The 49,815-nt window shown below is 76.5% G+C and carries 37 protein-coding genes and 2 tRNA genes; 18 read left to right on the top strand and 21 right to left on the bottom strand.

Annotated features, from left to right (window positions below):
* The first annotated feature begins 74 nt into the window (after nt 1-74).
* Together MHY85_RS04425 and MHY85_RS04430 are read left to right on the top strand one after the other, a co-directional pair.
* A complete protein-coding gene (locus MHY85_RS04425; RefSeq protein ID WP_239193494.1) occupies nt 75-3,458 on the top strand; it encodes a UrvD/REP family ATP-dependent DNA helicase in 3,384 nt (1,127 codons plus the stop codon).
* Complete coding sequence (locus MHY85_RS04430; protein ID WP_374232854.1) at nt 3,455-7,003, top strand: UvrD-helicase domain-containing protein; 3,549 nt, start codon at nt 3,455-3,457, stop codon at nt 7,001-7,003. The genes MHY85_RS04425 and MHY85_RS04430 overlap by 4 nt, the downstream gene beginning before the upstream one ends.
* Nucleotides 7,004-7,126: 123 nt before the next feature.
* Here MHY85_RS04430 and MHY85_RS04435 read toward each other — a convergent pair whose 3' ends face one another.
* A complete protein-coding gene (locus tag MHY85_RS04435) occupies nt 7,127-8,062 on the bottom strand; it encodes a phosphotransferase (RefSeq protein WP_239193496.1) in 936 nt (311 codons plus the stop codon).
* Between the two features lie 172 nt (nt 8,063-8,234).
* On the opposite strand from MHY85_RS04435, the gene nudC reads away from it, so the two are divergent.
* Nucleotides 8,235-9,416: an NAD(+) diphosphatase gene (nudC, locus tag MHY85_RS04440; RefSeq protein ID WP_308191312.1), complete on the top strand. Its 1,182-nt coding sequence runs from the start codon at nt 8,235-8,237 to the stop codon at nt 9,414-9,416.
* 53 nt (nt 9,417-9,469) lie between these two features.
* On the opposite strand, the gene MHY85_RS04445 is transcribed toward nudC, so the two are convergent.
* Nucleotides 9,470-9,736, bottom strand: coding sequence for a mycoredoxin (locus MHY85_RS04445; RefSeq protein ID WP_154731096.1), 267 nt, complete (start codon nt 9,734-9,736; stop codon nt 9,470-9,472).
* A 146-nt stretch (nt 9,737-9,882) separates the two neighbouring features.
* On the opposite strand from MHY85_RS04445, the gene MHY85_RS04450 reads away from it, so the two are divergent.
* The 3 genes from MHY85_RS04450 (at nt 9,883) to MHY85_RS04460 (ending at nt 12,767) form a co-directional block, all read left to right on the top strand.
* Nucleotides 9,883-11,922, top strand: a complete 2,040-nt coding sequence (locus MHY85_RS04450; protein ID WP_239193498.1) for an ATP-dependent helicase — start codon at nt 9,883-9,885, stop codon at nt 11,920-11,922.
* Nucleotides 11,923-12,078: 156 nt separating this feature from the next.
* Nucleotides 12,079-12,282, top strand: a complete 204-nt coding sequence (locus MHY85_RS04455) for a hypothetical protein (RefSeq protein WP_239193499.1) — start codon at nt 12,079-12,081, stop codon at nt 12,280-12,282.
* 137 nt (nt 12,283-12,419) lie between these two features.
* Nucleotides 12,420-12,767 carry a WhiB family transcriptional regulator gene (locus MHY85_RS04460; RefSeq protein ID WP_308191313.1) on the top strand — a complete coding sequence of 116 codons (348 nt, stop codon included), beginning with the start codon at nt 12,420-12,422 and terminating at the stop codon, nt 12,765-12,767.
* Between the two features lie 35 nt (nt 12,768-12,802).
* Here the strand turns inward: MHY85_RS04460 and MHY85_RS04465 are convergent, their stop codons facing one another.
* On the bottom strand, nt 12,803-13,837 hold the full coding sequence (locus tag MHY85_RS04465; RefSeq protein WP_239193500.1) for a thiamine biosynthesis protein ThiF: 1,035 nt from the start codon (nt 13,835-13,837) through the stop codon (nt 12,803-12,805).
* 83 nt (nt 13,838-13,920) lie between these two features.
* Nucleotides 13,921-14,079: a DUF5679 domain-containing protein gene (locus MHY85_RS04470; protein WP_239193502.1), complete on the bottom strand. Its 159-nt coding sequence runs from the start codon at nt 14,077-14,079 to the stop codon at nt 13,921-13,923.
* A gap of 264 nt (nt 14,080-14,343) precedes the next feature.
* Here MHY85_RS04470 and MHY85_RS04475 point away from each other — a divergent pair, with 264 nt between their 5' ends.
* Nucleotides 14,344-14,943: a SprT-like domain-containing protein gene (locus MHY85_RS04475; protein WP_239193558.1), complete on the top strand. Its 600-nt coding sequence runs from the start codon at nt 14,344-14,346 to the stop codon at nt 14,941-14,943.
* Nucleotides 14,944-15,045: 102 nt separating this feature from the next.
* Here MHY85_RS04475 and MHY85_RS04480 read toward each other — a convergent pair whose 3' ends face one another.
* Complete coding sequence (locus tag MHY85_RS04480) at nt 15,046-16,494, bottom strand: zinc-dependent metalloprotease (protein ID WP_239193504.1); 1,449 nt, start codon at nt 16,492-16,494, stop codon at nt 15,046-15,048.
* A 126-nt stretch (nt 16,495-16,620) separates the two neighbouring features.
* On the opposite strand from MHY85_RS04480, the gene MHY85_RS04485 reads away from it, so the two are divergent.
* Nucleotides 16,621-17,829, top strand: a complete 1,209-nt coding sequence (locus MHY85_RS04485; protein ID WP_239193506.1) for a S16 family serine protease — start codon at nt 16,621-16,623, stop codon at nt 17,827-17,829.
* 33 nt (nt 17,830-17,862) lie between these two features.
* On the opposite strand, the gene MHY85_RS04490 is transcribed toward MHY85_RS04485, so the two are convergent.
* Nucleotides 17,863-18,435: a PPA1309 family protein gene (locus MHY85_RS04490; RefSeq protein ID WP_374232860.1), complete on the bottom strand. Its 573-nt coding sequence runs from the start codon at nt 18,433-18,435 to the stop codon at nt 17,863-17,865.
* A gap of 265 nt (nt 18,436-18,700) precedes the next feature.
* Here MHY85_RS04490 and MHY85_RS04495 point away from each other — a divergent pair, with 265 nt between their 5' ends.
* Nucleotides 18,701-21,628: a UPF0182 family protein gene (locus tag MHY85_RS04495; RefSeq protein ID WP_374232870.1), complete on the top strand. Its 2,928-nt coding sequence runs from the start codon at nt 18,701-18,703 to the stop codon at nt 21,626-21,628.
* 165 nt (nt 21,629-21,793) lie between these two features.
* A tRNA-Met gene (locus MHY85_RS04500) sits at nt 21,794-21,867 on the top strand.
* Between the two features lie 75 nt (nt 21,868-21,942).
* Here the strand turns inward: MHY85_RS04500 and MHY85_RS04505 are convergent.
* On the bottom strand, nt 21,943-22,965 hold the full coding sequence (locus MHY85_RS04505; protein WP_239193522.1) for an aldo/keto reductase: 1,023 nt from the start codon (nt 22,963-22,965) through the stop codon (nt 21,943-21,945).
* A gap of 93 nt (nt 22,966-23,058) precedes the next feature.
* On the opposite strand from MHY85_RS04505, the gene MHY85_RS04510 reads away from it, so the two are divergent.
* A complete protein-coding gene (locus tag MHY85_RS04510; protein WP_239193524.1) occupies nt 23,059-23,655 on the top strand; it encodes a TetR/AcrR family transcriptional regulator in 597 nt (198 codons plus the stop codon).
* Nucleotides 23,656-23,692: 37 nt separating this feature from the next.
* Nucleotides 23,693-23,766, top strand: a tRNA-Met gene (locus MHY85_RS04515).
* A gap of 54 nt (nt 23,767-23,820) precedes the next feature.
* Here MHY85_RS04515 and gap read toward each other — a convergent pair.
* Together gap and MHY85_RS04525 are read right to left on the bottom strand one after the other, a co-directional pair.
* Nucleotides 23,821-24,825: a type I glyceraldehyde-3-phosphate dehydrogenase gene (gene gap / locus MHY85_RS04520; RefSeq protein WP_239193526.1), complete on the bottom strand. Its 1,005-nt coding sequence runs from the start codon at nt 24,823-24,825 to the stop codon at nt 23,821-23,823.
* A gap of 270 nt (nt 24,826-25,095) precedes the next feature.
* Complete coding sequence (locus tag MHY85_RS04525) at nt 25,096-26,052, bottom strand: GlxA family transcriptional regulator (protein ID WP_239193528.1); 957 nt, start codon at nt 26,050-26,052, stop codon at nt 25,096-25,098.
* Between the two features lie 269 nt (nt 26,053-26,321).
* Between MHY85_RS04525 and MHY85_RS04530 the strand changes: the two genes are divergently transcribed.
* The gene (locus MHY85_RS04530) at nt 26,322-26,861 is read left to right on the top strand and encodes a hypothetical protein (RefSeq protein WP_239193530.1); all 540 of its coding nucleotides are present in this window, start codon (nt 26,322-26,324) and stop codon (nt 26,859-26,861) included.
* A 7-nt stretch (nt 26,862-26,868) separates the two neighbouring features.
* On the opposite strand, the gene MHY85_RS04535 is transcribed toward MHY85_RS04530, so the two are convergent.
* Complete coding sequence (locus MHY85_RS04535; protein WP_239193532.1) at nt 26,869-27,966, bottom strand: epoxide hydrolase family protein; 1,098 nt, start codon at nt 27,964-27,966, stop codon at nt 26,869-26,871.
* A gap of 146 nt (nt 27,967-28,112) precedes the next feature.
* Here MHY85_RS04535 and MHY85_RS04540 point away from each other — a divergent pair, with 146 nt between their 5' ends.
* From MHY85_RS04540 to ligD, 4 genes are all read left to right on the top strand, one after another.
* Nucleotides 28,113-29,690: a CYTH and CHAD domain-containing protein gene (locus MHY85_RS04540; protein WP_239193534.1), complete on the top strand. Its 1,578-nt coding sequence runs from the start codon at nt 28,113-28,115 to the stop codon at nt 29,688-29,690.
* A gap of 80 nt (nt 29,691-29,770) precedes the next feature.
* Complete coding sequence (locus MHY85_RS04545) at nt 29,771-30,382, top strand: type IV toxin-antitoxin system AbiEi family antitoxin (protein ID WP_239193536.1); 612 nt, start codon at nt 29,771-29,773, stop codon at nt 30,380-30,382.
* The gene (locus tag MHY85_RS04550; RefSeq protein ID WP_239193538.1) at nt 30,370-31,134 is read left to right on the top strand and encodes a nucleotidyl transferase AbiEii/AbiGii toxin family protein; all 765 of its coding nucleotides are present in this window, start codon (nt 30,370-30,372) and stop codon (nt 31,132-31,134) included. Before MHY85_RS04545 ends, MHY85_RS04550 begins: the two co-directional genes overlap by 13 nt.
* A 68-nt stretch (nt 31,135-31,202) precedes the next feature.
* Nucleotides 31,203-32,855 carry a non-homologous end-joining DNA ligase gene (gene ligD, locus MHY85_RS04555; protein WP_308191314.1) on the top strand — a complete coding sequence of 551 codons (1,653 nt, stop codon included), beginning with the start codon at nt 31,203-31,205 and terminating at the stop codon, nt 32,853-32,855.
* A gap of 130 nt (nt 32,856-32,985) precedes the next feature.
* On the opposite strand, the gene MHY85_RS04560 is transcribed toward ligD, so the two are convergent.
* From MHY85_RS04560 to MHY85_RS04610, 11 genes are all read right to left on the bottom strand, one after another.
* Nucleotides 32,986-33,150, bottom strand: coding sequence for a hypothetical protein (locus tag MHY85_RS04560; RefSeq protein WP_239193540.1), 165 nt, complete (start codon nt 33,148-33,150; stop codon nt 32,986-32,988).
* 253 nt (nt 33,151-33,403) lie between these two features.
* Nucleotides 33,404-34,951 carry an ATP-dependent DNA ligase gene (locus MHY85_RS04565; protein WP_239193541.1) on the bottom strand — a complete coding sequence of 516 codons (1,548 nt, stop codon included), beginning with the start codon at nt 34,949-34,951 and terminating at the stop codon, nt 33,404-33,406.
* 43 nt (nt 34,952-34,994) lie between these two features.
* Nucleotides 34,995-36,575 (bottom strand): Na+/H+ antiporter, encoded by a 1,581-nt coding sequence (locus MHY85_RS04570; protein ID WP_239193542.1) that lies wholly within the window; start codon nt 36,573-36,575, stop codon nt 34,995-34,997.
* A gap of 104 nt (nt 36,576-36,679) precedes the next feature.
* The gene (locus tag MHY85_RS04575; protein WP_239193543.1) at nt 36,680-38,164 is read right to left on the bottom strand and encodes a glycoside hydrolase family 1 protein; all 1,485 of its coding nucleotides are present in this window, start codon (nt 38,162-38,164) and stop codon (nt 36,680-36,682) included.
* The gene (locus tag MHY85_RS04580; protein WP_239193544.1) at nt 38,161-40,725 is read right to left on the bottom strand and encodes a glycoside hydrolase family 2 protein; all 2,565 of its coding nucleotides are present in this window, start codon (nt 40,723-40,725) and stop codon (nt 38,161-38,163) included. The genes MHY85_RS04575 and MHY85_RS04580 overlap by 4 nt, the downstream gene beginning before the upstream one ends.
* A 57-nt stretch (nt 40,726-40,782) precedes the next feature.
* Complete coding sequence (locus MHY85_RS04585) at nt 40,783-42,825, bottom strand: beta-galactosidase (protein WP_239193545.1); 2,043 nt, start codon at nt 42,823-42,825, stop codon at nt 40,783-40,785.
* Nucleotides 42,818-43,756: an ABC transporter ATP-binding protein gene (locus tag MHY85_RS04590; RefSeq protein ID WP_239193546.1), complete on the bottom strand. Its 939-nt coding sequence runs from the start codon at nt 43,754-43,756 to the stop codon at nt 42,818-42,820. The genes MHY85_RS04585 and MHY85_RS04590 overlap by 8 nt, the downstream gene beginning before the upstream one ends.
* Nucleotides 43,756-44,643: an ABC transporter ATP-binding protein gene (locus MHY85_RS04595; RefSeq protein ID WP_239193547.1), complete on the bottom strand. Its 888-nt coding sequence runs from the start codon at nt 44,641-44,643 to the stop codon at nt 43,756-43,758. The genes MHY85_RS04590 and MHY85_RS04595 overlap by 1 nt, the downstream gene beginning before the upstream one ends.
* Nucleotides 44,643-45,653, bottom strand: a complete 1,011-nt coding sequence (locus MHY85_RS04600) for an ABC transporter permease (RefSeq protein ID WP_239193548.1) — start codon at nt 45,651-45,653, stop codon at nt 44,643-44,645. The genes MHY85_RS04595 and MHY85_RS04600 overlap by 1 nt, the downstream gene beginning before the upstream one ends.
* Nucleotides 45,654-45,665: 12 nt before the next feature.
* Nucleotides 45,666-46,655: an ABC transporter permease gene (locus MHY85_RS04605; RefSeq protein ID WP_166938559.1), complete on the bottom strand. Its 990-nt coding sequence runs from the start codon at nt 46,653-46,655 to the stop codon at nt 45,666-45,668.
* Nucleotides 46,656-46,730: 75 nt separating this feature from the next.
* Nucleotides 46,731-48,446 (bottom strand): ABC transporter substrate-binding protein, encoded by a 1,716-nt coding sequence (locus tag MHY85_RS04610; RefSeq protein WP_239193550.1) that lies wholly within the window; start codon nt 48,444-48,446, stop codon nt 46,731-46,733.
* Between the two features lie 120 nt (nt 48,447-48,566).
* Here MHY85_RS04610 and MHY85_RS04615 point away from each other — a divergent pair.
* On the top strand, nt 48,567-49,815 hold a 1,249-nt coding region (locus MHY85_RS04615), incomplete at its 3' end, for an ROK family transcriptional regulator (RefSeq protein WP_239193552.1).

Consider the following 49,815-nt stretch of genomic DNA (forward strand, 5'->3'; position numbering starts at 1 on the left):
GGGGTGCGCGGGTGGTGCCGACGCGCCCGGCGGACGGGCCCGGGGTGTCGGTGGCGTGTGATGGTATCGGGGCCGTGACCCCGACCCCCGCCGGACCGCCCCCCGCGGCCGGGCTGCGCCTCGTGCGCCCCGCGCTCGCGGACGTGCCGGCGCCCGTCCGCCTCGGCGCGGACCAGCGGGCCGTCGTCGACCGGGTGGTGGCGGGCGCCGACCCCGCGCTGCTGGTCCTGGGCGCCGCCGGGACGGGCAAGACCCTGCTCGCGGTCGAGGCGGTGGCGGCGGCGCTGGGGGCGGACGACGACGGGCTGTTCCCCTCGCCGGACCTGCCGTCGCCGGACGAGGTGCTGGTGCTCGCCGCGGGTCGCCGGGCGGCGGCCGAGCTGCGCGACCGCATCGGCGCCCGGGTGCGGCGGACCACCGGCCAGGCGATGGTGCGCACGGCGGCGTCGGCCGCCTTCGCGGTGCTGCGGGCCCGTTCGGCGCTGCTGGGCGACCCGGCCCCGACGCTGATCTCCGGCCCCGAGCAGGACCTCGCGCTGGCCGAGCTCCTCGCGGGCCACGCCGCGGGGGAGGGGGTGCCGCTGCGCTGGCCCGACGGCGTGCCGGAGGAGTCGCTGACCCTGCGCGCCTTCCGCGGGGAGCTGCGCGACCTCCTCATGCGCGCGGCCGAGCGCGGGGTCGAGCCGGAGGACCTGGCGCTGCTCGGCGAGCGGCACGGCCGGCCCGAGTGGGTCGCCGCCGCGGCGCTGTACCGGGAGTACGTCGACGTGACGACGCTGCGCGCGGGCACGCCCGACGCCGGTGCGCGGTACGACCCCGCCGTCGTCGTCGAGGAGGCGGCCGAGGTGCTGCGCACCTGGGAGGCCGAGCTGCCCGGGCCGCGTCCGCGGTGGCGCCTGGTGGTGGTCGACGACTACCAGGAGGCGACCGAGGCGACCGCGCGGCTGCTGCGGGTGCTCCAGGACGACGGGGCGCGGCTGCTGCTGCTCGCCGACCCGGACGCGGCGGTGCAGACGTTCCGCGGCGCGACGCCGGCGCTCGTCGGCCGGGCGGACGTGGCCGGGACCGGGCCGGGGGAGCTCGGGGCGACGCGGCTCGTGCTCGACGGCGTCCGGCGGCACGGGCCCGGGCTGCGCGGGGTGGCCGCGCGGGTCGCCGAGCGGGTCGCGGTCGTGGGCGGTGCGGCGCACCGGCGCGCGCTCCCCGTCCCGGGGGCGGGGTCGGTGGCCGCGGCGGCCGGGGTGCCCACGCAGGGCGGCGGGGCCGCCGTCGCGCGGGACGTCGTGCGCGCGGCCGTGCTGCCCAGCCCCGCGCAGGAGGCCGCCTGGGTGGCGCACGCCCTGCGCCGCGCGCACCTCGAGGACGGCACGCCGTGGGCCGAGATGGCCGTGATCGCGCGCACCGGCGGCCAGGTGACCGCGCTGCGCCGCGCGCTCGGCTCCGCGCAGGTTCCGGTCGCGGTGGTCGGCAGCGACGTGCCGCTGCGCGACGAGCCCGCGGTGCGCCCGCTGCTCGACGCGCTGCGGGTGGCGCTGGGCCCCGACGCGGGCGGTGCGGCCCTGGACGCCGACCTCGCCGCGCGGCTGTGCTGCTCGCCGCTCGGGGGGCTGGACGCCGTGGGCCTGCGCCGGCTGCGGCGGAGCCTGCGGGCGGAGGAGGTCGCCCTGGGAGGCGGCCGGGCGAGCGACGAGCTGCTGGTCGAGGTGCTGGGGTCGCCGGCGCTCGCCGCGGGCCTGCAGCCGGTCGTGCGGCGGCCGGTGGCCCGGATCGCCACCGTCCTCGCGGAGGGCCGGGCCGCCGCCGCGGTGCCGGGCGCCGACGCGCAGGGCGTGCTGTGGGCGATCTGGGACGCGTCGGGGCTGGCGGAGCCGTGGCGGCGGTCGGCGCTCGCCGGCGGCCCGGGCGGGGCGCGCGCCGACCGGGACCTGGACGCCGTGCTCGCGCTGTTCCGGGCGGCGGAGACGTTCGTCGACCGGATGCCGCAGGCCCGCGCCGCCGCGTTCCTGGAGTGGGTCGAGGCGCAGGAGCTGCCGTCCGACACGATCGCCGCGCGCGCCCGCCGGGACGCGGTGTCGGTGCTGACGCCCGCGGGGGCGGCGGGGCGCGAGTGGGACGTCGTCGCGGTCGCGGGCGTGCAGGAGGGTGTGTGGCCCGACCTGCGGCTGCGCGACTCGCTGCTCGGCTCGCAGGCGCTGGTCGACGTGCTGGCGGGCCGGGACGCCGGCCGCGCCGACGCGCACGCCGCGGCGGGGGCCGGCACCGCCGCGCGCGCCGCCGTGCTGGCCGACGAGCTCCGGTCGTTCCACGTGGCCGTGTCCCGCGCGCGCCGGGTGCTGCTGGTGACGGCCGTGTCCGACGAGGACGACCAGCCGTCGCCGTTCCTCGACCTGGTCGAGCCGAACGACGAGGACGACGACCCCCGCCGCACCGTCGCCCCGGCGCCGCTGGACCTGCGGGGGCTCGTGGCGCAGCTCCGCGGGCGGCTGGAGCAGTCGGCGCGCGCGGGCGCCCCGGACGCCGAGGCCGCGGCGGTGCTCGCGCGCCTGGCCGACGAGGGCGTGCCCGGCGCCGACCCCGCCGAGTGGCACGGTCTGGCCGATCCCTCGAGCGCCGACCCGCTGTGGGCGGAGGGGGAGCAGGTGCCGGTGTCGCCGTCGCGCATCGAGACGGCCGGGACGTGCACCCTGCGGTGGGCGCTCGAGGCCGCCGGCGGCACCGCGCCGAGCAGCGCCCGGCAGTCGCTCGGCACGCTCGTGCACGCGCTCGCGCAGACCCACCCGCGGGGCGGCCGGGAGGCGCTCCTCGCGGAGCTCGACCGGCGGTGGCCGGAGCTCGGGCTGGGGAACGGCTGGCCGGCGACGCTGGAGCGCCGCCGCGCGGAGGCGATGGTGGAGCGGCTCGCGGACTACCTGGAGCGGGCGGGCGAGCCGCTGGCGATCGAGGCGCGGTTCGAGCTCGAGCTGGACCGGGCCGTGGTGCGCGGGACTCTGGACCGGGTCGAGCGGGCGGAGCCCGGCGACGGGCCCGCGGAGGCGGCCGGGTCCGGCGAGGCGGCCGGGTCCGGCGAGGCCTCGCCGCTGCCGGTCCGGGTCGTCGACCTCAAGACCGGCCGCACCGCCCCGTCGGCGCAGGAGGCGACGACCAACCCGCAGCTCGGCGCGTACCAGCTCGCGGTCGACGCGGGCGCCGTCGAGGGGCTGCCCCCGGGTGCGACCAGCGCCGGGGCGCAGCTCGTGTTCGTCTCCGACGTGAACAAGAACAAGGCGGCGCTGCGCGAGCAGCCCGCGCTCGGACCGGACGCCCCGGACGCCCCGTCCTGGGCCCGGACGCACATCGAGGAGGTGGCGGAGCGGATGGCCGCCTCGTCGTTCGCCGCGACCGCCAACCCGCTGTGCGACCGGTGCCCGGTGCGCCGGTCCTGCCCGCTGCGCGACGAGGGCGGGCAGGTGGTCGCGTGAGCGTGCTCGCCGCCACCCTGTCGGCGCAGGACATCGCCCGGCTGCTGCGCCGCGACCCGCCGACCGACGAGCAGGTCGCCGTGATCGAGTCCCCGCTGAGCCCCGCCCTGGTGGTGGCGGGCGCCGGCTCCGGCAAGACCGAGACCATGTCCGCCCGCGTGGTGTGGCTGCTCGCGAACGGCCTGGTCGCGCCGGAGGAGGTCCTCGGCCTCACGTTCACCCGCAAGGCGGCGGGCGAGCTCGCCGAGCGCGTGCGCCGCCGGCTGCGGCACCTGGCGCGCGCCGCGGCGGCCGAGGGCGTGCACCTGCCCGGCCTGTCCGCCGCGGAGGACGCGGCCGACGGTGGCGCCGCGCTGCTGACCGTCGCCCGGCCGACCATCTCGACCTACAACGCCTACGCGGCGTCGCTGGTCGGCGACCACGGCCTGCGGATCGGCGTCGAGCCGTCCGCCCGGCTGCTGGGCGAGGCCGCGCAGTGGCAGCTGGCCAGCGCGGTCGTGGAGTCGTGGACCGCCGACCTCGACTCCTCCGCCGCCGTGTCCACCGTCGTCGAGGCCGTGCTGACCCTGTCCGGGGCGCTGGACGAGCACCTCATCGGCCCCGACGAGGCGCGCCGCGGCATCGAGGGCATCGTCGAGGCCATCGAGGCGACCCCGCCCGGCACGCCCCCGCGGCAGCCGTACGCCAAGGTGCGCGAGCTCGTCGGGTCGCTGCGCGAGCGGCAGCGGATGCTGGACCTCGTCGCGGCGTACCGGGAGCGCAAGCGGGCCGCGGACGCGCTCGACTTCGGCGACCAGGTCGCCATCGCCGCGCGCCTGGCGCGGGACGTGCCCGAGGTCGGCGCGGGGGAGCGGGCCCGGTTCCGGGTCGTGCTGCTCGACGAGTACCAGGACACGTCGTACGCGCAGCTCGTGCTCCTGTCCCAGCTGTTCGGCGGCGGCCACCCCGTCACCGCGGTCGGCGACCCGCACCAGTCGATCTACGGCTGGCGCGGCGCGAGCGCGGGCGGCCTCGAGCGGTTCCCGACCGACTTCCCCGACGTGGCCGCGGACGGCGACCGGCGGCCCGCGGCGGTGTACGCGCTGTCGACGTCCTGGCGGAACGACGTCGCGGTGCTGGACGCGGCGAACCACGTCGCCGCGCCGCTGCGCCGGCCGGAGAAGGCGCGCGTCGCCCTGCCGACGCTCGGCGCGCGGCCCGGCGCCGGCGCCGGCGAGGTGATCGCCCACCTCGCGCCCACGCTGGAGGAGGAGGCGCAGGCGGTCGCCGAGTTCGTCGCGGCCCGCTGGCGCCCCGAGGGCGGCCCCGGCGTCGAGGGCGGTGCCCCCGCGCCCGGCGGGGGGCGCGTCACCGCGGCGGTGCTGTGCCGCAAGCGCGCGCAGTTCCCGGTGCTGCACCGCGCGCTGCGGGCGGCCGGCCTGCCGGTGGAGGTCGTCGGGCTCGGCGGGCTGCTCGCCACCCCCGAGGTGGTCGACGTGGTGGCGCTCCTGCAGGCGGCGCACGACCCGTCGCGGGGCGACGCGCTCATGCGGCTGCTCACCGGCGCGCGGACCATGCTCGGCGCGGCGGACCTGCACGCGCTCGCGGACTGGTCGGCGCACCTGGCGCGGGGCCTCGACGCGCGGGCGGCCGCGGCCGTCGCGCGGGAGCGGGCGGCGTCGGCGGCGGACGCCGGGCCCGCCGACGCCGGGCCCGCGGGCGCCGCGTCGGCAGGCGGCCGGCTCGCCGGCGACCGGCCCGCGGGTGGCCCGCTCGCCGGCGACGGGGTCGCGATCGACGGCGTCCCCTCGGCCGGCGTCCCCGGCGACGGCACCGCCGAGCCCGCCCCGGTCGTGGCCGACGTCGTGGACGAGCGCAGCATCGTCGACGCGGTCGACTCCCCGCCCCCGCCCGGCTGGACCAGCCCCGCCGGCCGCGGCCTGACCCCGACCGGCCTCGCGCGGGTGACGGCGGTCGGCGAGGTGCTCCGGGCCGTCCGCCAGCACACCTACCTGTCGCTGCCGGAGCTCGTCGCGCACGCCGAGCGGCTGTGGGGCCTGGACATCGAGGTCGCCGCCCGGGCGGGCGTCGCACCGGGCCGCGCCCGCGCGCACCTCGACGCGTTCCGCGAGGTCGCCGTGCGGTACGCCGACGCGACCGACGACCCGACGCTCGGCGGGTTCCTCGCCTGGCTGGAGTCGGCCGACGCGCACGAGCACGGCCTCGACATGCCGGTCGCCGAGCCGGACCCCGACGCCGTCCAGCTCATCACCGTGCACGCCGCCAAGGGCCTGGAGTGGGACGCGGTCGCCGTGGCCGGCCTGGTCGACGGCGGCCTGCCCGCGACCCGGACCCAGGGCCCGAACGGCCCGTCCGACTCCGCCTGGCTCACCGGCCTCGGCGAGCTGCCCTACCCGCTGCGCGGCGACCGGCACGACCTGCCCGAGCTGGCGTACGCGGGGGCGGCGGACCCGAAGGACCTGGAGGAGCGGCGCAAGCAGTTCCTCCTGGACGCGGGCGACCACCAGGTCGCCGAGGAGCGCCGGCTCGCCTACGTGGCGTTCACCCGCGCGCGGGCCTCGCTGCTGCTCACCGGCGCCTGGTGGGGCGACGGCTCCCGGGTGCGGCCGCCGTCGCTGTTCCTCACCGAGGTGGTGGACGCGGGGCTGGCGCGGGTCGCCGGCTGGGCGGACCTGCCCGACGAGGGCACCGAGAACCCGCGGACGCAGGAGACGGCGGGCGCGGTGTGGCCGGCCGACCCGTTCGGCGGCGAGGCCGAGGGCGGCCCGGTGCGCCGGTCCGCGGTCGAGTCGGCCGCGGCGGCGGTGCGCGCGGCGCGGGACGAGCGCGCGGCGGGCGGCGCGGCGGCGCGGACCTCCGGCTGGGACCGGACGGTCGACCTGCTGCTCGCCGAGCGCGCGCTGGAGTCGCGGCCACGACCCGAGGTCGAGCTGCCCGCGCACCTGTCCGCGTCCGCCGTCGTCCGGCTGGCCGCCGACAGCGGGGAGTTCGCCCGGGCGCTGCGCCGGCCGGTGCCGAACCGCCCGTCGCCGCAGGCCCGGCGCGGCACCCAGTTCCACGCCTGGGTCGAGGGGTTCTTCGGCTCGCCGGCGCTGGTGGACCTCGACGACCTGCCCGGCGCCGACGACGACTCGGTCCCGGTCGACGCCGACGAGGCCGCGCTGCGCGCCGCGTTCCTCGCGACCCCGTGGGCCGCGCTGGAGCCGATCGCGGTCGAGGTCGACGTCGAGACCACCGTCGCCGGCTACGTGCTGCGCTCCCGGATCGACGCGGTGTTCCGCGACCCGGACCGCCCGGGGGACCGGGACGCGGTCGTCGTGGTCGACTGGAAGACCGGTGCCCCGCCGGCCGACCCCGCCGCCACGGCGGTCCGGGAGCTGCAGCTCGCCGTGTACCGGCTCGCGTGGTCCCGGTGGACGGGCACGCCGCTCGACCGGGTCAGCGCGGCGTTCTGCTACGTCGGCGCGGGCCGCACGGTCCGCCCGGAGCGGCTCCTGGGCGCGGACGAGATCGAGCGCCTGCTCCTGGCGGCCACGGAGGCCTGACCCGCGCCGCTCCCCGTCGCCCGTCGCGCGAGCTCGCCGGTCCCGCCCGAGCTCGCCGGTCCCGCCGGGGCCGGGCGCGCGCGACCGGCCAACTCGGCCGCCCGGTCCGCCGGGCCCGGGGGGTCAGAGCTCGGCGGCGCCCGGCTCCGCGACGTCGCGGGTCTGCTCGTCCAGCTCGTCGAGCATCTGCACCGCGTCCGCGACCACCTCGTCGTCGCCGGACCGCACGCCGTAGAGCAGCCAGCGCGCCAGCGCGAGCTCGCCGGCGAGCAGCGCCCGGTCGGCGAGGTGCGGGTCGGTGAGCTCGGTGCGGCGGAGCTGGTAGGCCTCCATGATCGAGTCGACCGCGTCCTGCGGGGCGGCGACCAGCAGCCACGCCAGGTCGTCGGCGGGGTCGGCGACCTTGGCCTCGCCCCAGGAGGTCACGCCGGTCACGGCGCCGTCCGCGACCAGCACGTGGTCCGCCGACAGGTCCCCGTGCACGACGACGGGTGCGAACTTCCACATCGCGACGTCCTCGAGGCGCTCCTCCCACCGCCGCAGCAGCGTGGCGGGCACCCGGCCGGTGCGCGCGGCCTCGTCGACCTCCGCGAGCCGGCGCGCGCGGTACGCGGCCGCGTCGTACGCGGGCAGCCCGGCGTCCTCGACGATCGCGACCGGCAGCTCGTGCAACGCGGCGATCGACCGGCCGAGCGAGGCGGCGATCCCCGGGCCGGGGGCGACCCGCTCGAGGTCGACCGGGCGACCCGGCAGCTCGCGGTGCACGACCACCCGGCCGCCCTCCTCGAGCGGAGCGGCGCCCGCGACGCGCGGCACGTCGAACGGCAGCTTCCCGGCGTCCACCTGGTCGCCCAGCGCGCCGAGCAGCACCAGCTCGGCCTCGAGGGCCGCGCCCGCGGCGGCGCTCCGGGGCGCGCGGACCACCCAGTGCCGCCGCTGCCCGTCGGTCACGAGGGCGACGTCGTCGTCCCCGGCGGCCGCGGCGGCGCGCACCTCGCGGGCGTCGAAGCCCGGGACGGCGACGGTCGCGAGAGCGGCGAGAGCAAGGGGAGAACGCACCGTCCCAGGGTAGGACCCCCGCGGCCCCGGGGCCGGTCCGCCGCCCGCCGGGCGTGTCACCGGGCCGCGACCCCGCCGCCGCCCGCTCCCCGCCGCCGGACGTGGCGCGCGTCGCACCGTCGCCGCTCGGGCGTCGCCTGCGACGGTCGCCCGCGACGCGTACGGTGGCGACGTGTTCGCCTCCGACCTCCCTCTGTCGCGGACGGTCACGGACCGGGCCGCGGACCTCCGCGGTGACGAGGACCTGCTGCCCGCGCTGCTCGACGACGCCACGACCCGGGTGCTGCTGGTGTCCGGCGGCCGGGTCGTGACCCGGCGCCGCGGCCGACGCCCGGCGCTGGCGCTGTACACGCCGCAGGAGGCGGCGCTGCGGGCGCCGAGCTCCTCGCTCGCCGAGCGGTGGGCGTTCCTCGGCTACGACGACGCCGACCGCCTGCCGGGCGTCGCCCCGGGGGAGAACCGCCCGGACGGCCCGGCCTACCTGGCGCACCACGTGCCGGAAGGGGCGCCGTCCGCGCTGCCCGCGGGCGACGAGTGGACCGCGCTGCGCGAGGTGGGCGGCGAGCTGTCGGCCCGGGACGCCGGCCTGGCGACGGCGGCGGTGGCGCTCTACGAGTGGCACGTCCGGTACCCCCGCTGCCCGCGCTGCGGCGCGGAGACCCAGCCGGTGTCCAGCGGCTGGGTGCGCCGGTGCCCGGTCGACGGGTCGGACCACTACCCGCGGACCGACCCCGCGGTGATCATGGCGGTCGTCGACGAGGCGGACCGGCTGCTGCTGGCGAACTCGTCCGCGTGGCCGACGCACCGGTTCTCGACGCTCGCGGGGTTCGTCGAGCCCGGGGAGTCGGTCGAGCACGCCATCCGGCGCGAGGCCCGCGAGGAGACGTCGGTCGTGGTGGGCGAGGTCGAGTACCGGGGGAGCCAGCCGTGGCCGTTCCCGGCCTCGCTCATGCTGGGCTTCCGGGCCCGCGCGCTGTCCACGGACATCGCCGTCGACGGCGACGAGCTGCGCGCGGCGCGCTGGTTCGACCGGGACACGCTGCGCGCGGAGGTCGAGCAGGGCTCGGTCGTGCTGCCGCCGGGGACGTCGATCGCCCGGGCGCTGATCGAGGACTGGTACGGCGGGCCGCTGCCGACCGACCCGCTGCGCGACGGCTGGAGCCGGGGCGCCGTGCCGCCCGCGGACCGGGCCGCGCCCTCGGACCAGGCTGCGTCGTCGGGCCGGAGCACCCCGGCGGACGGGGCGGACCGGCCGGACGACGAGCAGCCCGCCGCGCCGCTTCCGGCCACCCGGCGGCAGGGCCGGCGGGCCGCCCCCGCCCCCGTCGACGAGGGCCCGCTCGGCACGCGCTGAGCGGTGCCGGGCGGGCCCTCGGGTCCGGGTGCTGCGCGACCGCAGCGGGCGGGTCAGGCGCCGAGGCGCTCGCGGACCTGCACCAGCGACGGGTTGGTGGCGGCGGAGCCGTCCGGGAACAGCACCGTCGGGACGGTCTGGTTGCCGCCGTTCACCTGCTCGACGAACGCGGCGGCGTCCGGCGTCTGCTCGATGTCGACCTCGGTGTACGCGATGCCCGCGGAGTCGAGCTGCGTCTTCAGCCGGCGGCAGTAGCCGCACCAGGTGGTCGAGTACATCGTCACGGTGCCCTCGGCGGGCAGGTCCTGCGTGGTCGTCATCGTCTGCCTTCGCATCGTCGGTGTCGCGTCACCGGGAGAACGCCCGGCGCCCGCAGGATCATCCCGGACGCGTCCGGGAACCGGGGTTCCGGCGCCTGGGGACGACGGTGCCGGCGTGTCGGCGGGAGGTGCGAGGATCGTCGGCGATGCCTGCCGACGACCTCCTCGACGCCCTCGACCCGGACCAGCGGGAGGTCGCGCGCGCCCTCACCGGGCCGGTGTGCGTCCTGGCCGGCGCCGGCACCGGCAAGACCCGCGCGATCACGCACCGGATCGCCTACGGGGTGCGCACCGGTGTCTACGCCCCGACCAGCGTGCTCGCCGTGACGTTCACCGCCCGCGCGGCGGGGGAGATGCGCACCCGCCTGCGCGACCTCGGCGTCGCGGGCGTGCAGGCGCGCACGTTCCACTCGGCCGCGCTGCGCCAGCTCCGGTACTTCTGGCCGAAGGTCGTCGGGGGGCCCTCGCCCCAGGTGCTGGCCCAGAAGGCCCCGGTCGTCGCGGACGCCTGCCACCGGCTCGGGCTGTCGGTCGACCGGGTGTCGGTGCGGGACCTGGCGTCCGAGATCGAGTGGGCGAAGGTGTCCCGGATCACGGCCGAGGACTACGTGCGCGCCGCCGCGGCCGCGGACCGCCCCGCGCCGGCGGGGCACGACCACCACGTGGTCGCCCGGCTCATCACGGCGTACGAGGACGCCAAGGACGCGCGCGGCGTCATGGACATGGAGGACATCCTCTGGCTGCTGTCCGGGATGCTGGTGGAGAACCGGGCGGTCGCGGACGAGATCCGGCACCAGTACCGGCGGTTCGTCGTCGACGAGTACCAGGACATCTCGCCGCTGCAGAAGTTCCTGCTCGACCAGTGGCTCGGCGGCCGGGACGAGCTGTGCGTCGTGGGCGACCCGAGCCAGACCATCTACTCGTTCGCGGGCGCGACGCCGCACTACCTGACCCGGTTCACCGCGGAGCACCCCGGGGCCCAGGTGGTCCGCCTGGTGCGCGACTACCGGTCGACCCCGCAGGTCGTCGGCCTGGCCAACGAGGTGCTGCGCCGGGCGCCGAAGGACCGGGGCGGGCGCTGGGAGCCGCTCGAGCTCGTCGCGCAGCGCGCCTCCGCCGGCCCGGTGCGGTTCGCGGTCTACGACGACGACGAGGCGGAGGCCGCCGGCGTCGCCACCCGGATCGGCCGGCTGATCGCGGCGGGCACCCGCCCGAGCGAGATCGCCGTGCTGTACCGCACCAACGCCCAGTCCGAGGCGTTCGAGCAGGCGCTCGCGCACCAGGGGATCGGCTACGTGCTCCGCGGCGGCGAGCGGTTCTTCCAGCGCAAGGAGGTCCGGGACGCGATCGTGCGCCTGCGCGGTGCCGCGGTGGCCGCCGACGCGGACGTGCCGATGACCGAGACCGTGCGGGACGCGCTGCGGTCGGCGGGCTGGTCCGACGAGCCGCCCGCGGCCCGCGGCGCCTCGCGCGAGCGCTGGGACACGCTGCACGCGCTGGTGACGCTGGCGGACGACCTCGCCGCGGCGGCCGAGCGCGCGGGCGGTCGCGCCACCGTGCACGACCTGATCGCCGACCTGGACGAGCGCGCGGCCGCGCAGCACGCCCCGACCGTCGAGGGCGTGACCCTCGCGTCCCTGCACGCCGCGAAGGGCCTGGAGTGGGACGCGGTGTTCCTCGCCGGGCTGAGCGAGGGCCTGGTGCCGTGGGCGTCCGCCGACACCGCCGCCGACCTGGCCGAGGAGCGCCGGCTGCTCTACGTCGGCATCACCCGCGCCCGGGAGCACCTCGAGCTGTCCTACGGCCGGGCCCGCACGCCGGGCGGCCGGGCGACCCGGCGGCGGTCGCGGTTCCTCGACGGCCTGTGGCCGCAGGAGGGGCGCGCGCGGTTCGGCGACGGGCGGGCGCGCGCCGTCCCGCGGCTCACCGGCGAGGTCGACGGCGAGCTGCTGGCGGCCCTGCACGCCTGGCGGGCCGACCTGGCCCGGTCGACGTCGAAGCCCGCGTACACGGTGCTGGGCGACGCGACGCTGTCCGCCATCGCCGAGCTGCGCCCCGCGAGCGTCCCGGAGCTGGCGCGGGTCCAGGGGATCGGGCCGGCCAAGATCGACCGGTACGGCCCCGACCTGCTGGCGATCGTGGCCGGTCGCCGACCCGCCCCGGACGAGGCGGCGGCGGCCGGCTGATCGGCCGATCGGGGGAGTCCGGGAAACTCGTCGGAAGATCTCTCGATAAATCGGTTGTGCCGTCGGCGACGGCCCCTCTACGGTGAACGAGTCCTGCTGGGAGGTCGTGCTGCGCGAAGCGGTGTCGGCCCGATGACGAGAAGGAGGTGTGGTGCTGTGAAGAACATCAACGACGCGTTCGGCGTCGGCGCGATCGCGCTGCCGTTCCTGGCACCCACCTCGGGCAAGCACCAGGGGACCACTGCGTCCCCGGCCGCCCCGGGCACGGGCATCCGTGGCTTCGGCGGCACCGGTCTCCGGCTGCGTGCGCGCGATCTCTCGTCCCGCTCCGACTCCGCCCCAGGAGGACCGGTCATCTGAGTCGATGACCAGCCCGTCCAGGCCGTGGAGTCCACCGGATTCCGCGGCCTTCGTCTTCCCCAGCACCTGCGTGGGGGGCGAGGCACCCGCGGATCCACCGCCACCTCGCTCAACCCGCAAGTCATCAGGAGGACATCGTGCGGCTCACGACGCTGCTCGACACGGTCAACCAGGGTGGTTCCGGTCCCTGGCCGCCCGCCTCGACGCCCGCCGTCACCGATGTGCAGTTCGACGCCCTCGTCGCCGGGCTCATCCCGTGCCGGTCCAACGACCCCGAGCTCTGGTTCGCCGAGCGGACCGCCGAGGTCGAGCAGGCCAAGGCGCTCTGCCGCACCTGCCCGCTCCTCGAGGGCTGCCTCGCCGGCGCGCTCGAGCGGCAGGAGCCCTGGGGCGTGTGGGGCGGCGAGGTGTTCGTCGCCGGCCAGGTCGTCGCCGTCAAGCGCGGCCGCGGCCGGCCGCGCAAGGACGCCACCCCGGCGGCCTGACCGCGCCGGACCCGGCACCGGTCGACGGGCCGGGCTCAGGCGCCCGGGGCGGCGCACCCGCACTCCGGGTGCGCCGCCCACCGGCGCAGCCGGGGCGCGACCGACGGCACCGGGATCTCGTACTGCGCGCCCAGGGTCCGCGGCTCCCCGCCGTCCAGGTGCGCCAGCACCTCCGCCGCGGCCAGCCCGCCCGCGACCGCGGCGAGCGCGGCGGGCGGCTCGGCGACGGCGTCGCCGGGCCGGGGCCCGACGAGCTGGGCGAGCACGACCGGCCACGCCGGGTCCGCCGCCGCCCGCTGCAGGTCGAGGCAGCGCAGGCAGCAGAGCGGGTCGTCCCCCGGCCGGGCGGGCCGCACGAACGGGCCCACCAGGGCGTCGGCCTCACGCGTCACGACGGGCAGGTGCGGCACGTCGGCGCCCAGCAGGGTCAGCGCCGTCGCGGGGTCGGGGGCGTCGGTGGCGACCGTGACCACCACGTCGTGCGGGTCGGTCAGCAGCCCGCCCGGACCGGGCGCTGTGCGCACCCGCGCCCCCGGTGCGACGCCGCGGAGGCTCCCGGCGACGGCGGTCGCCCGGTCGGGCGTGCGCGCGCCGTCGTCCGCCCCGGCGCGGGCGGCACCCCCGGCGGCGGCCGCCGGGAGCCCGGGTCCCGGCGGCCGGGGGTCGACGAGGACCAGCGTCCCGACGCCCGCCACGGCGAGCGTGCCGGCCACCACCACCCCGGGGCGGCCGAGGCCGACCACGGCGACGGTCGAGCGCGCGCGCCGGCGGACGGCCCCGACGCCGTCGCCGTCCTCGCGGGCGAGGCCGTGCGCGAGGACCTCGGGCCGCAGGTCGGGCCGCACCCGCCGCGGCCGCGACCCGGCCGGCCGCAGCAGCCCGGCCGCGCCCAGCGCGTCGAGCGCCGGGGCGGGCAGGGCGTCGTCGACGCGGCGGTCGCCGGCCCGCAGCAGCCGGTCCGCCCGCTCGGTGCTCAGTCCCGCGACGCGCACCGCCCACCGCGGGTCGAGGCCCACCTGGACCTCGTCGGCCGCGCGCCGCAGCACGCGGAGTCCCTGCCGGAGCTGCACGGTGCCCCACCCCCGTCCCGTCGAGTGCCACCACCGTGGCACCCCGGGCGAGGGCGGACGCCGTCGTCCACAGGTCGGGTTGCTCAGGCCTTGCCGAGGATCCGGTTCAGCCGGGTGCTGCAGACCGGGCAGGTGGCCTTGGCCATCCGGCGACCGGACTCGGAGACGACGACCTCGCCCTCGGCCTGGCGCTTCTCCTTGCACTTCACGCAGTAGAACTCGCCGGCGTAGGTCTCGGCCATGTCTGTCTCCTCGCATCGGGTGCACGACGCCGGGTTCCCGGCGCCCGGGCCAGTATCCACGCCGTGCGGCGGTCGCGGGAGGGTTCCGCCCGCCCGTCGTGCGGCAGTTGCCCCAGATCAGCGGCCCGAACCGCTACGGTGCTGGACGTGCAGCCGTCGCGGGAGCACCCCCGGACGCCGGTCGACCCGGTGCGCTCGGGCGCGCCCGCGGCCGCCGCGCCCGACGCGCGTCCCGCCGCCGGCGCCAGCGCCGCGGGCGGACCCGTGACCGGCCCCTCGCCCGGTGCGGACGGCGACCCCCGGCTCGGCCCCGTCGAGGTGCGCCGCTCGCGCCGCCGGTCCCGCACCGTCACCGCGTACCGCGAGGGCGGCCGGACGATCGTCGCCATCCCGGCCCGGTTCACCCGGGCCCAGGAGCGCGAGTGGGTGCGCCGGATGCTCGACCGGCTCGCCACCCAGGAGCAGCGCCGCCGGCCGTCGGACGACCAGCTGGTCCGCCGCGCCGCCGAGCTGAACCAGCGCTACCTCGGGGGTCGCGCGGTGCCCTCGAGCGTGCGGTGGTCCGGCAACCAGGGCCGGCGCTGGGGGTCCTGCACGGTCGCGGACGGCAGCATCCGGCTGTCCGACCGGCTGCGCGGGATGCCTGCGTGGGTGACCGACTACGTGCTCCTGCACGAGCTCGCGCACCTGCTGCACGCCGGGCACGGGCCGGAGTTCTGGGCCGAGCTCGACGCCTACCCCCGCACCGAGCGGGCGCGGGGGTTCCTCGAGGGCTACTCGTTCGCCGAGCGTGCGCCCGGGGACGACGACGCGGCGCCGGACGCGGCCGCCGAGGAGGACGTGGCCGACCCCGAGGCGGACTGACCGCCCCGAGCGCGGACCGGCCGCCCCGAGCGCGGACCGGCCGCCCCGAGGACGGACCGGCCGCCCCGAGGACGGACCGGCCGCGCCGAGGACGGGGACGGCTCAGCGGGCCGGCTCGTCGCCCGCCGGCCCGTCGCCCGACGGCCCGTCGGAACCCCCGGCACCGCCGTCGTCGCCCAGGATCTCCGCCAGCGCCCGGTCGAGGTCCGCGTGCTCGCCCTCCGCGGCGGCGCGGCGTCCGGCGTACCCGGCCGGGTCGTCCAGGTCCTCGGCGGTCGGCAGCAGGTCCGGGTGGTCCCACACGGCGTCGCGCGCCTCCGGGCCCTGCTCGCGGGCGATGCGCGCCCACAGCGCGGCCGCGTCCCGCGACCTCCGCGGCCGCAGCTCCAGGCCGACGAGGGTCGCGAACGTCTGCTCCGCGGGCCCGCCGGCGGCGCGGCGGCGGCGGATCATCTCGCGCAGCGCGACGGCGTGCGGCAGGTGGGGGAGCGCGGCGGTCGCGACCACCTCGTCCACCCAGCCCTCGACGAGCGCGAGCGCGGTCTCCAGCCGGGCGAGCACCGCGCGCTGCTCGGGCGTCGTCTGCGGGGCGAACACCCCGGAGGACAGGGCTCCCTGCAGCGCGGTCGGGTCCGTGGGGTCGATGGCCCGCACCGACTCCTCGAGGCTTTCCACGTCGATGGTGATGCCGCGGGCGTAGGCGTCGACCGCCGCCAGCAGGTGACCGCGGAGCCAGGTGACGTGCGTGAACAGCCGGGCGTGCGCCGCCTCGCGGAGCGCCAGGAACAGCCGCACCTCCTCGAGCGGGATCTCCAGCCCGTCGGCGAACGCGGCGACGTTGCCCGGCACCAGCGCGGTCGCGGGCTCGGCGACCAGCGGCAGGCCGGCGTCGGTCAGCCCGAACACCTCGCGGGACAGCGACCCGGCCGCCTGGCCGACCTGCATCCCGAACACGAGCGCGCCGAGCTGGCGCATCATCGCGGCGGGGTCGAGGCCCCCGACGCCGAGGCCGGGCGGCAGGTCCATGCTCTCGGGCAGCTGGTCCGCGAGCGTCGTGGCGAGCGCGGTCGACATCGACGTCGCCACCGGCTCGGTCAGCGTGCGCCAGGTCGGCAGGGTCTGCTCCACCCACTCCGAGCGGGACAGCGCGCGCACGTGCCCGCCGGCGGGCGGCAGGTCGGTGGCCGCGTCGAGCCAGAGCTCCGCGACGCCGAGCGCGTCGGTCACCTGGCGCGCCTCCGCCGGGCTCAGGGTCGGGTCGCCGCCGGTCACGGCGACCTGCCGGGCCATGTCGTGCGCGACGTCCCAGTTGACGGGGCCGTCGCCGCTCGACGACAGCATCCGCTGGACCTGGGCGATCACCTGGTTCATCAGCATCGGGTCGTCGGGCAGGCCGGAGGCGCGGGCCATCTCCGCGGGGTCGAGGCCCTGCTCGCGCATCTGGCGCAGCGCCTCGTCCGCGCCCGGGCCGAACATCTGGCGCAGCATCTGCTCCCAGGCGGCGCCGTCGGAGGGCTCGCCGGGCTGGTGCGCGGTGGGGTCGTCGGTCATCTCGGTGCTCCCGGGCTCGTCGTGGTGCCACCGTAACCACACCCTCGCGCACGCGGACCGGGCCATCACCTCCGGTTCGCTGAGGGCGCACGCGACCCTCACGGGTGGGTGCGGCATGATCGTCCGGTGCACGCCCAGCCCGGAACCCCCTCCGACCCCGACGCGTCGCCCGTCGGCGGGACCGCCCCGCTCGGCGGCCCCGGCCTGCCGCCGGACGGCGTGGCCCCCGCGGACCCGGCGGAGCCCGCGGACCCGGCCGACCCCGCCCCGCCGGTCACGCGCCGCGCCGCCCTGGTCTCAGGCGGCGTGCTGCTGACCGCGGTGCTGCTGGTCGTGCTGCTGCTGATGCCGGTGCCGTACGCGGTGAACTCGCCCGGGCCGACCCTGGACACCCTCGGCTCGCACGACGACCAGGCGCTCATCACGATCGACGGCGCCGAGACCTACGACTCCACCGGGGAGCTGCGGCTCACCACCGTGTCCACCACGGGCGGGCCGGGCTACCCGTCGAGCGTGCTGGGCGTGCTGCAGGGCTGGCTCAGCCCGTCCCGCCGCGTGCTGCCCGTCGAGTCGGTGTTCCCGCAGGACGCGACCCAGGAGCAGCTGGACCAGCAGAACGAGGCGCAGATGGTGTCCTCGCAGGAGAACGCCACGGTCGCCGCGCTCGAGGAGCTCGGGTACACGGTGCCGGTCACGCTCACCGTGCACGAGGCCGTCGAGGGCACGGGCGCGGTCGGCGTCGTCGAGCCCGGGGACGTGCTGCTGTCCTACGACGGCACGCCGCTGACGTCCTACGGGCAGCTCATCGACCTGCTGGACGCGACCGAGCCGGGCACGACCGTCACGCTGGGCGTGCAGCGGGACGGCGCCGAGGTCGACCTGGACGTGGTGACCGGCGCCCGCGAGGACGACGACGGCAGCCAGCTCGGCGTCTACATCGACCCGACGTTCGACCCGCCGGTGGACGTCTCCATCCGGATCGACCAGATCGGCGGCTCCAGCGCGGGCACGATGTTCGCGCTCGGGATCATCGACAAGCTGACCCCCGAGGACGAGGCCGCCGGCCAGGTCATCGCCGGCACCGGCACGATGGACCTCAACGGCGCCGTCGGGCCGATCGGCGGCATCCGGCAGAAGATGGCCGGCGCGCTGCGCGACGGGGCGGACTGGTTCCTCGCGCCGGCGGACAACTGCGACGAGGTCGTGGGGAACGTGCCCGACGGCCTGACGGTGGTCAAGGTGTCAACCCTGCACGAGGCGCGCGAGGCGGTCGTGGCCATCGGCGCCGGCGAGGCGGACGACCTGCCGACCTGCACGGCGGCGGACGCGGGCTGACGCCGACGGGCCGCCCGGGCGGCCCGCGCGGGCTCAGGCGAACGTCGCCCGCAGCCCCTCGACCAGCCCCGGCACGACGTCCTCGCCCTGGCCGACGGCGTCGTCCCGGTCGTCGGACCGCTGCCGGACCGCGCACCACGACGGCCCGTCGCGGAGCACGCCCACGGCGAGCCGCACGTCCTGGCGCTGCGGGTGCCCGAGCAGCGCGTCGAGCGCGGCGTCCGGCTCCTGGGGCAGCCCTTCCTCGGCCTCCGGCGGCAGCACGATCCGCTCGACGGTCAGCGCTGCGCCGTCGACCCCGTCCGGCCACGCGATCGCGCCGAGCAGCCCCTCCAGGTCGTCGCTCGCGGGCAGGCCCTCCTGCTCGACGGAGGTCAGGTGGTCCGGGTCGGCGGCCGCGGCGGCCAGCACGTCCGGCGGCAGCTGCGAGGCGAGCGCCGGCTCCGCGTCCAGGGCGGCCTGCGTCCTGACCAGGGCGAACACCCGCACCGGCCCGTCCCAGCCGCCCGTCGCGACGTGCCGCTCGATCTCGACGACCGCGGCGGCGAGCGCGCGCTGAGCAGGGGTGCTTCCGGGGGTCTGCGGGGTCTGCGTCACGGTCGCCATCCTCGCACCCGCGGCGCCGGCCGGGCACGCGCGCAGGGGGCGGGTGCGGGGGGTGCCCGCTGTGGGAACCTTGAGGTCGCCGGGCGCGTTGTGACCTGCGTGAGCGCCGGGCCCTGCCCGCCGCGTCCACGCGCGATCCGTACCCGACGACGAGGACCTCAAGGCCGTGACCTTCGCCAACCCGTCCGCCCGACAGCCCCGGGGGCCACGCCCGCCCCGGCCACCGAGGGGCGCCCCCGGCCGCCGCCGGCCGAGCCCGCTCGCGATCACCGTCGTGGTGCTCGCCCTGGTCGTGGTGGCCGTGCTGCTGCTCGCCCAGCTCTGGACCGAGGTGCTGTGGTTCGACCAGCTGGGCTTCTCCCAGGTGCTGTGGACCCAGTGGCTCACCCGCGGCGCGCTGTTCCTCGCCGGCCTGCTCGTCATGGGCGGCGCCGTGTTCTCCAGCCTCGCGATCGGCTACCGCACCCGCCCGGTGTACGCCCCGTCCAACCAGGAGCAGGCCAGCCTCGACGCCTACCGCGAGGCCGTCGAGCCGCTGCGCCGCGTCGTGCTCGTCGCCGGCCCGGCGGTGCTCGGGCTGTTCGCGGGCATCGCGGCCTCCCAGCAGTGGAGCTCCGTCCAGCTCTGGATGAACAGCACGCCGGTCGGACGTGAGGACCCCCAGTGGGGGATGGACCTGTCGTTCTACATGTTCCAGCTGCCGGGCATGCGGTTCGTCGTCAGCTTCCTCATGGCCGTGACGGTGCTGGCCGGCATCGCCGCCGTCGCGACGCACTACCTGTACGGCGGGTTCCGGGTCGGCGGCTCCGCCGGCACCCCGCGGATGACCCGCGCCGCCCGGGTGCACCTGTCCGTGATCGCGGCCGTCCTCATGGTGCTGATCGCGGCCAACTACTTCCTCGACCGCTACTCGATCCTGACCCAGGAGGGCGACCGGTTCGCCGGCGCCTCGTTCACGGACGTCAACGCGGTCATCCCCTCCAAGAGCATCCTCGCGGGTGTGGCGCTGCTGGTCGCCGTCATGTTCGTCGTCACCGCCCTGCGCGGCACCTGGCGGCTGCCGGCCATCGGCGTGGGCCTGATGATCGTCAGCGCGATCGCCATCGGCGGCATCTACCCGGCGGTCGTCCAGCGGTTCCAGGTGAACCCGAACCAGCAGGACGCCGAGGCGCCGTTCATCCAGCGGAACATCGACGCGACGCTCGCGGCGTACGGCCTCGAGGACGTGGAGACGAGCGACTACAACGCGAACGTCACCGCCGAGCCGGGCGCCCTGCGCGAGGACGCGGAGACCACCGCCTCCATCCGCCTGCTCGACCCGCAGGTGGTGTCGGACTCGTTCCGCCAGCTCGAGCAGATCCGTGGCTTCTACTCCTTCCCCGACACCCTGTCGGTGGACCGGTACGACGTCGCGGACGAGAGCCGCGACACCGTGATCGCGGTCCGCGAGCTCGACCTGGACGGCCTGGACGCCCAGCGCCGCAACTGGACGAACGACGCGACCGTCTACACCCACGGGTTCGGCGTCGTCGCGGCGTACGGCAACACCACGACGTCGAGCGGCGCCCCCGAGTTCTGGGAGGGCGGCATCCCGTCCACCGGCGAGATGGGCGAGTACGAGCCGCGGATCTACTTCGGCCAGAGCTCGCCGAGCTACTCGATCGTCGGCGCCCCCGAGGGCTCCGAGTGGGAGCTCGACTACCCGGACGACGAGTCCGGCGGCGCGGTCAACACCTCGTTCCCGACCGACGAGGTCTCGGCGGGCCCGGAGATCGGGACGTTCTGGAACAAGCTGCTCTACTCGATCAAGTTCGGCTCCGAGCAGATCCTGTTCTCCGACCGCGTGACCGCCGAGTCGCAGATCCTCTACGACCGCGACCCGGTCGACCGCGTCCAGAAGGTCGCGCCGTACCTCACGCTCGACGGCCGGGTGTACCCCGCGGTCGTCGACGGCCGGGTCAAGTGGATCGTCGACGGCTACACGACGTCGAACCAGTACCCGTACGCCGCGGCGCAGTCCCTCGAGGACGCCACCGTGGACTCGCTGACCGAGACGTCGACCACCATCGCGGCCCTGCAGCCCGAGAAGGTCAACTACATCCGCAACTCGGTCAAGGCGACGGTCGACGCCTACGACGGCAGCGTCACGCTGTACGCGTGGGACGACCAGGACCCGGTCCTGCAGGCCTGGAGCAACGTCTTCGACACCTCTCTCGAGCCCGTGTCCGCGATCAGCTCGGACCTGATGAGCCACATCCGGTACCCCGAGGACCTGTTCAAGGTGCAGCGGACCCTGCTCGGCACGTACCACGTGACCGACCCGGGCCAGTTCTTCTCGGGCAACGACGCGTGGCGCACCCCGAACGACCCGACCGCCTCGGGTCAGAGCGTCGCGCAGCCGCCGTACTACCTGACGCTGGAGATGCCGACGCAGGACGCGGCGACGTTCTCCCTCATGTCGACGTACGTGCCCGCGGGCGGCAACGCCCGTGACGTCCTGACCGGGTACATCGCGGTCGACGCGGAGGCGGGGTCGGCCGAGGGCGAACCCGCGGAGGGCTACGGCAAGATCCGGCTCCTGGAGCTGCCACGCGACTCCACCGTCCCGGGCCCGAACCAGATGAACAACAACTTCTCCTCCAACCCGGAGGTGTCGAACGAGCTGAACATCCTGGCGCGCGGTGACTCCCAGGTCATCCGCGGGAACCTGCTCACCCTCCCCGTCGGCGGCGGGCTGCTGTACGTGCAGCCGGTGTACGTGCAGGCGGCGAGCGGCACGCAGTTCCCGCTGCTGCAGCGGGTGCTGGTGTCGTTCGGCGACGAGATCGGGTTCGCCAGCACCCTCGACGAGGCGCTGGACCAGGTGTTCGGCGGTGATGACGGCACGTCCGCCGGCGACGCCGGCAACGAGATCACGCCACCGACCACCGGGGACGACACCGGTGGGGACACCGGCGGCGACGGCACCGCCACGCCGACGCCCGCGCCGACCGGGGGCACGGGTGCCGGCACCGGCGACGCCCAGACCCGGCTGACGCAGGCCATCGACCGGGCCACCCAGGCGTACCAGGACGGGCAGGCCGCGCTGGCCAGCGGCGACTTCGCCGCCTACGGCGAGGCGCAGGCCCGGCTGCAGGAGGCCCTGGAGGATGCCGCGGCGGCCGACGCGGAGCTGGGCGGCTCGGGCGGCTGACTCCCGGGCGCCCCGGGCGCGCACGACGGCGGGCCGGTTCCCTCGCGGGGAGCCGGCCCGCCGCGCGTCCACCGCGCCGGGCCGGGCCGGGCGGTCGGTGTGACCGAGGGCACGGGGGCTGGATTTGGATCGCCCGTCACCCTGGCGTAACGTAGTGATCACCGACGCGGGGTGGAGCAGCTCGGTAGCTCGCTGGGCTCATAACCCAGAGGTCGCAGGTTCAAATCCTGCCCCCGCTACGCAGTGCCGATGCAGATCGGCGACGAAGGCCCGGACCATCTGGTCCGGGCCTTCGTGCTGTGCACGGCGCGCCGCTAGCGGGCCGCGCGCTCGGCGCCCGGACGGCGCCGCAGGCCGGCGTCGGCGACCTCCGGACCGCGGTAGACCATGTCCATCGCCCCGATGCTCTCTCCCGGCGGGACGATCGTGTCGATCCGGTCGAGGATCTCGTCGGTCAGGGCGACCTCGGCGCCGGCGAGGGTGCTCTCGAGCTGCTCCAGGGTGCGCGGGCCGATGATCGCGGACGTCACGCCCGGGTGCGCGATCGTGAACGCCATCGCCAGGTGCGGCAGCGGGATCCCGACCTCGGCCGACAGCGCGAGGAGCTGCTCCACCGCGGCCAGGCGCCGCTCGTCGCGGAAGTGCCGCATCCCGGTCGTCGCGCGGAAGGTGTCGTTGGCCTCCCCGGCCCGGTACCTGCCGGTCAGGGCGCCCCCGGCGAGCGGGCTGTACACGAGGGTGCCCATCCCGTAGCGCTGCGCCACCGGCAGGATCTCGCGCTCGATCTCGCGGTCGAGGATCGAGTAGTTCGGCTGCTCGGTGCGGAACCGCTCGAACCCGCGCCGCTCGGACGTCCACTGCGCCTCGACGATCTCGGAGCCGCGCAGGGAGGACGACCCGATCGCCCGCACCTTGCCCTGCCGCACGAGGTCGGTGAGGGCGGAGAGCGTCTCCTCGATGTCGGTGTCGGGGTCGGGGCGGTGCAGCTGGTAGAGGTCGATGTGGTCGGTGCGCAGGTTCCGCAGCGAGCGCTCGACGGCCTGCACGATCCAGCGCCGCGAGGCGCCGCGGTGGTTCACGTCGTCGTCGACCGGGCCGTGGAACTTCGTCGCGAGCACGACCTGGTCGCGGCGCCCCTGCAGCGCCTCGCCGACGACCTCCTCCGAGTCGCCGTAGCGGTCCGCGGTGTCGACGACGTTGATGCCCGCGTCGAGCGCGCGGTGGATGATCCGGATGCCCTCCCGGCGGTCGGGGTTGCCGAGCGAGCCGAGCATCATCGCGCCGAGCGCGTAGGGCGTCACCTTGATGCCGGTGCGCCCGAGGGTGCGGTACTGCATGCGTGCCTCCCGTATGCTGGTGGCGGAACACCGTTCCGCTTCGATGTCGCCGACCATACGGAACGCTGTTCCGTTTGTCTAGTGAGGTGAGCCGTGACCTCGTCCGCCAGCTCCCGACCCCTGCGCGCCGACGCCCGGCAGAACGCCGACGCCCTGCTCGTCGCCGCCCGGGCCGTGTTCGAGCGTTCGGGGGTCGACGCACCGGCGCGGGAGGTGGCCGCCGAGGCCGGGGTCGGCGTCGGCACCCTCTACCGGCACTACCCCACGCGGGCGGACCTCGTGACCGCGGTGTTCACCACGGAGATCGACGCGACCGCCGCAGCCGCCGCGGAGCTGCGGCGCCGCTACCCGCCTGGCGAGGCGCTGGACCAGTGGATCGCGCGGTTCACGCAGTTCGTCGCGACCAAGCAGGGGCTCGCGGCGGCTCTCCGCTCCGGGGACCCGGCGTTCGACGCGCTGCCGGCCTACCTGGAGGCGACCCTCGGGCCGGCCCTGCGCTCCCTCCTCGAGGCCGCCGTGGCCAGCGGCGAGGTCCGGCCCGACGTCGACGCGCTCGACCTCCTCCAGGCGATCGGCGACCTGAGCCACCGCGCGCCGTCGGCGGACGGCTCGCCGAACCCGATGGTGCGCCTGCTCGTCGACGGCCTGCGCGTGCGGGGCCGGCCGGTGCGCGCGCCGCGACCCGACTAGGTCCCGGCGCCCGGGTCGCGTAGGGTGGGAGCACCGACGCGGGGTGGAGCAGCTCGGTAGCTCGCTGGGCTCATAACCCAGAGGTCGCAGGTTCAAATCCTGTCCCCGCTACGCAGAGGACGAAGGCCCGGACCACCTGGTCCGGGCCTTCGTCGTCCCTGCGGCTCAGCCCTGCGACCGCCCGATCAGCTCGAGCGTGTCCACCACGCGGTTCGAGAAGCCCCACTCGTTGTCGTACCAGGCGACGACCTTCACGTGCTTCCCGTCGACCCGCGTCAGGTGCGAGTCGAACACCGACGACGCCGGGTTCCCGACGATGTCGGAGGAGACCAGGAAGTCCTCCGAGTACTCCAGCACCCCGGCGAGCGGACCCGCGGCCGCGGCACGGTACGCGGCGAGGACGTCCTCGCGGGTGACGTCCCGGGCGACGGTCGCGTTCAGCTCGACGATCGAGCCCACCGGCACCGGGACCCGGATCGAGTCGCCGGACAGCCGGCCGTCGAGCTGCGGCAGCACCAGCCCGATCGCCTTGGCGGCGCCCGTCGTCGTCGGGGTGATGTTGACGGCGGCCGCCCGCGCGCGGCGCGGGTCGCGGTGGGGCCCGTCCTGCAGGTTCTGCTCCTGCGTGTAGGCGTGCACGGTCGTCATGAACGCGTGCTCGACTCCGGCGAGGTCGTCCAGCACCAGGGCCAGCGGCGCGAGGGCGTTCGTCGTGCACGAGGCGTTCGAGATGACGGTGTGCGCGGCCGGGTCGTAGGCGTCGGTGTTGACGCCGTAGGCGAGCGTGACGTCCGCGCCGTCGGACGGCGCCCCGACCAGTACGGCACGCGCGCCGGCGTCGAGGTGGCCGCGGGCGGCGGCGGCGCTCGCGAACCGGCCGGTCGACTCCAGCACGACGTCGACCCCGAGCTCCGCCCACGGGAGCCGGGCGGGCTCGCGCTCGGCGAGGACGGCGATGCGGCGCCCGTCGACGACGAGGTGGTCGCCGTCCACGGACACGGGCCGCCCCAGGCGCCCGGCCGTCGAGTCGAAGGCCAGCAGCCGGGCCAGGGCGGCGGGCTCGGTGAGGTCGTTGACGGCGACGACCTCCAGGTCGCTGCCGCGCTCGAGGAGCGCGCGCAGGACGTTGCGGCCTATGCGTCCGAAGCCGTTGATGGCGACGCGGGTCATGGGTTCCTCCGGTGGGTCTCGCGTTCGGGACGCCTCCAGCCTCGGCGGGGCGGGGGCGCGCGGACAGCGGCGCGGGCGCCATGGTCCGCACGGATCTCGCCACCGCCCTCGCCCACCCGACCCGGCCGCCCGCCCACGCGGCCCTCGCCGTCGGCGCGCCCTCCGCCGTCCGGCGTGACCTACGCCGATCGTCGTGGGCGGGGCCGGACGGCGTAGGCCGGCTGCCGCCGCGCGCGTGGCGGGCCGGTGGCGGGCCGGCGGACGCCCCGGCTACTCGCCGCGCGCGAACGTGCGGCGGTACTCGCTCGGCGTCGTCCCCAGGACGCGCTGGAAGTGCCGCCGCAGGTTCGCGCCCGTCCCCAGCCCGACGTCGACGGCGATCTGCTCGACCGACCGCTGCGAGCGCTCCAGCAGCTCGCGCGCCACGTCGACGCGGGCCCGCAGCACCCACTCCATCGGCGTGTACCCCGAGTCCTCCACGAACCGGCGGGAGAACGTCCGCGGGGACACCGCCGCGTGCCGGGCGAGCGCGTCCAGGGTCAGCGGCTCGCCCAGCCGGTGCAGCGTCCACTCCCGGGTCGCCGCGAACCGCTCGCCCAGCGGCTCGGGCACGCTCCGCGGCACGTACTGGGCCTGGCCGCCGGAGCGGTACGGCGCGGCGACCAGGCGCCGGGCCGCGTGGTTCGACGGCGCGACCCCGAGCTCGCGCCGGATGAGGTGCAGGCACAGGTCGATCCCCGACGCCGCGCCCGCCGAGGTGAGCACCTGCCCCTCGTCGACGAACAGCACGTTCTCGTCGACGGTCACGCGCGGGTAGCGGGCCGCGAACGCGCGGGTGTAGTGCCAGTGCGTCGTGGCCCTTCGCCCGTCGAGCAGGCCGGTGGCGGCGAGGGCGAACGCACCGGTGGAGATCGCGGCCAGGTCGGCGCCGCGCTGGTGGGCGGCCACGAGCGCGGCGACGACGGCCGCGGGCGGGTCCTCCCGGTCGGGGTGCCGGTATCCGGGGATGAACACGACGTCGGCCCACGCCAGCGCGTCGAGCCCGTCGGCGACGTGGTACGACAGCCCGTCGCCGCCGCGGACCAGTCCGGGGGCGGGGCCGCACACCCGGACCTCGTACGGCATGCTCGGCCGGTTCGTGAACACCTGCGCGGGGATGCCGACGTCCAGCGGCTTCGCGCCCTCGAGGACCAGGACGGCGACGCGGCGGAGGGGGGTGGCGGCCACGGCGCCAGCGTAGGGTGCGCGTGCTGTGACCTGCGTCACCATCAGGTTCTCAGACGCGGACGGGTGCGTCCTCCTAGGCTCCCCGGTGCAGGAGACGGTGTCCCGCAGACCTCGCCGAGGCCGCCGCCGTCGGAGGCGGTGGGCCCGTGCGCGCTGGGATGCTGACGGCGCGACGGCGCGCGCGGTGGAACGCGGCGCTCCTGCTGCCGGCGGTCCTGGCTCTGGCGGCGTGTGCGTCCGGGACCGCAGGACGGGCCGCTGACCCGGTCGTGCCCCCGGGGGCCACGGCGCCGGCCCCGACCGCGTCCCCCGGTGACGCGGTCGACGACGACCCGGCAGCAGGCGAGCGCGCGGTCGGCGGCCCGGCGGTCGACGGCGCCGAGTCCACGGCCCTCACGGACGCCTCGGCCGCCGAGGAGTACGCGCGCGTCGTCGCCGAGATCGGTCAGCCTCTCCCGGCCGGACTCGGCTACCCGGCAGGGCTGCCCGACGGGTTCGTGCCCGCCGACGGTCGCCTGGAGGCGGGCGCGGCCCGCAACCAGGCCTGGTTCACGTGGCTGTGCGCGTGGGAGGGCGAGTACCTGACGGCTGACGCGGCGCAGGACCCGGACCGGCAGCGCGCCGCAGCGGCGATGCTCGAGTGGTACGCGACCGCGCCGTTCTACTCGGAGGTCGTGAGCGACCCCGAGGGCGGCTGGGTGAGCAACGTGCTCGGACCGATGCGGCTCGGCGACCCGTCGGGTGTCCGGGCCGACAGCCGGCAGACGTGCGGCACGTATCCGACCGTCCCGTCGGGCACCTCCGGGTAGCCCGTCCTCAGTCCCGCCGGCGGAGCTCGACCGCGCGGCGCACGCCCCACAGGTAGTCGGCCGGCCGCTCCCAGGCGGCGAAGTGCCCGCCGCGGGCGTGCTCGCGCCAGTCCGCGACCGCGAAGAACCGATCGGCGAACCGCCGGGGAGCGTTGACGAGGTCGTGCGCGAACACGGTGAACACGGTGGGTGCCTCGATGCGGGGCCAGTCCTTGGCGCCACCGGCGGCGTACGGGGTGAACGACGTCCCGATCGTGCCGGTGAACCAGTACGCGCTGACCCAGGTCAGCGCCTCGTCCCGCGTGAACGCCCGGAACAGGTCGCCGTCCGAGTCCGTCCACGCCACCAGCTTCTCGACGATCCACGCCGCCAGGCCCGCCGGGGAGTCGCCCAGCCCCACCGCGAGCGTGCCGGGCCGGGTGGCCTGCTCGTGCATGTAGCCGCCCTGCTCCGCCTGCCACCGGTGCCCGTACGCGACGTACGCCCGCTCGTCCTCGCTCAGGTCCTCGGGCAGGTCGACGAGGAAGTGGTACTGGGAGACGTCGGTCAGGTGCAGCGCGGTGACCGCCTCGGGGTGGCGGGCGGCGAGCGCCTCGGCGACGTCGCAGCCCACGTCGCCCGCCGACACCACGTAGCGCCCGAACCCGAGCTCGCGCAGCGCCGCCGCGACGGCGTCGGCCATCGCGACGGCGGGCAGACCGCCGCCCGCGACCGGTGCCGCGAACGGGAACCCGGGGAGCGCGGGGACCACCACCGTCACGTCCGCGAGGTCGTCGAGCACCCGGTCGAACCGCAGCACCGAGTCCGGCCAGCCGTGCAGCAGGACCACGACCGGGGCGTCCGGCGCGGCGGCCCGGCGGACGATCGCGCGGACCGGGACCGCGGCCTCCTCGGTCTCGTACCAGGGCTGGGCGGCGATGCGGTCCTCCTGGGCGCGCCAGTCGAACCCGCTGCGCCAGTGCGCCAGGAGGTCGGCCAGCACGTCGGGGTCGACCCCGAGCGGGCGGTCCAGGGCGGGCGTCCGGACGGTGCGGGTCCGGGCCAGCCGGTCGGTCAGGTCGTGGAGCGCGTCCGGGGTGACCCGGACGAAGGCGTGCTCGCGCATGCGCGTCCCCTCGTCGGTCGTGGTGCCGTCCAGCGTGCGGTCACGACCCCAACCTGGCACCGGGGTCCGACACGCACCAGAGGCCCGGTGACCCGCGGGCGGGCCCGCGGTCGCCGCGAGGAGCCACCCGGGATACAACGGGTGCCATGGCCGACGTGCATCGCGAGATCGAGCGGAAGTACGCCACCGGCCCGGACGTCGAGCTCCCGGCGCTGACCGAGCTCCTGGCCGGGTCCCCCGGGCTGCCCGACGGCGGCACGCCCGTCGCCGCGAGCGACGACGCCGTCGAGCTGGTGGCGACCTACTTCGACACCGCCGACCTGCGCCTGGCCGCGGCCGGGCTGACCCTGCGCCGCCGGACCGGCGGCGCGGACGCCGGGTGGCACCTCAAGGTCCCGGCCGGCGCCGACGAGCGCTCGGAGGTGCGGCTGCCGCCCGGGCGGGCGGTGCGCACGGTCCCCGCGCCGCTGCGCGCCCTGGTGCACGCCGCGACGCTCGGGTCGACGCTGCGGCCGGTCGCGGAGGTCCGGACCTCCCGCGCGGTGCACCGGCTCGTGGACGCGACCGGCCGGGTGCTGCTGGAGCTCGTCGACGACCGGGTGACGGCGCGGCGGGTCCGGCCGTCCGGATCGACGGGCGACGTGGTCGGGGCGCCCGAGGAGTGGCGCGAGGTCGAGGTCGAGCTGGTCGAGGGCGCCGCCGATCTGCTCGACGCGGTCGAGGAGCGGCTGGGCGCCCTCGGGCTCCGGCCGGCCGCGGAGCGCTCGAAGCTCGACCGGGTGCTGGGCCCGGCCGACGAGCGAGCGCCGGAGCGGCCCCGGCTGACGACGAGGTCGCCGGCGGGGGAGGTCGTCGTCGGCTACGTCTCCGACCAGCTCGACCGGCTCCGGGAGCAGGACCTGCGGGTCCGGCTCGGCGCGCCGGGCGGGGTGCACCAGATGCGGGTGGCCGCGCGGCGGGTGCGGACCGCGCTGCGGACGTTCGGGCGGCTGTTCGAGCCCGGCACCGTGCGGCCGCTGCGGGACGAGCTCGGCTGGCTGGCGGACGTGCTCGGCCGGGCGCGGGACGCGGAGGTGCTGCGTGAGCGGGTGCGGTCCGCCGTCGAGGGGCCCGGGGTCGAGGAGGCGGTCGGTGCCGGGACGCACGCGGCGGCGGTCGCCGCGGACGCCGAGCTCGGCCGGGCGGCGCAGGACGCGCTCGACGCGCTGCTCGCTGTGCTCGACGGCGACCGGTACCGCCGGCTCCTGCGGGACCTGGCCGTGTTCGTCGCCGAGCCCCGGTACTCCGACGAGGGCCGCCGTCGCGCGCGCCGGGTGCTGCCCGGGGAGGTCGCCCGCCGGGACCGAAAGGTGCGCCGCCGGCTGCGCCGCGCGCGCCGGGTGCCGGAGGGCCGCCGCCGGGACGACGCGCTGCACGGCGCCCGCAAGGCCGCGAAGGCCGCCCGGTACGCGGGGGAGTCCGTCGCCGGGGTGCTCGGCGCGGACGCGGCCCGGTACGCGCGCCGGATGGAGGACCTGCAGGAGGTGCTCGGCGAGCACCACGACTCCGTCGTCGCCCGCGCGCGGCTGCGGGAGCTCGCCCGGCACGCGCCGAGCACCGAGGTCGCGTTCCTGTACGGCCGGCTGCACGCCGTGGAGGAGGCGCGCGGCCGGGAGACGGAGCGCGCTGCGGGCGCCGTGGCCCGCGCCGCGGGGAAGAAGAAGCTGCGCCGTTGGCTCGGCTGAGGCGCGCGAACCGCGGCGAAGTGTGTCGAGAGTAGTGGAGGATACTACTCTGAGCACACTCGAACCCTGCGGGAGGCCTGATGGACGTGCTCCGCGCCGTCGCGGCCGCGCCCCTGCGCACGGTCCGTCCTTCCGAGCTGGCGCCGTACTACACGAACCCGCGTGCGGCGGTGCAGGACCTCGAGCGCCGGGGCCGGCTGCACCGCCTCGCGTACGGGTACTACTGCGGTGTGCCGCTGGACGCGGACCCCGCCACGTGGCGCCCGTCGCTCGAGGGGGCGGCCGCAGCGGTCGCGCGCACCCCGGCCGAGGTGGACGAGCCCGTCCTGATGGGCTTGACCGCCGCGCGTGTGCACGGCGCCCTGCCGCGGGCGCTCGGCACCGCCTGGGTCGCCGTGACCGCGGCGCGTCGTCCCCTGCGCCTGGCCGACCGCGACGCGGAGGTCCGGTTCGTGCGGCGATCGGTCGCGACGCTCGAGGTCGAACGCGTCGTGCTCGACCTCGGAGCGGTCCTGGTCACGACGCCGGAGCAGACGCTGCTCGACCTGGCCCGCCCCGCCACGGCCGATCCGGAGCACGTCGCGGTGGCCAGGGCGCTGTCGCCGCTCGCGGACCAGGCCGTCCTGGCTGACCTCGCCACCCGGACGCGTGCGGGTGCGGCGCTCGACCGGGTGCGGCGGTGGGTGTCGTGACGCTGGTCGCCGAGCTGAGCGCCGTCGCGGTGCGGTTCGGGGCAGATCAGGTCCAGGTCGACCGCGACCACCTCATCTCCCACGTCCTCGCGGCTCTCGGCGCGCTGGACCCGGACACCATCACGTTCTTCGGCGGCACCGCTCTGTCCCGCACGTTCCTGCCCGACGGGAGGTTGAGCGAGGACATCGACCTCCTCGCGCGGTCCGGCCGCGGCGAGGCGGCCCGCCTCGTGACGGCGGCGGTGGGACGCGCGCTGCTCCGTTCGCACGGCCGAGTGACGTGGTCGCCGCCGTTGGCCGAGGCGGGCGGATCACGAGCGGCCCTGCTCTCCGTCCCCACCGGCGCGAGCATCCGCGTGCAGCTGCTCGACGGCGCCGGCTACCCGTGGCCGACCGAGGTCCGCGACATCGAGCAGCGGTACTCGGACGTGGCGCCGACGCGGCTCCGGACCTTGACAGCGCCGGCCTTCGCCGCGGCGAAGCTCGCGGCGTGGATCGACCGCGGGGCGTCGCGCGACCTCTGGGACCTGGCGCGGCTCGCCGCGCAGGGCAGAGTCGACCGCAAGGCCGCGGCGCTGTTCCGGCGGTTCGGCCCGTTCGGCGGTGCGCCCGGTCCGTGGGTCTTCGCGACAGCCCCTGACACGGACCGGTGGCGGACAGAACTGGCGCACCAGACACGCCTCGACCTGGGGCCTGAGGCGGCGCTCGACGTCGTCCGGTCTGCCTGGGACCGGGCCTTCGCGGCCGGCTGAGCGCGCGCGCCGCGCCCCGTTCCGCCAGGCTGGCCCGGAGCGGACGAGCTGGGGAAGGGGTGGTCGGCGTGCCGGAGCGGCGGCGCCGTGGGACGTCGGCGGGCACGGGCACTGCGCCCGCGCGCGGGCTCGAGACGTACCGGTCGATGCGCGACTTCGACCGCACCGCCGAGCCCGCGGGGGCGGCGACGCCCGCCCCGACCGCGCCGGGTGCGCCCCGGCGGTTCGTGGTCCAGCGGCACCGCGCCCGGCGGCTGCACTACGACGTGCGGTTCGAGGTCGACGGCGTCCTGGTGTCCTGGGCGGTGCCGCGGGGCCCGACCCTCGACCCGGACGCGCGGCGGATGGCCGTGCACGTGGAGGACCACCCGCTGGAGTACGAGGACTTCGAGGGCGTGATCCCGGCGGGCGAGTACGGCGGCGGGGACGTCATCGTCTGGGACCGCGGCACCTGGGAGCCGCACGGCACCGACGACCCCGCCGCGACCATCGCCGCCGGGGAGCTGCACGCCGACGTGCACGGCGAGAAGCTGCGCGGCCGCCTGGTGCTGGTGCGCCGCGGCGGGCCGGGGGCGGACGGCAAGGAGCAGTGGATCCTCGTCCACAAGCACGACGAGCACGCGGTGAAGGGCTGGGACGCGGAGGACCACCCGCGGTCGGTGCTGAGCGGCCGGACCAACGACGAGGTGAAGGCCGATCCGGACCGGCTGTGGCGCTCCGACCTCCCGGCGGCGGAGGCGGCGGTGGACCTGCGGGCGCCGCAGGTGGACCCGCCGACCGACGACGAGCTGGCCGCGCTCGACGACCTCGGGCCGAACGGCGGGACCTGGGACGTGCACGGCCGGCGGCTCAAGGTGACGAACCTCGACAAGGTGCTGTTCCCGGCGCGCGACGGCGAGGAGCCGGTGACGAAGCGCGAGCTGCTCCGGTACGCCGCGCGGGTCGCGCCGGTGGTGCTGCCGTACCTGCACGGCCGCGCGCTCAACATGCACCGGTTCCCGCAGGGCGCCGGGACCGCGGGGTTCTGGCACAAGGAGCTGCCGACGCACGCGCCGGACTGGCTGCCGCGCTGGGACAACCCCGAGGCCGACTCCGGCGACAGCCGCACGTACCTCGTCGTCGACGAGCCGGCGGCGCTGATCTGGGCGGCGAACTTCGGGGCGCTGGAGTGGCACGCGTGGACGTCTCGCACCGACGCGCCCCGGAGCCCGACGTACGCGCTGGTCGACCTCGATCCCGGCCCGTCGACCGCGTGGGAGGACGTGCTGCTGCTGGCCCGGCTGCACCGGGACGCGTTCGAGCACCTGGGCGTGCGCGCGGTGCCCAAGGTGACCGGGCAGCGCGGCATCCAGATCTGGATCCCGATCGCGACCGGCCCCTCCTTCGACGACACCCGCGCGTGGGTCGAGCGAGTCTCCCGCACCGTCGGCGCCGTGGTGCCCGACCTGGTGAGCTGGAAGTGGGAGGTCAAGGCCCGCGGCGGGCAGGCGCGGCTCGACTACACGCAGAACGCGATCAACAAGACGCTGGTGGCGCCGTACAGCCCGCGCGCCCGGGCCGGGGCGCCGGTGTCCGCGCCGATCACCTGGGACGAGCTCGACGAGCCGTGGCTGCGGCCGGACGCGTTCACGATCCGCACGGTGCTCGACCGGGTGGCGGAGCGGGGCGATCCGTTCCGGGCGCTGCTCGGGCCGGGGCAGGTGCTCCCCGCGCTGGGGTAGCGGCGCCCGCCCCGCGCGCCCGCCGCCGCCGGGCCGCCGAGGAGGCACGAGATGCGGGGATCCCGGGCCGGGAATCCCGCATCTGGCGCAGGCTCGGCGAGCGCGCGTGCGAGCGGGCGCGGCGCCGGTGTCAGTGCCGGCGGCGGGCTGCGGCGAGCGCGGCGAGCGGGCGGCGGTGCCGCGCCCGGCGCTCGGGGGCGTCGCCCCGGGCGGCCTGCGAGCGCCGGTGCTCGAGCCGGTGCTCCAGCTCGCGCTCCTGCTGGCGGTACACGACGAGGAACAGGTCGGGGTGCACGGGATCCTCCTGCACGGTACGGGTGGCGGGTCACGCCACCGGCTGGGTCGCCGCGGGGGAGGCGGTCGCGTCCTCGCGGCCCGTGGACCGGGGGTGGTGGTCCACGGCTCCATCCTCCCGCGCGAGCACCCCGGCGAGCGCCTGACCTGCGGGTGGATCACCCGTCCGCACCGCGCGCGGCCCCGGCGCGAGGGGGTGTGGAAGGGACCTCGGTCCCGGGCGGCGGGTGGCCTCGGTTCGGGACCCGCGCGCCTCAGCCCGCGGAGCCGCCCGGCGCCGCCAGCGCCCGCACCGTGTCGATCGTGTCCGCCTCCGCCGCGGTCTTGTCGTCGCGGTACCGCAGCACCCGCGCGAACCGCAACGCCAGCCCGCCCGGGTACCGGGTCGAGCGCTGCACGCCGTCGAACGCGATCTCGACCACCTGCTCCGGCCGCAGCGTCACGGTCCAGCCGTCGTCGGCGACCTCGAGCTCCCGGAACCGCGCGGTCTGCCAGGCGAGCATCTCGTCCGTCATGCCCTTGAACGTCTTGCCGAGCATGACGAACCCGCCGTCGCCGTCCCGCGCGCCGAGGTGGATGTTGGACAGCGAGCCGACCCGCCGCCCGGAGCCGCGCTCGACGGCCAGCACCACGAGGTCCAGGGTGTGCCGCGGCTTGACCTTGACCCAGGCGCCGCCGCGCCGGCCCGCCTCGTAGGGCGCCGCGGCGTCCTTGACGATCACGCCCTCCTGCCCGGCGGCGACCCAGCCGGCGAACGCCTCCTGCGCGACCTCCGCGTCGGCGGTGACCACCCGCTCGACGGCGTGGTCCGGGGCGATCGCGTCCAGCACCGCCAGCCGGTCGGTCAGCGGGGCGTCGAGCAGGTCGGTGCCGTCGTGGTGCAGGACGTCGAAGAAGTACGGCCGCAGCGCGGTGGTGGCGGCGAGCTCGGCGTCCCGGGTGGCGCTGCGGGCGGCGGTCTCCTGGAACGGGCGCGGGCGGCCGTCGGGGCCGAGGGCCAGCGCCTCGCCGTCCAGGACGACCGCGCGGACCGGGAGGGCCCGGGCGACCTCGACGACCTCCGGGACCCGCGCCGTGATGTCGTCGAGGCTGCGGGTGTAGACGCGCACGTCGTCGCCGTCCCGGTGCACCTGGATGCGGATGCCGTCGAGCTTGGCGTCGACGACCACCGCCCGGCCGTCGAACCCCGCGACCGCCGCGGGGACGTCCGGCGCGGACGCCGCGAGCATGGGCCGGACCGGGCGGCCGACGGTCAGCCCGAAGGCGTCCAGCGCGGCCCGCGCCGCCTCGGGGGTGGGCGCGGCGAGCGCCGCCTCGGCGACCGGCTCGCTCCCGCCCGCCAGCATCGCCGCCCGCCGGACCGTCCCGACCGGCACGCCCGCCGCCTCGGCCACGGCGTCCAGCAGCAGCGCGTCGAGCGCGCCCTGCCGGACCTCCCCGGCGACGAGGCCGGCGAGGAACCGCTGCTCGCCGGCGGTGGCGGCGCCGAACAGGTCGGCCGCCAGCGCGGCCCGTGCGCCCGCCGAGCCCGGTCCGGAGAGCCCGGCCATCCGCTCGAACGCCGCGTCCACCGCGAGCACGTCCAGGGTCGGCTCCGCCGCGGGCGGCGGCAGGTCGCGCAGGGACCGCCAGCCGAGGCCGGTGCGGCGCTGCCGCAGCTCGCCCGCGAGGTACCGCGCGACGACGGGCACCTCCGCCGGGCCGGTGCGGCGGAGCAGGTCGACGAGCAGCGCCCGCTTGGCGAGGCGCGAGCGGGTCGCGGCCAGGCCCGCGCTGGTGGCGGCGACGTCGGCGAGCAGCACGTCCGTCATCCTGCCGCCGACCACCGACACCCGCGAGCCCGGTTCACTCCGGGGAGAGCGCGCCGCGGGTCAGCCGGACCTCCTCCGCGTCGAGCTGCGCCTGCACCTCGCGCAGCACGATGTCGTCGATGGTCCGCTCGTCGCGCAGCCGCACCACCGCGGCGCGCTTGTGCGCGAGCACCGCCAGCCGCAGGGCGTCGAAGTCGGCCTCGCGCGGGCGGCCGTCCTCTGCGGGCCCGTCGCCGGCCTCCGCGAGCGCCTCCGCGTGCATCCGGTACTCGGCCTCCAGCTTCGCGACGACCTTCCCCTCCAGGCCGAGCCGCGCGGCCTCGGCCGGCAGCGCCTCCAGGGCCGCGCGGGTCGCTGCCTTCTCCGCGTGGTGCCGCTCGCCCTCGACGCCGTCGTCGGCGGGCAGCCGCGCCCAGCGCACGACGGCGGGCAGCGTGAGCCCCTGCACCAGCAGGGTCGCGAGGATGACGCCGCCCGTGACGAAGACGATCACGTCCCGCCCGGGGAACGGCGTGCCGTCGGCCGTGGTCTCGGGGACGCCGAGCGCCGCCGCGAGCGACACCGCGCCGCGGAAGCCGGCCCACGCCCCGGGCATCCGGTGCCGCCAGGAGACCCGGCGGGCGCGCTGCACCGCGCGGCGGTCGACCGCGCGGATCAGGTACGGCGTGGTGTGGAACCACAGCAGCCGGGTGCCGATCACGGCGCCGAACGCCGCGGCGGTCCAGCCCAGGGCCTCGACCAGGCCGGCCGACGACAGGCCGTCGGCGGCCGTGACGAGCTGCATGCCGACCAGCACGAAGAGCGCGCCGTTCAGCACGTGGCTGACCACGGCCCAGAACGCCTGCGACTGCACGCGCGCGGCCGCCGGGATGACGCGGGGCCCGCTCTGGCTGAGCAGCAGTCCCGCGACGACGACCGCCAGCACGCCGGACGCGTGCACGAGCTCGGCGAGCAGGAACGCCGCGAACGGGGTCAGCACGCTGATGACGCTCTGCTGGATCGCCTCGTGCATGCGCTCCCGGAGCTGCACCGCGAGCCACCACACCGCGACGCCGGCCGCCGCGCCGCCCAGGTAGGAGATCGCGAACCGCCCCGCGAGGTAGCCGCCGGTGACCGGCTCGGCGACGGCGTGCACCGCGATCGCGTAGATCACCAGTGCCGTGCCGTCGTTGACCAGGCTCTCCGCGCGCAGGGTGGTGAGGGTCCGGCGCGGCATGCCGCGGGCCACGCCGGCGACGGCGGTGGCGTCGGTCGGCGCCAGCACCCCGCCGAGGATCCACGCCGGGCCCCAGTCCATCCCGAGCGCGTGCAGCACCACCGCCACGGCGCCGGCGGTCAGCACCACGAGCAGGACGCTGACCAGGACGATCACGCGCAGGTTCGCCCGGATCTCGCGCAGCGACGTCGTGAGGCTCTCCCAGTACAGCAGCGCGGGGAGCACGACGAGCAGCACCAGCTCGGGCGGGACGGTCAGCCCGCGGAACGCGGGCAGGAACCCCAGCGCGAGGCCGAGGACCAGCAGCACCAGCGGCGGGGCGACCCGCCAGCGCCGCCCGAGCGCGGTCCCCGTGAGAAGCGCGAGCAGCACGACGACGATCAGCTCCAGCGTCAGCACGGCGCCTCCTGGGGGCGGTCGGGGCACCGGTCGCCCAGGTGGCGGCCGGGTGGGACGGCACGAGGATGCTCGCGCCGTCCCGGCCCGGCAAGGGGGGGAGCGGCTCAGCCCGCCGCGACGGCGGCCGCGGCGCCCACCGGGTCGCCGCCCCCGGCGCCGCCCGGCGGCGGCAGCACGCCCGTGGTCGCGAGCCGCCGGTACCAGTGCCCCGAGTCCTTCACGGTCCGCGCCATCGTCGCGTAGTCGACGTGCACGATCCCGAACCGGCGCTCGTAGCCGTACGCCCACTCGAAGTTGTCCAGCAGCGACCACGCGAAGTAGCCCCGGACGTCAACCCCGGCGTCGAGCGCGGCGCCGACCGCGTCGACGTGCGCGTGCAGGTAGGCGACGCGGTCGGCGTCGTGCACGCCCCCGTCGGGTGCGACGACGTCGGGGTAGGCCGCCCCGTTCTCGGTGACGTGCAGCGGGAGGTCGGGGCGGCGGCGGTGCAGGTCGACCAGCAGCTCGGTCAGCCCGGACGGGTCGACCACCCAGCCCATCGCGGTCCGCGGGCCCGGCTGGTGCCGCCAGCGGACGCCCTCGACGAGGTTGGCGGGCGGCCGGGCCGCGCCCGCGGGCGAGGCCGCCTGCACGTCGGCCTCCGCGGGTGCGCCCCCGCCGGGCACCGAGCCGTCCGCCTCGACGAGCGCGGTCGTGTAGTAGTTCACCCCGAGCGCGTCCAGCCGCGTGCGGATCAGCTCCAGGTCGCGGTCGCGCACGAACGACCAGTCGGTCAGGTGCGCCGTCTCGGCGACGACCTCCTCCGGGTAGGCGCCGTCGAGCAGCGGCCCGAGGAACACCTCGTTCGCCACCCGGTCGAGCCGCGCCTTCGCGGCCCGGTCCTCGGGCGCCGCGGAGGCCGCCCGGTTGACCTGGAGGTTCAGCGTGATCGAGACCGGCGCCGCGTCCCCCGTGGCGGCGCGCACCGCGCGGGCGCCGAGCCCGTGCGCCAGGTTGAGCGTGTGCACCGCGGACAGCGCCCGGGCGGGGTCCTGCACGCCGGGGGCGTGCTCGCCGGACGCGTACCCGAGGTAGGCGGAGCACCACGGCTCGTTGAGCGTGGTCCACAGCGCGACGCGGTCGCCGAGCGCGTCCGCGACCAGGCCCGCGTAGTCGGCGAACCGCCACGCGGTGTCCCGCGCCGGCCAGCCGCCGGCGTCCTCCAGCGCCTGGGGCAGGTCCCAGTGGTAGAGCGTGACGACCGGGTCGATGCCGTGCGCCCGCAGGGTGTCGGCCAGCCGCCGGTAGAAGTCGAGCCCGGCCTGGTTCGCCGGGCCGCGGCCGGTCGGCTGCACACGGGGCCACGCCACCGAGAACCGGTAGGCGCGCAGGCCGAGGTCGGCCATCAGCGCGACGTCGTCGGCGAACCGGCGGTAGTGGTCGGTGCCGAGGTCGCCGGTGTGGCCGCCGAGCACCGCGCCGGGTGTCCGGGAGAACGTGTCCCAGATCGACGGGCCGCGGCCGTCCGCGTCGGTCGCGCCCTCCACCTGGTACGCGGCCGTGGCCGCGCCCCAGACGAACCCGTCCGGGAACCGGCGCGCGCCGGTCACAGGGCCGCCTCGAGGTCGGCCTCGAGGTCCGGCTCGCCCGCGAGCGGCACCCCCCGCAGGTCGTTCGCCGACCGCAGCACCGGCGCCGCGGTCAGGTCCGCCGGGTCGAGCACGGCGTCGGTCGTCACGTGGAAGGTCGCCCGTTCGCCCGCCAGCAGCGTCACCAGCGCGTCGTCGACCCGCGCGTCCGCCGCGAGCCGGTCGGCGTGCAGGGTGACGTCGGCCGCGTACGACCGCGCGACGACCTCGACGCGGTAGCCGCCGGGCTCACGGACGGCCGTGGCCCGCACCGCGCCCGGGTCGAGCCGCAGGTCCACGTCCTCGACGAACGCGTGCGCCGCCCGGCGCTCGGCGCGGCCGTCCGCGAGCCGCGCCGCCAGGACCTCGCCCGCCGGGTCGCCCGGGGTCGCGAGGTCGGCGGGCAGGGGCAGGACGGCCACCGACCGCGGCGCCACCGCCACGGGCAGCCCGGCGGCCGCGGCGGTCACGCCGCCGAGCGTCTCGCGCCGCAGGTGCGCGGTGCCGGACCAGGGCGCGTCGGTGTCGTTGGTCGCGACCAGCACGACCCCGCCGTCGCGCGCGGCGAGGAACAGCGTGCGCGGGGCGCCGGCGGCGCGTAGCGCGTACCAGAGCGGCTTGGGCCGCTCGGCGGAGTCGACGGCGGCCCAGGACGTGACCGGCCAGCAGTCGTTGAGCTGCCAGACGACCCAGCCCGCGGTGCGCGGCCACCAGGCGCGGTAGTGCTCGACCGCGTGCCGGACGGCGCGGGCCTGGTTGAGCTGGGTCGCCCAGTGCCAGTCGGCGAACGCGCGCGGCACGCCGAGGTGCGGGGCCAGCCCGCGGTCCAGCTTGCCGTTGCCGTCCTCGGCCTTCTGGTGCACGAGGAACACCGGGTCCTCCTGCGGCTCGGGCGCGTCGGCGAGCGGGCCGCCGTCGACCGCGTGCACCGACTCGACCAGCGTGCGCCACGCCGGCGGGCCCTGGAACCCGAACTCGGAGCAGAACCGCGGGATCTCCGAGCGGTACACCGTGTAGTCGACGCGGTTCCACACCTCCCACTGGTGGTGCGTGCCGCGGTCGGGGTCGTTCGGGTGCACGTCGGCCGGGTCGCGGCGCGGCGTGTACGGGCTGTTGGTGGCGTACGGCCGGGTCGGGTCGAGCTCGGCGAGCACGGCCGGGAACAGCTCCTCGGCGTACCACCGGCCCCAGGTCGCCTCCCCGAGCTGCGCCTTCCAGCCCCAGTCCTCGTGGCCCCAGACGTTCTCGTTGCCGCCGTTCCACAGCACCAGCGACGGGTGCGGCATGAGCCGCACGACGTTCTCCCGGGCCTCCGCCTCGATCTCGGAGCGCAGCGGCTCCTCCTCGGGATACGCCGCGCAGGCGAGCAGGAAGTCCTGCCAGACCAGCAGGCCGCGCTCGTCGCACGCCTCGTAGAAGTCCTCGGACTCGTAGATCCCGCCGCCCCAGACGCGCAGCAGGTTGAGGTGCGCGTCCGCGGCCTGGTCGAGCCGGCGCGCCAGGCGCTCGCGGGTGATCCGGGTGAGGAGGTGGTCGTCGGGGATCCAGTTCGCCCCGCGCACGGCGACCGGGCGGCCGTTGACCACGAGCGTGAACCGGGTGCCGTGCTCGTCGTCGGCGGTGTCGAGGGCGACCGACCGGAAGCCGACCCGGCGGCGCCAGGTGTCGAGCGCGGCGCGGTCGTCGCCGTCGGCCACCGCCAGCGTCACGTCCAGGTCCGCCAGCGGCTGCTCGCCGTGCCCGACCGGCCACCACACCGGGGCGCCCGGGACCGCGAGCTCGACCGCGGCCGACGAGGACCCCGCGGGCACGGTCACCGACGCCGACACCCCGAGCACCGCGGCGCGCACCGTCAGGGCCCCGTCCGGGAGGAGCCCCGAGCGCTCCACGTCCACGTGCACCGCGACCCGCCCGGTGCCGTCGGTGTCGAGCGTGACCAGCGGCCGCACCCGGGCGAGGCGGGCCACGGACCAGCGCTCGACCCGCACCGGCTTCCACAGCCCGGCGGTGCGCAGGTCCGGCCCCCAGTCCCAGCCGAACGAGCAGGCCATCTTGCGGACGAAGTTGTACGGCACCGGGCTGTACGCCGAGGGGCGGTCGCCCAGGGCGTCCCGCACCTCGTCGGCGTACGCGGTGGCGGACCGCAGGTCGACGGTGAGGGCGCGTGCGGCCCCGTCCGCCAGGTCCCGCACGTCGTACCGGTACGACCGGTGCATGTTCGCGGTCGTCCCGAGCACCCGCCCGCCCAGCGTCACGGTGCCGACGGTGTCGACGCCCTCCAGCACGAGGTCGACCCGCTCGCCGTCCGCGGCGGGCTCCAGCGCGAGCGCCCGCTCGTACCGCCAGTCCGTGCCGTGGAACCAGCGCACGGACTCCTCGTGCGCGTCCAAGTACGGGTCCGGGATGAGGCCGGCGGCCAGGAGGTCGGTGTGCACGGAGCCGGGCACCTCGGCGGCGAGCGCGCCCGCGGCGAGGACGGCGTCCGGCACGGGGCCGGCGGTGGCGGTGACGGTCCAGCCGTCGGCGAGGGTGTGGTGCTGCACGGGTGCTCCCGGGTGTCGCAGGGGTGGCTCAGGGTGGCGCAGGGGTGTCGCAGGAGGTCAGCGGCGCTCGCGGACGACGCGCACGCCGCCCGCCGGCACCGTGGTGACGGGCCCGACGTCCGTGCCGGTCAGCAGGTCGGTCCCGGACGCGGTGGCCGTGCGGTCCGCGTCGGAGTGGTTGAGCAGGAACAGGTAGGAGCGCCCGTCGCCGACGCGGCGGACCGCCTCGACGCCGGGGTCGGCCTCGGCGGTGCGGGGCAGCCCGGCCTCCTCGACGAGCCGGCCCGCGACCCGGTCGACGGCCGCCCGCGGCAGTGCGGCCCCCACGTACCAGGCGGAGCCGCCGCCGGGGACGGACCGCCGGGTCACGGCGGGCCCGCCCGCGAGCGACGACGTGGCGTACCGGACGACCGCCTCGGCACCGTCGAGCTCGACCCGCTCGGTCCAGTCCGCGACCTCCGCGCCGTCGTCCAGCCGGACGCGCTCGCCGGCCTGGAGCGGGTAGAACTCGTCGGTCCACGCGCCGAGCACGTCCTGCAGCGCACCGAGCCCGCGCCGCACGCGGCCGGTCGGCTCGCAGACGCCGGACAGGTAGGTGACCAGCAGCGTGCCTCCGCGCTCCGGCACGGCGCGCAGCCGGTCCGCCTCCGCGTCGGACAGCACCTGCAGCGTCGGCACCAGGACGAGGTCGTAGCCGGCCAGGTCGGTCCCGGGCGGCACGACGTCGCACAGCACCTGCCGCTCCCACAGCGCCCGGTGCCACGTGCGCAGCTCGCGCCCGTACCGCAGCGCCCGGTGCGGTGTCAGGCCGTGCTGCAGCGCCCACCCGGCCGGGTCGTCGACGACCATCGCGGCGCGCGCGGGCTCGACCACGGTGCCCTGCACCTCGGCCAGCGCCCGGAGGTCGCGCCCGAGGGCGACGACCTCCCGCCAGATCCGGGACCGGGTCCCGGAGTGCGGCACCATCGCGGAGTGGAACTGCTCGGCCCCCGCGGTCGAGGCGCGCCACTGGAAGAACAGCGCGCCGTCGGAGCCGCGGGCGACGTGGGCCAGGGCGTTGCGCGCGATCTCACCGGGGTCCTTGGCGCGGTTGCGCTGCTGCCAGCTGGGCGCCCCGGTGGAGTGCTCCATCAGCAGCCAGGGCCGCCGCCCGGCGGACATCCCGCGCATCCGGTCGCCGGCGAACGCGAGGTCCTGCTCCCGGTCCGGGTCGTCGACGAGCGTGTAGTGGTCGTTCGCGACCAGGGAGGTGTGCGGCGCCCAGGAGGCGTAGTCGACGACCTGCGCGCCGGGCCCGACCATCATGTTCGTGGTGACCGGGGCGTCGGAGTGCCGCTCCAGCACCTCCTTCTCGGCGAGGTAGTGCGCGAGCAGCGCGTCCGAGGAGTACCGCTCGTAGTCGAGGTACAGCCCGGGGTTCGGGGCCCCGTGCTTGCCGCGCGGCGGCAGGATCTCGTCCCACGCGCCGAACCGGTGCCCCCACTGCGCGGTGCCCCACGCGGCGTTCACCGCGTCGACGGACCCGTACCGCGCGCGCAGCCAGTCCCGGAACGCCGCGGCCGACACGTCGCAGTAGCACCGCGCGTTGCCGCCGCCGAGCTCGTTGCTCACGTGCCACAGCCGCACCGCGGGGTGCCGGCCGTACCGCTCGGCCAGCGCCTCGACGTACCGCAGCGCGTACCGCCGGAACACCGCGCTGCTCGGGCACCACGCCAGCCGGCCGCCCGGCGGCTGCTGGTAGAGGTCGGCGTCGTACGGCAGCACCTCGGGGTGCGCGGTGTGCAGCCACGACGGCGGGGCGGCGGTCGGGGTGGCCAGGTCGATCGCGATGCCGTGCGCGTGCAGCAGCTCGACCACCTCGTCGAACCAGGTCCAGTCGAAGGCGCCGTCGGCGGTCTCGACCAGGCCCCAGGAGAACACCCCGAGGGTGACCAGGTTGACCCCGGCCTCGCGCATCAGGGCGACGTCCTCGTCCCAGACCGCGCGGGGCCACTGCTCGGGGTTGTAGTCGCCGCCAAACGCGAGGCCGTCGACCAGGTGGACCGGCGGGGGTGCGGCGGCGGGCGGCGGCGGGACGACCGCGCTGACGAACTCAGGCACGCGCGCGCTCCTTCGCGACCGACGACGCGGCGACGGCCGCGGCCTCCGCCTCGTCGATCGGCACCCACGCCCCGAGCCCGTGGTCGTAGCAGACGGAGTTGTCGATGCCGTCGCGCGCCACGGCGGTGTCACCCTCGCGCCCGACGCTGCCGACCCGGTCCGGGTCGGGCGCGGCCATCGCGAGCAGCTTCGTGTAGTCGTGGTGCGGGTCGAGGATCACGGCGTCCGCCGGCCCGCGCTCCACCACCCGGCCGCGGTACAGCACGAGGATCTCGTCGGAGAAGTGCCGCGCGGTCGCCAGGTCGTGCGTGATGTACAGGACCGCGAGGTTGTCCTCCCGCTGCAGCCGGCCGAGCAGGTTGAGCACCCCGAGCCGGATGGACACGTCGAGCATCGACACCGGCTCGTCGGCGATGAGCACCTGCGCGCCCGGGGCGAGCGCCCGGGCGATCGCGACGCGCTGCCGCTGCCCGCCGGACAGCTCGTGCGGGCGGCGTGCGGCCATGTCCTCCGCCGGGTGCAGGTTGACCCGCTCCAGCATCTCCAGCACCCGGGCGTGGGTGGACGCCGCGTCGTGGGTGCGGCGGTGGATCCGCAGCGGGCGGGCCACGTGGTGCTCGACGGAGTGGAACGGGTTCAGGGACGCGAACGGGTCCTGGAACACCATCTGCACGTGCCGCTGGTAGACGGAGCCCATCACGGGCGTCCGGTCGTCCAGCTGCACCTCGATCCGCCCGGCGGACGGCTTCTCCATCCGGGTGAGCAGCTTGGCGATCGTCGACTTCCCGGAGCCCGACTCGCCGACCAGGGCGACGGTGCGCCGGGGCACCAGGTCGAACGACACCCGGTCGACCGCGCGCAGGGAGCTGCGGCGCAGGCCGGAGCGCAGGGCGTAGTCCTTCGTCAGGTTGGTGACGTGCACGCTGGTCATCAGGCCTCCTCGGGGTCGACGCCGTCGCGGATGAACGCGCCGCGCTCGCCGGACAGGCTCGGGAACGACCCGAGCAGCCGGCGGGTGTACGGGTGGGAGGGGGAGCGGTGCAGCCGCGCCGCGGTCTCCAGCTCGACGATCTCGCCGGCCAGCATCACCGCGATCCGGTCGCTGATCTCGAGCAGCAGCGGCAGGTCGTGCGTGATGAACACGACCGCGAAGTCGAGCTCGTCCCGGAGGCGGACGATCTCCCGGAGGATCTCCCGCTGCACCACGACGTCGAGGGCGGTGGTGGGCTCGTCCATGATCATGATCTGCGGCTCGAGCAGCATGGCCATCGCGATCATCACCCGCTGCCGCATGCCGCCGGACAGCTCGTGCGGATAGGACCGCAGCCGGGCGGGGTCGACGCCGACCCGGGTCAGGACCTCGGCCGAACGGGCCCGGCGCTGCGCCCGGGACATCCGCGCGTGCGCCCGCAGGGTGTCGTCGAGCTGGGCCCCGATCGTACGGACGGGGTTGAGCGAGTTCATCGCGCCCTGGAACACCATCGACAGCTGCGACCAGCGGAACCGGCGCAGCGGCTCGTCGTCCAGCCCGAGCAGGTCGACGTCGCCGCCGTCCCGGTCGTGGAACACGACCGAGCCGGACGCGATCCGGGCCGGCGGCTGGTGCAGCCGGTTGATCGCGTACGCCAGGGTCGTCTTGCCGCAGCCGGACTCGCCGGCCAGGCCGAGGATCTCGCCGCGGCCGAGCTGCAGGCTCGCGCCCCTCACGGCGGTGACGGGCTCCTCGACGTCGTAGACGACGGTGAGGTCGGTGACGGTGAGGACGGGGCGGCGCGCGGGCGCCGCGGCGTGCGGCACCCGGTCGGTGAGCGTGGTCATCAGGCGGCCTTCCTGGCGACGCGGGCGGCCGCCTTCGCGCGACGGCGGGCGGTGCGGGCGTTCTTCAGGCGCGGGTTGATGATCTCGTCGATCGAGAAGTTGACCAGGGACAGCCCCATGCCGAACAGCGCGATCACGAGGCCGGGAGGGACGAACCACCACCAGGCGCCGAGCGGCAGGGCGAACCCGTTCTGCGCGTAGAACAGCATCGTCCCGAGCGTCGAGGCGTTCGAGGCGCCGAGGCCGAGGAACGACAGGCCGGCCTCGCCGAGGATCGCCGCGATCACCGCGTACACGAACTGCGACGCGAGCACCGGGAGCAGGTTCGGCAGGATCTCCACGCCGATGACCCGCCACGGCTTCTCGCCCGACAGCCGGGACGCGGCCACGTAGTCGCGCGACCGCACCGACAGGGTCTGGGCGCGCAGCACCCGGGCCGAGGCCGCCCACGACGTCAGGGCGAGCACCACCGCGATCGTCCACAGCCCGCGGCTCTCCCGGGGCACGAAGCCCGAGATGACGATCACCAGCGGCAGGCCGGGGATCACCAGGAACACGTTCGACAGCAGCGAGAACCCCTCGTCCGCCGCGCCGCCCAGGTAGGCGCCGTAGATCCCGAAGAACGCCGACAGCAGCGTGGCGAGCACGCCGACCATGAGGCCGATCTGCAGCGACCCGCGGGTCGCGTACGCCAGCTGGGCGAGCACGTCCTGGCCGGTCTGGGTCGTGCCGAGCCAGTGCTCGGCCGACGGCGGGGCCAGGCCGACGTCGCTGATCGCGTCCGGGTCGCCGACCAGGTGCGGCCCGACCACGCCGAGCAGCACCACGCCGGCGATCAGCACGAGCCCGGTGGCGAGCCACGGGGTCATGGTCGGCAGCAGCATCCGCCACGCGGGGCGGGCGCGGGACCCCGCGGGGCGGGGCTCGGGCGTGGTGGTGGTCGGGGTGGTCTCGACGGGTCCGCCGGGGCCCTCGACGGCCACCTGCACGTCCGGTCCGATGTTCGTCATCGCCGGCTCCCCTCAGCCCTTCGCGCGGGTGCGCGGGTCGATGAGGCCGTACAGCAGGTCGACGACGAGGTTCGCGCCGAGCACGGCCAGGGTGATGAACAGGAACACGCCCTGCATGAGCGCGTAGTCGTTGTTGGTGACCGCGGCGAGCAGCCGTGACCCGATGCCGGGGTAGGAGAACACCTGCTCGGTGACCACGGACCCGGAGACGACGAACCCGAGCGAGATCGCGAAGCCCGCGACGGAGGGCAGCACGGCGTTGCGCGCGGCGTAGTTCCGCATCACCTGCCCGTGCGGCAGGCCCTTCGCGCGGGCGGTCAGCACGTAGTCCTCGGACAGCGTGGACACCATCATGTTGCGCATCCCGAGCAACCAGCCGCCGATCGACGCGACCACGATGGTGAGCGCGGGCACGAAGCCGTACTCGATCGCCGACCCGATGAACTCCGGCGACCAGCCGGGGTCGAGGACGACGTCGTAGCCGCCCTGCGACGGGAACCAGCCGAGCACCCGGGACAGCAGGTAGACCAGCACGAGCGCCAGCCAGAAGTACGGCACCGCGGCGAGCAGCGTGGTCAGCGGCACCGCCGAGTCCAGCCAGGTGCCGGGCCGCCAGCCGACGAACGCGCCGAGCAGCACGCCGATGGTCGCGGCGAGCACCGTGGCGATGCCGACCAGGACGACGGTCCACGGCATCGACGTGCCGATGACCTCGCTGACCGGGGTGGGGAAGTAGGTGACCGAGACGCCGAGGTCGCCGTGCACGAGGTTCGACAGGTAGGTGCCGTACTGCTGCAGCAGCGAGTCGGTGGTGTCGCCGCCCAGCAGGGCGGAGTAGGCCTCCCGCGTCTCGGGGGTGACCGTCCCGCCGCGCTGCTGGAGCTTGGCCAGCAGGATGTCGACCGGGTTGCCCGGGAGCAGGCGAGGGATGAGGAAGTTGAGGGTGACGGCGGCCCAGAGGGCGACCGCGTAGAAGCCGAGCTTGCGCAGGACGTAGTTCACGTCGCGACCTTCCGACGGCGGGGCGGGGGGCGGGGCCCGGACCGGGCGGCTGCGTGCCGCCCGGCCCGGTTCGCCTCAGCCCTCCGCCGGCTCCAGGCGCTTGAAGATCTCCGCGGCGTCGAACGCGGACCACACCGCCGGGAAGGCGTACATGTCGTCCTCGGTCGGCCAGCCGGTGAACCCGCCGACGTTCCACTCGCTGGTGGTGCCGCCCGTCAGGATCGGGATGTACGGCATGTCCTCGACGATCGCCGCCTGGATCGCGTCGAAGTGCGGCTGGCGTGCCGCGGCGTCGTCCAGCGGCATCGTCTTGAGCGCGTCGAGCGCGGCGTCCACGTCCGGGTTCGCGTACCGGGCGTAGTTGTTGCCCGCCGCCTCGCCGACCGGGGCGCCCGTCGCCGACGAGAAGAAGTACGTGTACAGGTAGTACGGGTCGGGCGCGGGGCCCTGCCACAGCGAGTCGATCGCCAGCTGGAAGTTGCCCTGCGTGCGGCGCTCCGTCCACTCGTTCCAGGACGACTGCGCCGTCTGCACGTCGATGCCGGCGGCCTTCGCCTGCTGCGCGATGGTCTGCACCGCGGTGATGTAGTCGGTCCAGCCGGTGACGACCTCGACCGTCACGGTGAGCCGCTCACCGTCCTTGGCGTAGATGCCGTCGGAGCCCTTGGCCCAGCCGGCGGCCTCGAGCACCGCGGCGGCGCCCTCGGGGTCGGCCTCCTCGGGGGCGACCGGCTGCTCGACGTCCGCCGAGATGGTGGCCTCCTGCGTGGAGGTCAGCGCGAACGTCGGCGAGATCTCGGACGCGGTCTCCTCGAACGCGAGCTGGTTGAGCTGGGTCCGGTCCATCGCGAGGTAGAGCGCGTGCCGGACGGCCGGGTCGGTCTGCGGGCCGGAGCAGCCGAGCTCGACGCTGGAGCAGGTCGCGAGCACCATCTGGTTCTGCGCGGCGGTCAGCGTGTCGTAGCCGGGGAAGTTCTCGGCGACGTTCTGGATGTCCGGCACCGGGCCGGTCTGCCAGTCGATGGTGCCGTTCGCGATGCCGTCGGCGCCGGCGGTGTTGCCGGACAGGGACAGGAACCGGATCGTCTTCACGGCCGGCTCTCCGCCCCAGTAGTCCGGGTTCGCGGTGTAGGTGAAGGCCTGGGGCTTGAAGTCGCCGAGCACGTAAGCGCCGGTGCCGACCGGGTTCTCGACCACGTCGGCGGTCGGGTCGACGTCGGCCCACAGGTGCTCGGGCACGATCGGCACCCCGGACAGCACGTCGGGGCCCTGCACGAACGCGGGCGCCTCGAACGTGAACGTCACGTGGGTGTCGTCGGTCGCGGTCGCGGTGCCCGCGTAGCCGACGTTGTTGATCGCGGGGGTGCTCGCGAGCAGGTCGTAGGTGAACACGACGTCGTCGGCCGTGAACGGCTCGCCGTCGGACCAGGTGACGTCCTCGCGGAGCGTGACCTGCAGCTCGGTGCCGTCCTCGTTCCAGGCGTACTCGGTGCCGAGCAGGGGGACCGGGTCGGACTCGGCGGCCTTGTTGATGAAGAACAGCTGCTCGTAGATCGCGCCCAGGCCGCCGATCCGGGACGGGGAGAACGGGTTGAAGTTGACCTGGTAGTCGCCGGACTGGCCGGTGTAGGCGACGAGCGTGGTGCCGTCGCCGGAGGCGCCGGTGCTGCCGGAGCCGCCGCCGTCGCCGCCGCTGCACGCGGCGAGGAGGGCGAGCGTCGCCGCGCCGGCGACGAGGGGGACGACGCGACGAGCGCGGCGTCGGGGCGTGCGTGCTGACCTGAGGAACATCGCTGGTCCTTTCCACCCGTCGCGGCCGACGGTCTGGTCGTGGCCGCGTCGTCGCGGCCCGGGGAAACGCAGGCATATCGTTACGTGCTTAAATTAAGCATGTCAAGATATGGTCGGGACATGCGAGCACCTCGTGCCGCGACCGGGGCGCTCGTCCTCGACCTGATCCGCACGCACGGCACGGTCAGCAGGGTCGAGCTCGCCGACCGGTCCGGGCTCACCGCGGCGACCATCACGCACGTCGTGCGGGACCTCATGGCCGAGGGCCTGGTGCACGAGGTCGGGCGCGTCACCGGCGGCGTCGGCTCGCCGCGCCGGCTGCTGGAGCTGGACGCCGGCGCGTGGTTCGCTGTCGGCGTGCAGCTCGACCGGTGCGCGAGCAGCGTCGTGGTGACCGACTTCGCCGGGCGCCGGGTCGCCTCCACCGGGGTGCGCGGCGTCGGTCGCGGCGCCCCCGACGACACCCTCCCGGTGCTCGCCCGGCACATCGACCTGCTGCTGGCCGGCGCCGGCATCCCGCGCGACCGGGTGCTCGGCGTCGGGCTGGTGACGCACGGTCCCCAGGACCGGGCGGCGGGGGCCGTGCTCACCGGTCAGCCGACGCCGCAGTGGCGCGACTACCCGCTCACCGGGACGCTCTCCCGGCTGCTGGGCCTGCCGGTGCTGCTGGAGAACGACGCGACCGCGGCCGCCGTGGGGGAGCAGTGGGTCGGCGCCCTCGACGTCGACACCTTCGGCGTGCTCTACATGGCGACGGGCGTCGGCGGCGGGGTGATCGCCGGGTCCGAGGTGTACCGCGGCGGCACGGCGAACCCGGTCGAGATCGGGCACGTGCCGGTCGACCCGGCGGGGCCGGCGTGCGCCTGCGGCAGCCGCGGGTGCGTCGAGGCGCTCGCGGGCCCGGGCGCGGTGGTCGCCGCCGCGCTGCGCGACCCGGCGCTCGCGGGCCGGCTCGGGCTGGCCGGCGGCGAGGACGCGGTGCTGGCCGACTTCCAGCGGGTCGCGCGCGCCGCCGTGGCCGGCGACGCGGCGTCCGCGGCGCTGCTGGCGGACTCCGCGCGGCACCTCGGCACCGCGGCCGTGACGCTGATGAACCTGTTCGACCTCGATACCGTCGTGCTGGCCGGCCCGGCCTTCGGCGTCGCGGGGCCGCTGTACGTCGCCGGGGTGCAGGAGGTGGTCGACGCGGGGGCGCTCGCGCGGCTGCTGCGGCCCGTGCGGGTGCGGCTGTCCCGGGACGTCCGGGTGTCCGCGGCGGTGGGCGGGGCGCTGGTGGTGCTCCGGTCGCCGCTCGGGCGGCCCGGCGCGAACCCGGCGGGCGCGGCGCCCGCGCCGCCGGCGACCGGCGCACCCGTACCCGCCCCTCGGC

The sequence above is a fragment of the Cellulomonas sp. ACRRI genome, assembly GCF_022346185.1.
Classification (GTDB): Bacteria; Actinomycetota; Actinomycetes; order Actinomycetales; family Cellulomonadaceae; genus Cellulomonas.

What these genes read in the sequence shown, in the direction of transcription:
- MHY85_RS04445 (WP_154731096.1), bottom strand. Translation starts at nt 9,736, where the DNA reads ATGACGACCACGCAGGACCTGCCCGCCGAGGGCACCGTGACGATGTAC.
- MHY85_RS04450 (WP_239193498.1), top strand. Translation starts at nt 9,883, where the DNA reads ATGCCTGCCGACGACCTCCTCGACGCCCTCGACCCGGACCAGCGGGAG.
- MHY85_RS04470 (WP_239193502.1), bottom strand. Translation starts at nt 14,079, where the DNA reads ATGGCCGAGACCTACGCCGGCGAGTTCTACTGCGTGAAGTGCAAGGAG.
- MHY85_RS04480 (WP_239193504.1), bottom strand. Translation starts at nt 16,494, where the DNA reads ATGACCGACGACCCCACCGCGCACCAGCCCGGCGAGCCCTCCGACGGC.
- MHY85_RS04490 (WP_374232860.1), bottom strand. Translation starts at nt 18,435, where the DNA reads ATGGCGACCGTGACGCAGACCCCGCAGACCCCCGGAAGCACCCCTGCT.
- MHY85_RS04505 (WP_239193522.1), bottom strand. Translation starts at nt 22,965, where the DNA reads ATGCAGTACCGCACCCTCGGGCGCACCGGCATCAAGGTGACGCCCTAC.
- gap (WP_239193526.1), bottom strand. Translation starts at nt 24,825, where the DNA reads ATGACCCGCGTCGCCATCAACGGCTTCGGACGCATAGGCCGCAACGTC.
- MHY85_RS04535 (WP_239193532.1), bottom strand. Translation starts at nt 27,966, where the DNA reads ATGCGCGAGCACGCCTTCGTCCGGGTCACCCCGGACGCGCTCCACGAC.
- MHY85_RS04540 (WP_239193534.1), top strand. Translation starts at nt 28,113, where the DNA reads ATGGCCGACGTGCATCGCGAGATCGAGCGGAAGTACGCCACCGGCCCG.
- MHY85_RS04545 (WP_239193536.1), top strand. Translation starts at nt 29,771, where the DNA reads ATGGACGTGCTCCGCGCCGTCGCGGCCGCGCCCCTGCGCACGGTCCGT.
- MHY85_RS04590 (WP_239193546.1), bottom strand. Translation starts at nt 43,756, where the DNA reads ATGACCAGCGTGCACGTCACCAACCTGACGAAGGACTACGCCCTGCGC.
- MHY85_RS04595 (WP_239193547.1), bottom strand. Translation starts at nt 44,643, where the DNA reads ATGACCACGCTCACCGACCGGGTGCCGCACGCCGCGGCGCCCGCGCGC.
- MHY85_RS04600 (WP_239193548.1), bottom strand. Translation starts at nt 45,653, where the DNA reads ATGACGAACATCGGACCGGACGTGCAGGTGGCCGTCGAGGGCCCCGGC.
- MHY85_RS04610 (WP_239193550.1), bottom strand. Translation starts at nt 48,446, where the DNA reads ATGTTCCTCAGGTCAGCACGCACGCCCCGACGCCGCGCTCGTCGCGTC.